The organism is Campylobacter sp. S4:11, assembly GCF_024723695.1.
Taxonomy (GTDB): Bacteria; Campylobacterota; Campylobacteria; order Campylobacterales; family Campylobacteraceae; genus Campylobacter_D; species Campylobacter_D jejuni_C.
Map to the genome: position 1 here is coordinate 56125 of NZ_JANQDC010000003.1, position 54460 is coordinate 110584.

71 protein-coding genes and 2 tRNA genes (2 of these 73 running past the window's edge) are annotated in these 54460 nt (G+C 30.7%); 29 read left to right on the forward strand and 44 right to left on the reverse strand.

Translation table 11 applies throughout. The annotated features are described in order from the left end of the window. From secY to rpsJ, 21 genes are all read right to left on the reverse strand, one after another. Positions 1 to 118 carry the 5' end (the start) of a preprotein translocase subunit SecY gene (gene secY / locus CAMP5053_RS01515; protein WP_047207857.1) on the reverse strand. 1145 nt of this gene lie to the left of the window's left edge, so only the first 118 of its 1263 coding nucleotides appear in the window; its start codon is at positions 116 to 118; the stop codon falls past the left edge of the window. After that, positions 118 to 510 carry a 50S ribosomal protein L15 gene (gene rplO / locus CAMP5053_RS01520; protein ID WP_039617163.1) on the reverse strand — a complete coding sequence of 131 codons (393 nt, stop codon included), beginning with the start codon at positions 508 to 510 and terminating at the stop codon, positions 118 to 120. Before rplO ends, secY begins: the two co-directional genes overlap by 1 nt. 3 nt (positions 511 to 513) lie before the next feature. Then, positions 514 to 957 carry a 30S ribosomal protein S5 gene (rpsE, locus tag CAMP5053_RS01525; RefSeq protein WP_039617161.1) on the reverse strand — a complete coding sequence of 148 codons (444 nt, stop codon included), beginning with the start codon at positions 955 to 957 and terminating at the stop codon, positions 514 to 516. 16 nt (positions 958 to 973) lie between these two features. Then, positions 974 to 1330 (reverse strand): 50S ribosomal protein L18, encoded by a 357-nt coding sequence (rplR, locus tag CAMP5053_RS01530; RefSeq protein ID WP_039617157.1) that lies wholly within the window; start codon positions 1328 to 1330, stop codon positions 974 to 976. 9 nt (positions 1331 to 1339) lie between these two features. Beyond that, positions 1340 to 1876, reverse strand: coding sequence for a 50S ribosomal protein L6 (gene rplF, locus CAMP5053_RS01535; RefSeq protein ID WP_039617154.1), 537 nt, complete (start codon positions 1874 to 1876; stop codon positions 1340 to 1342). A 78-nt stretch (positions 1877 to 1954) separates the two neighbouring features. After that, complete coding sequence (rpsH, locus tag CAMP5053_RS01540; protein ID WP_039617152.1) at positions 1955 to 2350, reverse strand: 30S ribosomal protein S8; 396 nt, start codon at positions 2348 to 2350, stop codon at positions 1955 to 1957. Between the two features lie 12 nt (positions 2351 to 2362). Then, positions 2363 to 2548, reverse strand: coding sequence for a type Z 30S ribosomal protein S14 (locus tag CAMP5053_RS01545; RefSeq protein ID WP_012660824.1), 186 nt, complete (start codon positions 2546 to 2548; stop codon positions 2363 to 2365). A gap of 1 nt (position 2549) precedes the next feature. Further along, complete coding sequence (gene rplE, locus CAMP5053_RS01550; RefSeq protein WP_012660823.1) at positions 2550 to 3095, reverse strand: 50S ribosomal protein L5; 546 nt, start codon at positions 3093 to 3095, stop codon at positions 2550 to 2552. 1 nt (position 3096) lies between these two features. After that, on the reverse strand, positions 3097 to 3324 hold the full coding sequence (gene rplX / locus CAMP5053_RS01555; protein WP_012660822.1) for a 50S ribosomal protein L24: 228 nt from the start codon (positions 3322 to 3324) through the stop codon (positions 3097 to 3099). Beyond that, a complete protein-coding gene (gene rplN / locus CAMP5053_RS01560; protein WP_012660821.1) occupies positions 3324 to 3692 on the reverse strand; it encodes a 50S ribosomal protein L14 in 369 nt (122 codons plus the stop codon). The genes rplX and rplN overlap by 1 nt, the downstream gene beginning before the upstream one ends. Continuing rightward, positions 3692 to 3943 (reverse strand): 30S ribosomal protein S17, encoded by a 252-nt coding sequence (gene rpsQ / locus CAMP5053_RS01565; RefSeq protein WP_039617148.1) that lies wholly within the window; start codon positions 3941 to 3943, stop codon positions 3692 to 3694. The genes rplN and rpsQ overlap by 1 nt, the downstream gene beginning before the upstream one ends. Positions 3944 to 3952: 9 nt before the next feature. After that, positions 3953 to 4138 carry a 50S ribosomal protein L29 gene (rpmC, locus tag CAMP5053_RS01570; protein ID WP_012660819.1) on the reverse strand — a complete coding sequence of 62 codons (186 nt, stop codon included), beginning with the start codon at positions 4136 to 4138 and terminating at the stop codon, positions 3953 to 3955. Continuing rightward, a complete protein-coding gene (gene rplP, locus CAMP5053_RS01575) occupies positions 4125 to 4550 on the reverse strand; it encodes a 50S ribosomal protein L16 (RefSeq protein WP_012660818.1) in 426 nt (141 codons plus the stop codon). Before rplP ends, rpmC begins: the two co-directional genes overlap by 14 nt. Positions 4551 to 4552: 2 nt before the next feature. Next, positions 4553 to 5254 carry a 30S ribosomal protein S3 gene (rpsC, locus tag CAMP5053_RS01580; RefSeq protein WP_039617145.1) on the reverse strand — a complete coding sequence of 234 codons (702 nt, stop codon included), beginning with the start codon at positions 5252 to 5254 and terminating at the stop codon, positions 4553 to 4555. A 1-nt stretch (position 5255) separates the two neighbouring features. After that, positions 5256 to 5630 carry a 50S ribosomal protein L22 gene (gene rplV / locus CAMP5053_RS01585; RefSeq protein ID WP_039617143.1) on the reverse strand — a complete coding sequence of 125 codons (375 nt, stop codon included), beginning with the start codon at positions 5628 to 5630 and terminating at the stop codon, positions 5256 to 5258. 9 nt (positions 5631 to 5639) lie between these two features. Further along, on the reverse strand, positions 5640 to 5921 hold the full coding sequence (gene rpsS / locus CAMP5053_RS01590; RefSeq protein ID WP_039664929.1) for a 30S ribosomal protein S19: 282 nt from the start codon (positions 5919 to 5921) through the stop codon (positions 5640 to 5642). A gap of 1 nt (position 5922) precedes the next feature. Continuing rightward, positions 5923 to 6753, reverse strand: a complete 831-nt coding sequence (gene rplB / locus CAMP5053_RS01595) for a 50S ribosomal protein L2 (protein ID WP_039625087.1) — start codon at positions 6751 to 6753, stop codon at positions 5923 to 5925. Between the two features lies 1 nt (position 6754). Beyond that, positions 6755 to 7036, reverse strand: coding sequence for a 50S ribosomal protein L23 (locus CAMP5053_RS01600; RefSeq protein WP_039617139.1), 282 nt, complete (start codon positions 7034 to 7036; stop codon positions 6755 to 6757). A 1-nt stretch (position 7037) separates the two neighbouring features. Further along, on the reverse strand, positions 7038 to 7652 hold the full coding sequence (rplD, locus tag CAMP5053_RS01605; protein ID WP_039617137.1) for a 50S ribosomal protein L4: 615 nt from the start codon (positions 7650 to 7652) through the stop codon (positions 7038 to 7040). Next, positions 7649 to 8224: a 50S ribosomal protein L3 gene (rplC, locus tag CAMP5053_RS01610; protein ID WP_012660811.1), complete on the reverse strand. Its 576-nt coding sequence runs from the start codon at positions 8222 to 8224 to the stop codon at positions 7649 to 7651. Before rplC ends, rplD begins: the two co-directional genes overlap by 4 nt. A gap of 9 nt (positions 8225 to 8233) precedes the next feature. Further along, complete coding sequence (gene rpsJ / locus CAMP5053_RS01615) at positions 8234 to 8545, reverse strand: 30S ribosomal protein S10 (protein WP_012660810.1); 312 nt, start codon at positions 8543 to 8545, stop codon at positions 8234 to 8236. A gap of 226 nt (positions 8546 to 8771) precedes the next feature. Here rpsJ and CAMP5053_RS01620 point away from each other — a divergent pair. Next, positions 8772 to 8847: transfer RNA gene (locus CAMP5053_RS01620), tRNA-Ala, on the forward strand. A gap of 18 nt (positions 8848 to 8865) precedes the next feature. After that, the gene (locus CAMP5053_RS01625) at positions 8866 to 9927 is read left to right on the forward strand and encodes an ATP-binding protein (RefSeq protein ID WP_337217148.1); all 1062 of its coding nucleotides are present in this window, start codon (positions 8866 to 8868) and stop codon (positions 9925 to 9927) included. Here the strand turns inward: CAMP5053_RS01625 and CAMP5053_RS01630 are convergent. Genes CAMP5053_RS01630 through coaE form a run of 3 tightly spaced genes read right to left on the reverse strand, consistent with a single transcriptional unit; the run spans position 9924 to position 11945 of the window. Then, the gene (locus CAMP5053_RS01630) at positions 9924 to 10631 is read right to left on the reverse strand and encodes a glucosaminidase domain-containing protein (protein WP_087700796.1); all 708 of its coding nucleotides are present in this window, start codon (positions 10629 to 10631) and stop codon (positions 9924 to 9926) included. The genes CAMP5053_RS01625 and CAMP5053_RS01630 overlap by 4 nt on opposite strands. Beyond that, positions 10606 to 11355, reverse strand: coding sequence for a diaminopimelate epimerase (dapF, locus tag CAMP5053_RS01635; protein WP_214100135.1), 750 nt, complete (start codon positions 11353 to 11355; stop codon positions 10606 to 10608). Before dapF ends, CAMP5053_RS01630 begins: the two co-directional genes overlap by 26 nt. Then, complete coding sequence (coaE, locus tag CAMP5053_RS01640; RefSeq protein ID WP_261529875.1) at positions 11352 to 11945, reverse strand: dephospho-CoA kinase; 594 nt, start codon at positions 11943 to 11945, stop codon at positions 11352 to 11354. Before coaE ends, dapF begins: the two co-directional genes overlap by 4 nt. 58 nt (positions 11946 to 12003) lie before the next feature. Here coaE and purM point away from each other — a divergent pair, with 58 nt between their 5' ends. Next, on the forward strand, positions 12004 to 12993 hold the full coding sequence (gene purM / locus CAMP5053_RS01645; RefSeq protein ID WP_214135743.1) for a phosphoribosylformylglycinamidine cyclo-ligase: 990 nt from the start codon (positions 12004 to 12006) through the stop codon (positions 12991 to 12993). Between the two features lie 31 nt (positions 12994 to 13024). On the opposite strand, the gene sodB is transcribed toward purM, so the two are convergent. From sodB to CAMP5053_RS01670, 5 genes are all read right to left on the reverse strand, one after another. After that, positions 13025 to 13678, reverse strand: coding sequence for a superoxide dismutase [Fe] (gene sodB / locus CAMP5053_RS01650; protein ID WP_087700800.1), 654 nt, complete (start codon positions 13676 to 13678; stop codon positions 13025 to 13027). Between the two features lie 66 nt (positions 13679 to 13744). After that, positions 13745 to 14254, reverse strand: coding sequence for an anaerobic ribonucleoside-triphosphate reductase activating protein (gene nrdG, locus CAMP5053_RS01655; protein ID WP_337217149.1), 510 nt, complete (start codon positions 14252 to 14254; stop codon positions 13745 to 13747). Then, on the reverse strand, positions 14226 to 16505 hold the full coding sequence (locus CAMP5053_RS01660) for an anaerobic ribonucleoside triphosphate reductase (RefSeq protein ID WP_337217150.1): 2280 nt from the start codon (positions 16503 to 16505) through the stop codon (positions 14226 to 14228). Before CAMP5053_RS01660 ends, nrdG begins: the two co-directional genes overlap by 29 nt. 132 nt (positions 16506 to 16637) lie before the next feature. Next, complete coding sequence (locus CAMP5053_RS01665; RefSeq protein ID WP_087700802.1) at positions 16638 to 17252, reverse strand: BspA family leucine-rich repeat surface protein; 615 nt, start codon at positions 17250 to 17252, stop codon at positions 16638 to 16640. A gap of 224 nt (positions 17253 to 17476) precedes the next feature. Continuing rightward, positions 17477 to 17551 (reverse strand) — tRNA-Glu (locus CAMP5053_RS01670). A gap of 110 nt (positions 17552 to 17661) precedes the next feature. Here CAMP5053_RS01670 and CAMP5053_RS01675 point away from each other — a divergent pair. Further along, entirely contained in the window at positions 17662 to 18219 is a 558-nt protein-coding gene (locus CAMP5053_RS01675; RefSeq protein WP_214100140.1) for a manganese efflux pump MntP, read from the forward strand. Here CAMP5053_RS01675 and CAMP5053_RS01680 read toward each other — a convergent pair. Further along, positions 18216 to 18974, reverse strand: coding sequence for an exodeoxyribonuclease III (locus CAMP5053_RS01680; RefSeq protein ID WP_039617114.1), 759 nt, complete (start codon positions 18972 to 18974; stop codon positions 18216 to 18218). The genes CAMP5053_RS01675 and CAMP5053_RS01680 overlap by 4 nt on opposite strands. Before the next feature lie 98 nt (positions 18975 to 19072). Between CAMP5053_RS01680 and CAMP5053_RS01685 the strand changes: the two genes are divergently transcribed. The 4 genes from CAMP5053_RS01685 to pyrC are packed head-to-tail and all read left to right on the forward strand — an operon-like array spanning position 19073 to position 22192. Continuing rightward, positions 19073 to 20605 (forward strand): phosphoethanolamine transferase, encoded by a 1533-nt coding sequence (locus CAMP5053_RS01685; RefSeq protein WP_337217151.1) that lies wholly within the window; start codon positions 19073 to 19075, stop codon positions 20603 to 20605. Next, a complete protein-coding gene (locus tag CAMP5053_RS01690; protein ID WP_337217152.1) occupies positions 20605 to 20976 on the forward strand; it encodes a diacylglycerol kinase in 372 nt (123 codons plus the stop codon). Before CAMP5053_RS01685 ends, CAMP5053_RS01690 begins: the two co-directional genes overlap by 1 nt. After that, positions 20961 to 21191, forward strand: coding sequence for a helix-turn-helix domain-containing protein (locus CAMP5053_RS01695; protein WP_087699067.1), 231 nt, complete (start codon positions 20961 to 20963; stop codon positions 21189 to 21191). The genes CAMP5053_RS01690 and CAMP5053_RS01695 overlap by 16 nt, the downstream gene beginning before the upstream one ends. A gap of 8 nt (positions 21192 to 21199) precedes the next feature. Continuing rightward, on the forward strand, positions 21200 to 22192 hold the full coding sequence (pyrC, locus tag CAMP5053_RS01700) for a dihydroorotase (RefSeq protein WP_337217153.1): 993 nt from the start codon (positions 21200 to 21202) through the stop codon (positions 22190 to 22192). A gap of 9 nt (positions 22193 to 22201) precedes the next feature. Here the strand turns inward: pyrC and CAMP5053_RS01705 are convergent, their stop codons facing one another. Beyond that, complete coding sequence (locus CAMP5053_RS01705; protein WP_337217154.1) at positions 22202 to 22900, reverse strand: class I SAM-dependent methyltransferase; 699 nt, start codon at positions 22898 to 22900, stop codon at positions 22202 to 22204. A 60-nt stretch (positions 22901 to 22960) separates the two neighbouring features. On the opposite strand from CAMP5053_RS01705, the gene CAMP5053_RS01710 reads away from it, so the two are divergent. From CAMP5053_RS01710 to CAMP5053_RS01720, 3 genes are read left to right on the forward strand one after another with little or no spacing between them, the layout of a single operon-like run. Continuing rightward, entirely contained in the window at positions 22961 to 23797 is an 837-nt protein-coding gene (locus tag CAMP5053_RS01710; protein ID WP_337217155.1) for a metal ABC transporter solute-binding protein, Zn/Mn family, read from the forward strand. Beyond that, positions 23794 to 24543 carry a metal ABC transporter ATP-binding protein gene (locus tag CAMP5053_RS01715; protein ID WP_337217156.1) on the forward strand — a complete coding sequence of 250 codons (750 nt, stop codon included), beginning with the start codon at positions 23794 to 23796 and terminating at the stop codon, positions 24541 to 24543. The genes CAMP5053_RS01710 and CAMP5053_RS01715 overlap by 4 nt, the downstream gene beginning before the upstream one ends. Continuing rightward, positions 24536 to 25345 (forward strand): metal ABC transporter permease, encoded by an 810-nt coding sequence (locus CAMP5053_RS01720; protein ID WP_337217157.1) that lies wholly within the window; start codon positions 24536 to 24538, stop codon positions 25343 to 25345. The genes CAMP5053_RS01715 and CAMP5053_RS01720 overlap by 8 nt, the downstream gene beginning before the upstream one ends. A gap of 9 nt (positions 25346 to 25354) precedes the next feature. On the opposite strand, the gene CAMP5053_RS01725 is transcribed toward CAMP5053_RS01720, so the two are convergent. The 3 genes from CAMP5053_RS01725 to rpmI form a co-directional block, all read right to left on the reverse strand. Further along, positions 25355 to 26263 (reverse strand): DNA ligase, encoded by a 909-nt coding sequence (locus CAMP5053_RS01725; protein ID WP_337217158.1) that lies wholly within the window; start codon positions 26261 to 26263, stop codon positions 25355 to 25357. After that, positions 26241 to 26594, reverse strand: coding sequence for a 50S ribosomal protein L20 (gene rplT, locus CAMP5053_RS01730; protein WP_039617097.1), 354 nt, complete (start codon positions 26592 to 26594; stop codon positions 26241 to 26243). Before rplT ends, CAMP5053_RS01725 begins: the two co-directional genes overlap by 23 nt. 98 nt (positions 26595 to 26692) lie before the next feature. Beyond that, complete coding sequence (gene rpmI, locus CAMP5053_RS01735; RefSeq protein WP_039617094.1) at positions 26693 to 26884, reverse strand: 50S ribosomal protein L35; 192 nt, start codon at positions 26882 to 26884, stop codon at positions 26693 to 26695. Positions 26885 to 27026: 142 nt separating this feature from the next. Here rpmI and CAMP5053_RS01740 point away from each other — a divergent pair, with 142 nt between their 5' ends. From CAMP5053_RS01740 to CAMP5053_RS01790, 11 genes are all read left to right on the forward strand, one after another. Further along, positions 27027 to 28127, forward strand: coding sequence for an HP0729 family protein (locus tag CAMP5053_RS01740; protein WP_261545094.1), 1101 nt, complete (start codon positions 27027 to 27029; stop codon positions 28125 to 28127). Positions 28128 to 28315: 188 nt separating this feature from the next. Further along, positions 28316 to 29161 carry a GTPase gene (locus CAMP5053_RS01745; RefSeq protein ID WP_214125622.1) on the forward strand — a complete coding sequence of 282 codons (846 nt, stop codon included), beginning with the start codon at positions 28316 to 28318 and terminating at the stop codon, positions 29159 to 29161. Next, a complete protein-coding gene (locus tag CAMP5053_RS01750) occupies positions 29161 to 29526 on the forward strand; it encodes a hypothetical protein (RefSeq protein ID WP_214125624.1) in 366 nt (121 codons plus the stop codon). The genes CAMP5053_RS01745 and CAMP5053_RS01750 overlap by 1 nt, the downstream gene beginning before the upstream one ends. Beyond that, positions 29523 to 31163, forward strand: a complete 1641-nt coding sequence (locus CAMP5053_RS01755; protein ID WP_214125626.1) for a dynamin family protein — start codon at positions 29523 to 29525, stop codon at positions 31161 to 31163. Before CAMP5053_RS01750 ends, CAMP5053_RS01755 begins: the two co-directional genes overlap by 4 nt. Beyond that, positions 31164 to 32660, forward strand: coding sequence for a GTPase (locus CAMP5053_RS01760; protein WP_261545095.1), 1497 nt, complete (start codon positions 31164 to 31166; stop codon positions 32658 to 32660). A 73-nt stretch (positions 32661 to 32733) separates the two neighbouring features. After that, positions 32734 to 32997: a hypothetical protein gene (locus CAMP5053_RS01765; protein WP_214125630.1), complete on the forward strand. Its 264-nt coding sequence runs from the start codon at positions 32734 to 32736 to the stop codon at positions 32995 to 32997. Between the two features lie 29 nt (positions 32998 to 33026). After that, positions 33027 to 33221, forward strand: a complete 195-nt coding sequence (locus CAMP5053_RS01770) for a hypothetical protein (RefSeq protein ID WP_261545096.1) — start codon at positions 33027 to 33029, stop codon at positions 33219 to 33221. A 77-nt stretch (positions 33222 to 33298) separates the two neighbouring features. Further along, positions 33299 to 33520 carry a hypothetical protein gene (locus tag CAMP5053_RS01775; RefSeq protein ID WP_214125633.1) on the forward strand — a complete coding sequence of 74 codons (222 nt, stop codon included), beginning with the start codon at positions 33299 to 33301 and terminating at the stop codon, positions 33518 to 33520. Positions 33521 to 33568: 48 nt separating this feature from the next. After that, positions 33569 to 35236 carry a DUF3944 domain-containing protein gene (locus CAMP5053_RS01780; protein WP_337217159.1) on the forward strand — a complete coding sequence of 556 codons (1668 nt, stop codon included), beginning with the start codon at positions 33569 to 33571 and terminating at the stop codon, positions 35234 to 35236. A gap of 72 nt (positions 35237 to 35308) precedes the next feature. Next, positions 35309 to 35614 carry a hypothetical protein gene (locus CAMP5053_RS01785; protein WP_261545097.1) on the forward strand — a complete coding sequence of 102 codons (306 nt, stop codon included), beginning with the start codon at positions 35309 to 35311 and terminating at the stop codon, positions 35612 to 35614. A 17-nt stretch (positions 35615 to 35631) separates the two neighbouring features. After that, entirely contained in the window at positions 35632 to 36498 is an 867-nt protein-coding gene (locus CAMP5053_RS01790; RefSeq protein ID WP_257933258.1) for a helix-turn-helix transcriptional regulator, read from the forward strand. On the opposite strand, the gene CAMP5053_RS01795 is transcribed toward CAMP5053_RS01790, so the two are convergent. From CAMP5053_RS01795 to purB, 7 genes are all read right to left on the reverse strand, one after another. Beyond that, positions 36495 to 37586, reverse strand: coding sequence for a DNA adenine methylase (locus CAMP5053_RS01795; protein WP_337217160.1), 1092 nt, complete (start codon positions 37584 to 37586; stop codon positions 36495 to 36497). The genes CAMP5053_RS01790 and CAMP5053_RS01795 overlap by 4 nt on opposite strands. A 34-nt stretch (positions 37587 to 37620) precedes the next feature. Continuing rightward, positions 37621 to 38142: a translation initiation factor IF-3 gene (gene infC, locus CAMP5053_RS01800; protein WP_039617082.1), complete on the reverse strand. Its 522-nt coding sequence runs from the start codon at positions 38140 to 38142 to the stop codon at positions 37621 to 37623. Next, the gene (thrS, locus tag CAMP5053_RS01805; RefSeq protein ID WP_087699081.1) at positions 38139 to 39950 is read right to left on the reverse strand and encodes a threonine--tRNA ligase; all 1812 of its coding nucleotides are present in this window, start codon (positions 39948 to 39950) and stop codon (positions 38139 to 38141) included. The genes infC and thrS overlap by 4 nt, the downstream gene beginning before the upstream one ends. A gap of 106 nt (positions 39951 to 40056) precedes the next feature. Then, positions 40057 to 40863: an undecaprenyl-diphosphate phosphatase gene (locus CAMP5053_RS01810; RefSeq protein WP_047207836.1), complete on the reverse strand. Its 807-nt coding sequence runs from the start codon at positions 40861 to 40863 to the stop codon at positions 40057 to 40059. After that, entirely contained in the window at positions 40860 to 42845 is a 1986-nt protein-coding gene (locus CAMP5053_RS01815; protein ID WP_337217161.1) for an OPT family oligopeptide transporter, read from the reverse strand. Before CAMP5053_RS01815 ends, CAMP5053_RS01810 begins: the two co-directional genes overlap by 4 nt. A 15-nt stretch (positions 42846 to 42860) precedes the next feature. After that, positions 42861 to 45236 (reverse strand): ribonucleoside-diphosphate reductase subunit alpha, encoded by a 2376-nt coding sequence (locus CAMP5053_RS01820; protein WP_214100153.1) that lies wholly within the window; start codon positions 45234 to 45236, stop codon positions 42861 to 42863. 17 nt (positions 45237 to 45253) lie between these two features. Beyond that, the gene (gene purB, locus CAMP5053_RS01825) at positions 45254 to 46582 is read right to left on the reverse strand and encodes an adenylosuccinate lyase (RefSeq protein ID WP_039625018.1); all 1329 of its coding nucleotides are present in this window, start codon (positions 46580 to 46582) and stop codon (positions 45254 to 45256) included. Positions 46583 to 46660: 78 nt separating this feature from the next. Between purB and CAMP5053_RS01830 the strand changes: the two genes are divergently transcribed. After that, a complete protein-coding gene (locus CAMP5053_RS01830) occupies positions 46661 to 47566 on the forward strand; it encodes an RluA family pseudouridine synthase (protein WP_337217162.1) in 906 nt (301 codons plus the stop codon). After that, positions 47563 to 48567 (forward strand): glycosyltransferase family 9 protein, encoded by a 1005-nt coding sequence (locus CAMP5053_RS01835; RefSeq protein WP_261529838.1) that lies wholly within the window; start codon positions 47563 to 47565, stop codon positions 48565 to 48567. Before CAMP5053_RS01830 ends, CAMP5053_RS01835 begins: the two co-directional genes overlap by 4 nt. On the opposite strand, the gene CAMP5053_RS01840 is transcribed toward CAMP5053_RS01835, so the two are convergent. The 3 genes from CAMP5053_RS01840 to CAMP5053_RS01850 are packed head-to-tail and all read right to left on the reverse strand — an operon-like array spanning position 48564 to position 50280. Further along, on the reverse strand, positions 48564 to 48671 hold the full coding sequence (locus CAMP5053_RS01840) for a hypothetical protein (protein WP_250324958.1): 108 nt from the start codon (positions 48669 to 48671) through the stop codon (positions 48564 to 48566). The two genes, CAMP5053_RS01835 and CAMP5053_RS01840, sit on opposite strands and share 4 nt — an antisense overlap. Continuing rightward, positions 48668 to 49738: a 23S rRNA (adenine(2503)-C(2))-methyltransferase RlmN gene (rlmN, locus tag CAMP5053_RS01845; RefSeq protein WP_337217163.1), complete on the reverse strand. Its 1071-nt coding sequence runs from the start codon at positions 49736 to 49738 to the stop codon at positions 48668 to 48670. Before rlmN ends, CAMP5053_RS01840 begins: the two co-directional genes overlap by 4 nt. A gap of 8 nt (positions 49739 to 49746) precedes the next feature. Continuing rightward, positions 49747 to 50280, reverse strand: a complete 534-nt coding sequence (locus CAMP5053_RS01850) for a purine-nucleoside phosphorylase (protein ID WP_337217164.1) — start codon at positions 50278 to 50280, stop codon at positions 49747 to 49749. A gap of 90 nt (positions 50281 to 50370) precedes the next feature. Here CAMP5053_RS01850 and rsmA point away from each other — a divergent pair, with 90 nt between their 5' ends. The 5 genes from rsmA to prfA all read left to right on the forward strand — a co-directional run. Further along, positions 50371 to 51192, forward strand: a complete 822-nt coding sequence (gene rsmA / locus CAMP5053_RS01855) for a 16S rRNA (adenine(1518)-N(6)/adenine(1519)-N(6))-dimethyltransferase RsmA (protein ID WP_261545104.1) — start codon at positions 50371 to 50373, stop codon at positions 51190 to 51192. Next, on the forward strand, positions 51158 to 53116 hold the full coding sequence (locus CAMP5053_RS01860) for a ribonuclease J (protein ID WP_261529833.1): 1959 nt from the start codon (positions 51158 to 51160) through the stop codon (positions 53114 to 53116). The genes rsmA and CAMP5053_RS01860 overlap by 35 nt, the downstream gene beginning before the upstream one ends. A gap of 9 nt (positions 53117 to 53125) precedes the next feature. Beyond that, entirely contained in the window at positions 53126 to 53887 is a 762-nt protein-coding gene (locus CAMP5053_RS01865) for a pseudouridine synthase (protein ID WP_214100159.1), read from the forward strand. A gap of 89 nt (positions 53888 to 53976) precedes the next feature. Further along, on the forward strand, positions 53977 to 54240 hold the full coding sequence (gene rpsT, locus CAMP5053_RS01870) for a 30S ribosomal protein S20 (RefSeq protein WP_039617063.1): 264 nt from the start codon (positions 53977 to 53979) through the stop codon (positions 54238 to 54240). Positions 54241 to 54244: 4 nt separating this feature from the next. After that, positions 54245 to 54460, forward strand: partial view of a peptide chain release factor 1 gene (prfA, locus tag CAMP5053_RS01875; RefSeq protein ID WP_261545106.1) — the 5' portion only. The gene runs 852 nt beyond the window's last position; the window shows 216 of its 1068 coding nt (coding positions 1-216); it begins with the start codon at positions 54245 to 54247; its stop codon lies beyond the right edge, outside the window.

The following is a 54460-nucleotide window of genomic DNA, read 5'->3' on the forward strand; positions in this document are numbered from 1 at the left end:
CAAAAAATTCCTTGATAACACTGACATTAACCCCCGGAACTGGAACATAAGCTAATATTCTATAAGCGAATAAAAAAGCCAATGTTATGAGAATTTTATTTGTCAATGTTTTATTCATTATTTTTGTCCGCTAAAAGTAATCTTCTCGTCTTTAATTTTACTAGCAAGATCTTTAGCGCTTGCCCCAATAAGCTTAACTTTATTTACATTTTTTGAAAGCTTATGAATGCTATTGATTGTTTCAAATGTAATTTCACTAAGCTCTTTGATTGCTGTGATTTTTTCAACATTAATCACATAAGGTTTTTCAAATTTAGAAGTAAAGCCTACTTTTGGTAAGCGTCTTTGAAGTGGTTGTTGACCCCCTTCAAAACCTCTTTTTTCATTATAACCTTTTCTAGCAGTTTGGCCTTTTCCACCTTTAGTAGAAGTTTTACCCATACCACTACCTTGACCACGGCCTATTCTTTTGGTTTTATGTGTTGAACCTGGTGCTTTTGTTAAATTCATTGATTATCCTTTAAGCATTGTAAGTGCTTTGATAGTAGCACGCACAACATTTGCTGAATTATTTGAACCTAAAGACTTAGTTAAAATGTCTTTAATACCTGCAAGTTCCACGATAGGACGTGTTGAACCACCTGCAATAACCCCTGTACCTTCGCTTGCTGGTTTAAGTAAAATTCTACTTGCGTTGTATTTTACTTCTACATCATGAGGGATAGTTGAACCTTTTGTTTTAACTTCAACAATGTTTTTAAAAGCATCATCAACTGCTTTTCTTATAGCATCTGGAACTTCTTTAGCTTTTCCATAGCCCACACCAACTAAACCTTTTCTATTTCCAACGATAACTAAAGCAGTAAATCTAAATCTTCTACCACCTTTAACAACCTTAGTAACCCTGCCGATATCGACGATTACTTCTTCAAATTCTTCTCTATTATATTTTTCCATCGATCTTCCTTTTGGGTTATAGTTTGATTCCGTTTTCTCTTAGTGCTTCAGCTAATGCTGCAATCACACCATGGTATAAATAACCATTTCTATCAAACACTGCTTCTTCTATGTTTTTAGCTTTTAAAACTTTTGCAAATTCAGCTGCTATTTTTTTAGCACCTTCTTTATTTGCTTTAACACCAATTTTTCTTCCATCTACTGCTGCTAAAGTTACTGCTTTAACATCATCGATAGCTTGGATATATAAAGTTCTGTTTGATTTGAAAACAGAAACTCTTGGAAGAGCTTGTGTTCCTGAAATTTTTGCTCTAATTCTTTTTTTTCTTTTAATTCTTAAAGATATTTTTCTTTTTAATACATTTGCTCTCATATTCTATCCTTACTTCTTAGATGTCTTACCAGCTTTGCGGATAATACGCTCATCTGAATATTTAACACCTTTTCCTTTGTAAGGCTCAGGTGGTCTAAATTCACGAATTTGAGCAGCAACTTGACCTACCACTTGTTTATCACTACCTTTGATAATAACATTGTTTTTATCAACAGTAATTTCTATGCCTTCTGGAATAGCATAGTTGATAGGATGAGAAAAACCTAAAGCAAGTTCAAGAACTTTACCTTTTAACGCAGCTTTATAACCAACACCGTTGATTTCTAAAGTTTTGCTAAAACCATCAGTTAAACCGATGATGATGTTTTGAGCTAAAGCTCTATAAGTTCCCCAATAAGCTCTACTTTGTCTATCTTCACCTTTAGGAGAGAAAAGAATTTGTCCTTCTTTAATCTCAACATTAACATTTGCTTTTGTATCAAGCTCTTTTGCTAAATTTCCTTTTTTGAATTTTAGCAAGTTACCTTCTAATTTTACTTCTACTCCACTTGGAATAGCAACTGGTTGTTTACCTATACGAGACATTCATTTTTCCTTTTTACTTGTCTACGATATGACTACTTTATAAGAATGGATACCGAATACCATAAAAAGTAGAAACTCTTACCAAATAGTACATAAAACTTCGCCACCAACGCCTGCTTTGTAAGCTTCGTCGTTAGCTAAAACACCTTTTGAAGTGCTTACTACGATAGTACCATAACCGTTTTTAAATCTTTTGATCTCATCTTTGCCTTTATAAACACGACGACCAGGTTTAGAAATACGCTTAACTTCGTTAATTACGCTTTTACCTTTTTCATCATATTTTAAAACTACATTGATGAATTTCTTTTTATCCTCTTCAATAACATTAAAGCTTTCAATATAGCCTTTAGCTTGGAAAATTCCAAGTAAAGCTTCGATAACTTTAGAATGCAAAAGTTGAGTAGTTTCTAATCTTCTCATCCCTGCATTTCTAATTCTTGTTAGTGAATCTGAAATTAAATCATTTATCATGGTTCTTTCCTCTTACCAACTTGCTTTTTTAAGACCAGGAATTAAACCTTCATTTGCCATTTTTCTTAAGCAAACTCTGCAAATCCCAAAATCTCTATAAACTGAATGTGGTCTTCCACAAATTTGGCATCTAGTATACCCTCTAACGCTAAATTTAGGTTTGCGGGCAGCTTTTGCAATCATTGATTTTTTAGCCATATTACTTTCCTTTTGCAAATGGCACGCCAAATAACTCTAATAATTTTTGTGCCTCTTTATCTGATTTTGCTGTTGTAACGATAGAAATGTTCATACCATGAGTTCTTAAGATTTTATCATATTCAACTTCTGGGAACATTAACTGCTCATCTAAACCAAAGTTATAGTTTCCTCTTCCATCAAAACCATCTCTTGGAAGACCTCTAAAGTCTTTAACACGAGGAAGAGCTATAGTAATAAGCTTATCTAAGAAAGCATACATATTGTCTTTTCTTAATGTTACCATTACACCTACTGGGAAGCCTTCTCTCACTTTAAAACCAGCAACTGATTTTTTAGCTTTTGTGATAACTGCTTTTTGTCCAGCGATCAATGAAATAGTATCTGCAACATTTTGTAATACTTTTTGATCTTTTGCTAATTCCCCAGCACCTACGCTGATTACAACTTTTTCAATAAAAGGAATAAGCATAGGATTTTTGATATCAAATTCTTTTACTAAAGCAGGTTTGATATTTTGAGTATATTTTTCTTTCAATCTCATCATCTTATTCTCCTGCCTTTGCTACATTTGAAATATCCATTGGCATTTCTTTGTTGATAAAACCGCCATTTGGATTTTTATCACTTGGCTTAACAGCTTTTTTAGCGATTTTACAACCTTCAACAATTACTTTATTTGTTTTAGGGAATACTGCTAAAACTTTACCTGTTTTGCCTTTGTCATCACCTGCGATAACTTTTACCATATCATTCTTTTTAATTTTTAATTTCATTACAACACCTCCGGTGCTAGTGAAACAATTTTCATAAAGCCACCATATCTTACTTCACGACCTACTGGTCCAAAAATACGCGTTCCGATAGGCTCTCTTTTAGCATCAAGAATAACTGCTGCATTTTCATCAAAACGAATTAAAGAACCATTATCTCTATGAATTTCTTTTTTAGTTCTAACAATAACTGCTTTTACTACTTGACCTTTTTTAACTTTACCATTTGGTAGAGCTTTTTTTACAGATGCAACGATTACATCACCAACAGTAGCGTATCTTCTTTTACTACCACCTAAAACCTTAATACACATTAATTCTTTTGCACCGCTATTATCAGCAACTGCAAGCCTAGTAAAACTTTGAATCATTACTCAACTCCTGCTGATACTATAGTTTTTAAGCGAAATGATTTTCTCTTAGAAAGTGGTCTACATTCAATAGCAACTACAGTATTTCCCACTTTAAGTTCATTTCTTTCATCATGAATTAAATATTTTTTAAAGCGTTTTACGATTTTTCTGTATTTTGGGTGAACCACTTTTCTTTCAACCAAAATTGTTGCTGTTTTATCTCCAGCAATTTGAACAACAACGCCTTGAATTTCTCTTTTAAATGCCATTTTCTATCCTTATTTTAAAGCGCTAATTGCAGTATTGATTCTAGCGATGTCTTTTTTAACTTCGCTAATCTCTTTAGGATTAGTTAGCTGCATTGTTTTTAGCTTTTGTCTTAAAGTAAATAAAAGCACCTTTTTTTCTTTTAGCATTGTTGCAAGCTCACCTGCTGTTTTATCTTTAATCTCAGTATATTTCATTTTGGCTCTCTCTTGTAACAAACTTAGTTTTAAATGGCAATTTGTGCATCGCTAAAGTTAAAGCTTGTCTTGCCATTTCTTCATTAACCCCTGCCATTTCATAAATGATACGACCTGGTTTAATGTTCATTACCCATTCCTCAACTGCACCTTTACCTTTACCCATACGAGTTTCTAAAGGTTTTTTAGTTAAAGGTTTATCTGGGAAAACTCTAATCCAAGTTTTACCTTGTCTTTTTACAAAACGAGTTAAAGCAATACGAGCTGCTTCGATTTGGCGTGAATTGATACGGCCAGCTTCAGTTGCTTTTAGGGCAAAATCACCAAAAGTAAATTCAGTCCCTCTGTTGGCATAACCTCTGTTACGCCCTTTCATCATTTTACGATATTTTGTTCTTTTTGGCATTAACATGATTATTTACCTCTTCTTGCTCTTCTAGTTTTTTTAGCTGGAGCGTTTTCTTCGGTTTTTTCAGGTTGAACACCCTTTTGTAAAACTTCACCTTTGAAGATCCACACTTTGATACCTATATTTCCATAAGTAGTATGTGCTTCTGCAAAACCGTAATCAATTTTTGCTCTTAAAGTGTGAAGTGGAACACGACCTTCTAGGTACCATTCAGTTCTTGCCATTTCAGCACCACCTAAACGGCCTGAAACTGAAACTTTAATCCCTTTAGCACCTGCTTTTTGCGCTCCTTGAATTACTTTTTTCATTGCTCTTCTAAAAGCAATTCTTTTTTCAAGTTGAGTAGCAACACTTTCAGCTGCAAGCTGAGCTGAAGCACCCGCTTTTCTTTCTTCTTTGATATTGATATTAACTTCTTTTTTGATTAAATCTTGAAGTTCTTTTCTTAAAATATCAACATCACTACCTTTTTTACCAATAATAATCCCTGGTCTTGCAGCTACAACAGTTACTCTTAATTTTTTCGCTGTTCTTTCTACAAGAATTTGGCTAATTCCTGCATAATAAAGTTTTCTTTTTAAAAATGTTCTGATTTTATAATCTTCACCAATATTTTCTGCTAAATTAGCTTTTGTAGGAAACCATCTTGATTCCCAATTTCTATTAATTCCTAGTCTTAAACCAATCGGATTTACTTTTTGTCCCATATTAGCTTTCCTTTTTCACTGATGCTTTTTTAGCTTTTGTAGTTTTTTCAGCACTTGCTTCTACTTTACTAACTTCTACCAAAATGTGTGAAGTTGGCTTTCTAATACGACTAGCACTTCCTCTAGCTCTTGGTCTAAATCTTTTTAAAACCGCACCAGCATCAACACGACAACTTGAAACAACAACTTCATTTGCTTCAAATCCGCCATTTGCTACAGCACTTGAAATAGCATTTGCTATAAATTTAGCACCTTTATTTGGCATAAATTTCAAACTAGCTAATGCAAGCTCTGCATTCATACCTTGAACTTCTCTAGCAATCAATCTCGCTTTAGTTGGAGATAATCTTATGAATTTAATTAACGCTCTACTCATAAATCTCCCTTACTTACCTATTTTTTTCTGAACAGAGCCTTTATGACCCTTAAATGTTCTAGTAGGTGCAAATTCACCTAATTTGTAACCGATATGATTTTCAGTAATATATACTGGGATAAAGCTTTTTCCATTATGAACATTAAAAGTTAAACCTATCATATCAGGTATAATAGTGCTGCGTCTTGACCAAGTTTTAATTGGCTTACCATCGTTAGCTTTTTTAGCAGCGATGACTTTTTTCATTACATGGTCATCAACAAAAGGACCTTTTTTTAGTGACCTAGCCATCTTACTTTCCTTTTCTTCTTGAAATTATTAGCTTATCGCTAGCTTTTTTACGGCGAGTTTTAGCACCTTTAGTTGGTTTACCCCATGGAGTAACTGGATGACGGCCTGAATTTTTCTTACCTTCACCCCCACCGTGCGGGTGATCAACTGGGTTCATCGCAGAACCTCTTGTTTGAGGACGAATACCTCTATGGCGGTTTCTTCCTGCTTTACCGATAGTCACATTTGACCATTCTTCATTACCAACTTCACCGATACTTGCCATACATTCAGCTAAAACTTGTCTCATTTCACCACTTGCAAGTCTTAAGATAACATATTTTTCTTCTTTACCCATTAATTGAGCATAAGCACCCGCTGAACGGATCATTTGTCCACCTTTGCCCGGTTTTAACTCGATATTATGTACGATAGTACCCACTGGGATGTTTCTTAATTTCATTGCATTACCTGGCTTAATGTCAAGTCCGCTTTCAGCAGCACAAATAACATCACCAACGCTTAAACCTTTTGGTTGTAAGATGTATCTTTTTTCACCATCTCTATAAGAGATTAATGCAATACGACAATTTCTGTATGGATCATACTCGATTGCTTCAACTTTACCTTCAATACCAAATTTTCTTCTTTTAAAATCTATAATTCTGTAAAGTTTTTTAGCACCTGCTTCTTTATGACGGCTTGTGATTCTACCATTATTGTTACGACCTGCATGAGCTGGAAGTTTTACAAGTAATGAACGCACACTAGCTTTTGCTGTGATATCATCAGAGCTTACACCTGTGATGTATCTTCTACTTGGAGTATATGGTTTATAAGTTTTAATTGCCATCTTATGCCTCCGAACTTTCTAAGCTCACACCTTCTGGTAGCTTAACATAGAATTTTTTAAAGCTATTTCTTTGACCTTCACGACCTCTAAAACGCTTTACTTTTCCATCCATTTTTAAAGAATTAATTCTTACTGGAGTTACACCAAAATATTCTCTTAAAACTTCTTTTAAACCATTTTTAGTCATTTTTGGAGAAGTTTGAATAACTACAACACCTTGCTCTTGAAGGTTTAAGCTTTTTTCAGTGTAAAGTATTGTTTTTATATCAGTAATATCTGCCATTTTAACCCTCTTTTACGATAGATTCAAGCGCTGCTTTTTCAATGATAACAGCATTAAATACAGATACTAAATAAGCATTTACTTCGCTAATATCAACTACATAGCAATTTGCTAAGTTTCTAAAAGCAAGAAGTGTTTTTTCATCTAGTAAATCTTTTACAATTAAAGCATCTTTTAAACCAAGCTTTTTAATAACTGCATTTGCATCTTTTGTTTTACCGCTTTCAATGCTTAAACTATCTACTGAGAATAATGCATTGTTTTGTGCTTTATCAGCCAATGCTCTTTCAAGCGCTAAGCGTTTTTGTTTTTTATTAACTTTTTGGAAATAATTACGATTGTTTGTAGGGCCAAATGCTACAGCACCACCAACCCAAACATTCGTTCTTGTTGAACCTGCTCTTGCACCACCACGACCTTTTTGTCTCCATGGTTTTTTACCACCACCGCTTACATCGCTTCTACCTTTAGTATGAGCTGTGTTTGCTCTAAGGCTAGCAAGATAAGATTTTACATATAAATAAAGGTTGTGAGGATTAACTTCTGCATATTTTGCTGGAAGATCGAGTTCACTAGCTTTTTCAAATTTATCATTTAAAACAGTTACTTTACTCATTTTGCAATCCTTATTTTACCCATAGCACCATTAAATCCTGGTACCGCACCTTTTACTACTAAGATGCCATTTTCTTCATCAAATGAAACTACTTCATTTTTAACAGTAACTTTTACATTACCATAATGACCTGCCATTTTCATACCTGGTTGAACACGACCTGGCCATTCGCGGTTACCGATTGATCCGTGGCGTCTGTGGAATCTTGAACCGTGACTTGCAGGACCTCCGGCAAATCCGTGTCTTTTAACAACCCCACTATAACCTCTACCTTTAGAATTAAAGCTTACTTTTAAGATAGAAGCTTCTTTTAAAGGATTAAGATCAATATCACCTGCTTCTGTGTTTGCTACTTCTAAAGAAGCAAATCTATTATATTCAGCTGAAAGATTGTATTTTTTTTGCTGACCCGCAATGCATTTATTATTTGCTTTGCCTTTTACATAAGCAACCAAAGCTTTTCCATTTTCTACTTCACATACTTTAGTTTGAACAAGTTTAAGTAAGGTTACAGGAATGCTTGGTGTGCTGATTGTTCTACTCATACCAATTTTTTCTACAATGTATTCCATATTCTATCCTTATTTACCCATAGCTCTTACTTCAACATTGACCTCTGGAGCCAAGTCAAGCTTAGTGAGTGAATCTACTGTATCTGGAGTAGCTGCTACAATATCAAGCATACGAGCATGAATTCTCATCTCAAATTGTTCGCGTGAATCTTTATTGATGTGTGGAGATTTCAAAACTGTGTATCTTTTGATTTTTGTAGGCATTGGCACTGGACCTCTGATGTCAGCACCTGTTCTTTTAACAGCTTCTACAATTGCTGCAACTGTGCGATCTAGAACTCTGTGGTCATAAGCTTTTAGCTTAAGCCTGATTCTTTCCATATTTTTTCCTTTGTAAAGAACTCGTTAGACCCATAAGAATCTAACCACCATATAAAATGATGTTGAGATTATATAAAAAGAGCCTTTGCTATGTCAAGAAATTTATACATTTTTTTTAATTATTTTCCTTTTAAAAAGGATAAAAATTAAATTTTATAAAATTTATAAGATTTTTTATACATTAAGAAAATCTAAGAAAAGATATAGTATGATTTCAAAATCTAAAGGGGCATTAGCTCAGCTGGGAGAGCACAACGCTGGCAGCGTTGGGGTCAGCGGTTCGAACCCGCTATGCTCCACCATTTAGTATAAAGAAATCTATGAAATCGCTACAATTTTTTTATGATAATTACCCAAAATTTCAAAAATTTGATGAAAGAAAAATTCAAATCCAAACCCATAAAAACATCATCATAAAAGGTGGTTTTGCAAGTGGTAAGAAAAATTTGATCTTAAATTTTTTATCTTTGTATAAAGCAGAAAATATACTTTTTATTGATTGTGATGATTTGAAATTTCAAGCAAGTGCTTTAGTAAATTTAAATTCGTTTTTAACTTATAATCCACAAATTAAATTTCTAGCTTTGTGTAATTTTGCTCACGATTTTGACTTTACTAGTTTAAAACATCTTAATTTGCAAATTATACTTAGCGTGTGTGATAGTAATTTTCATTTAGATTATTTTGAAGAACTTCATTTAGATTATTTAGACTTTGAAGAATTTTTAAGCTTAAATAAAAAATACACTGACACCAAAACCATGGTAAGTTATTTTTTACATACAGGACGCAATGTAATTTTAAACCATAATTCTAATACAAACTCATCATACCTAAAAAGCTTTTATACTCCATTAGAACTAACTATACTCAAGCAAATTGCCTTAGAACTTGGGAGCGAATTTAGCGTTAATGAATTGTTAAAAACTTTAAAAAACACCATAAAAATTTCCAAAGATACTTTATATAAAAGCATAGAAAAACTAGAATCAAACTACACTTTGTATTTTGTTAAAAATCTTGAAAAGAATTTAAAAAAAGTATATTTTTGGGACTTTTCGCTAAAAAATTCTCTAAGTATACAAAAAGACTTTAGCGCTTTGTTTGAAAATTTGATTTTAAGCGAGTTATTTAAATTCAAGCAAGAAATTTTTTATACCAAGAATTTTGATTTTTACTTACCAAGTTTTAAAAATGCATTTTTATGCTCGCCCTTTAAAGATAAAGATTTACTTAGTTTAAAAGTCAAAAAAATCCTTAGCAAAAACCAGCTCGCACTTTCAACTATTTATATCATCACGCTTTCACAAAGAGATGAGTTTTTCATTGAAGGGGTGCGCGTGATGATTTTACCTTTTGATGAGTGGGCTTTAGGTAATTAATCTAACTCATCAAGATTATGTTGTTCTATAATAGAAACAATAAGCTTAGTATAATTACTTTTAATTTCTGAATATTTTTCTAAATGACTTGCTGCTTCTTTACCATCAAGTTTTTTATTTTCACTTATAATATTCCACCGCCAAGCCCTGAATTCTTTATAAGCATCGTGGCGATTTAAATTAAGCAAATACGAATCCACACTTTCTTGCAAGCTATCAAATATACGAATTTTATGCGTTTTACCTTCACCTCTTTCTTTTGGAATCAAACCTTTTTCACCCCAAGTCCATTCTCCAAATAAATTATTTGCTTCTTTAGCAAAACGGCTTGTGCCGGTTGCACTTTCAATAATAGCTTGAGCTATAGCTAAAGATTTTGGCACTTTTTGAATACGCATTTGGTATTCTTTATGATCGTATAAATTTTTAACGCGATATTTTTCTTTTAAAGACCATAGTTTTTGCACAGCATTAGAATTTAACTTTCTAAAATTGTTCTTTAAAGCTTCCTTAAAAAAAATATCTATAAATTCTTTTTCTTTTTCTATTTCTTTAAAAGAAACATCTAGTAAAGCATTGATTTTTTTTATAAAAACCTCACGCTTTTCTTTTATACTTAAAGCATAATAATGCTCATCAAAACCTGCTATAAATTCAGCTTTTAAAAATAAAACACTACTAAGTAAAATTATAATCAGCTTCAAAACAGCACTTCACCTTTCCTCTAAAAAATATTTGATCCTCTTCTAATCTAAAATGCAAGCTTTCATTGCTTTTTGGCTTTACCAAAATATCATCTTTTACTTTTTGATTTAAATACGCTAAGTAAAAACAAGCTCCCATGCCCGTACCACAAGCTAAAGTCTCATCTTCCACCCCACGCTCATAAGTTCTAACTCTTATAAACTCTTCATCCTCCACTTTAGCAAAATTAACATTTGCATTATATTTTTTACGCACTTCTTTGCATAAATTGACATCAAATTCATTTAAATCATCAACAAAGGTTACTATATGTGGAACTCCGGTATTACAGCCTTGCCAAATTCTACCCTTATATTCAAAGGCTTCTTTGATATCCTTTACCCCGCTAAGTTTGATTTCAACCATATCATCATCAACAAAAGATTTTATAAGTCCTGCACCGGTTAAGAAATTTAAATATTGAGATTTTTTTAAATAATGATGAGCAAAATGTGCTGCTGCGCGTGATCCATTACCACACATACTTGCCTTACTCCCATCACAATTATAAAATTCCCATTCAAAATCATATCTATCATGAGGCACTACCACTATAAGTCCATCAGCGCCTATGCCCTCATAACGATTACAAAGAATTCTAGCTAATTCACTGCGATCTTTCTTTTCGCTATCTGCAAACACCACAAAATCATTCCCACTAGCACAGTACTTGTAAAATTTCATTTTTCAACCTTTAAAGTGTGTTTTAAAAAATTTAGCACATTTTTCTCAAAATTTTCATAACCTGAAGTATTTTTTATCACAAAATCTGCTTTTTTTAGTTTTTCTTCTATATCAAGTTGTAAATTAATTCTTTTTAAGGCTTCATTTTCATCTAAATTATCTCTTTGCATTAATCTTTGAAGTAAAAGTTCTTTTGGACTATAAATCAATATACTTTTTCCTAAATTCTGATAGTGATTATTTTCAAAAAATAAAGGCAGTTCTATAAAAAAAGCCTTGTTTTTTTTATCTAAAATTTGAGCTTTTTGTAAAATTTCTTCTTTGATTTTAGGATGTAAAAAATCTTCTAACTTTTTTTTGGCGTTTAAATCATTAAATACAATAGCACCAAGTTTTTTTCTATCTATTTTTCCTGCTATGATTAAATCATCATTATTAAAAAGCTTAGCTATGGAATTTGCATTTTCATTTAAAAGCTCATGAGCTATCACATCTGCGCTTAAAGTATCAAAACCCAAATTTTGAACTATTTTTATAAAGCTTGACTTTCCACCTGCTATACTTGAAGTTACAAAATAAGCATTTTGCATAATTTAGCCTTAAAACATTTTTAGCTAAAATACCTTTTAAATTCTTAAAGGAAGATAAATGAATATAAGCTATGAAGATGCGGGCGTAAGTATAGATAATGGTAATGCTTTTGTAGAAGCAATCAAGCCTTTAGTAAAAGAAACTTTTAATGAAAACGTTTTAGGTGGTATAGGCTCTTTTTCTGGTGCTTTTGCTATGCCAAGTGGTTTTAAAAATCCTGTTATGTTAGCAGCTACAGATGGAGTGGGTACGAAGTTACGCCTTGCTATTGATAGTCAAAAATTTGACACAATAGGTGAGGATTTAGTAGCAATGTGCGTGAATGATTTAATTTGTAATTTTGCTACACCTTTGTTTTTTTTAGACTATTATGCAACTGCAAAACTAGATGTAGAAGTAGCTAAAAAGGTTGTAGCAGGGATTGCTAATGGTTGTAAAAAAGCAAATTGTGCCTTAATAGGTGGAGAAACTGCTGAAATGCCTGGCATGTATCATAGCAATGACTTTGACTTAGCAGGTTTTTCAGTAGGTATGGCTGAAAAAGATGAGATAGATAGAAGAAATTTTGTCAAAAATGGAGATATTTTACTAGCTTTGCCTAGTAGTGGACTTCATTCTAATGGATATTCTTTAGCTAGAAAAGTATTATTTGAAGTACAAAAGCTTAAGTTTGATGATAAACTAGATGGTAAAAATTTAATCGATATCTTACTTGAACCTACAAGAATTTACGTAAAAGACTTTTTAAAATTAAAACCTTTCATTAATGCACTAGCTCATATAACAGGCGGTGGTTTGGTAGAGAATTTACCTAGAGTTTTCCCAAGAGGAATAGGTGCTATCATCAGAAAACATCATCTCAAAACTCCTGAAATTTTTTACCAAATAGGCCAAAGCGTAGAAGAGGCTGAAATGTATAGAAGCTTTAATATGGGTGTGGGCTTAGTTATGGTGGTAGATCCATCTAATGTAGGAAAAGTTTTAGAAAGCTCAGACGCTTATGTAATAGGCGAAGTTGTGCTAAATGAGGGAGTGGTGTTGGAGTAAAATCTCTTAGAAACCCTAAGAGATTTTATTTTTAGTTTAGTGGATGAAGTTCGTTTGCATAAAAGCTTACTGAGTTCATACCTTCTTTGATAGCCCATTCATAAGCTTTTGCTACAAATTCCCAGTTAATATGTGCGTAGAATTTTTCTAAATACGCAGGACGTGCATTACGGTGATCTACATAATAAGCATGCTCCCATACATCAACTACTAAAAGTGGAATTTTACCTTCGGTGATAGGTGTAGCAGCATTACTTGTGCCAACTAGCTCTAATTTTTGATTTTGAGTGTTATAAACTAGCCAAAACCAACCAGAACCAAACACTCCGGTAGCGCCTTTGATAAACTCTTCTTTTAGATTTTCCATAGAACCAAAGTCTTTTTCAACCGCTGCTTTAAACTCATCACTTAAAGAACAGCCACAGCCACAGCATGTTTTTGGCTTAATGCAATCAAAATAAAAATCATGGTTATACACTTGAGCAGCATTGTTAAAAATTCCACCATTTGAGTTTTGTATGATATAAACTAAATCTTTTCCTGCAAATTCAGTATCTTTAATAAGATTGTTTAGGTTATTTACATAAGTTTGATGGTGTTTGCCATGATGAAATGCGAAAGTTTCTGCACTTAAAAAATCTCCAAAAGCGTCTGCTTCATAAGGTAATTTTCTTAATTCAAACATATTGTTCTCCTTTTTAAATTTTATAACATTCTAACATAGTTAAATTAAAAAAGACTAAACAACTCTTTATTTTTCAAAAAGTATTACTTTTCCTTGCTCTAAGCTTTTTGCTACATCAATAATGCGTTGGTTTTTACTACCTTTAAATTTTAAAGATAAATCTTTTTGCTCTAAAATAAACTTCCCATCTATCAAAACATCAGCCAAAACGAGCAATTCTTTCATAGCTTGCTCTTGCAATAGCTCTTCATAAGTAAAACCTGTATATATGGTAAGATCAAGTCCTAAAGCCTTGATATGCTTTGCTAGAATGCTTAAATTTTTTGCCTGCATAAAAGGCTCCCCGCCACTAAAAGTAACACCTTGGAGTAAAGGATTTTTACAAATATCATTATATAAACTTGCTAAATCTTGTAAATATCCTTTGTTAAAATCATGTGTTTGTGGATTATGACAACCTTTGCAATGATGAGGGCAGCCTTGAGTAAAAATCACATAACGCAATCCATAGCCATCAACTATGGATTCTTTTATAACACCAGCTAATCTAAGAAAAATCGTGTTTAATTCTTGCATAAACTTCAGCTTTTTTAGCATCATTAAAACGATCAAGTGTTCCTACTAAATAGCCTGTGATTCTTCTTATGCGTTCAAATTTAATATCATCTTCTTTTCTATGACACTTTGGACAAAACTCATCTATCACGCCACTATAACCACACACCGGATCCCTATCTAGTGGAAAATTAATCGAACCATAGCCTATATTGCTTTCTTTCATACATTTTATAATGCGTTCAAAACTTTCTAAATTCTTACTCACATCGCCGTTTAATTCTACATAAGTAATATGCCCGCCATTATTTAACTCATGATATGGGGCTTCTATTTGAATTTTTTCATATATACTAATAGGAAAATCTACAGGAATATGAAAAGAATTAGTATAAAATTCTTTATCGGTTATGCCTTTTAAAATGCCGTATTTTTTTTGATCTAGCTTTAAAAACCTTCCACTTAAGCCTTCAGCCGGGGTAGCTATGAGTGAAAAATTAAGCTTATCTTTGAGTGCTTTTTCATCGACAAATTCACGCATAAAACGCACGATTTGTAAGCCAAGCTCCCTTGCTTCTTGACTTTGTCCATGATGAGAACCTACTAAAGCTATTAAACTCTCACAAAGTCCTATATAACCTATAGCTAAAGTCCCGTGTGCTATGATTTTTTCTACGCTATCATTTTCTTTTAAAGAATCTGAATCTATCCAAATTCCCTCGCCCATTAAAAATGGGAAATTTTTAACCTTTTTTAGACTTTGAATTTTATATCTATGAAGTAATTGCTCATACACAAGCTCCAATTTTTCTTTTAAAAGTGAGTAAAAAAGCTCTAAATTTCCTTTGGCTTCTATGGCTAAACGCACAAGATTTATACTTGTAAAGCTTAAATTTCCCCTGCCGCTTGTGATTTCTTTGCTCTCATCATAAACATTTGCCATAACCCTAGTTCTACAACCCATATAAGCTACTTCACTATTGTAATCATTTTTTTTATAGTATTTTGCATTAAAGCTTGCATCTAAAAAGCTAAAATTTGGAAAAAGTCTTTTAGAAGCACATTCTATAGCGAGTTTAAAAAGCTTGTAGTTTGGATCTTTTTCATTATAATTAATACCTTCTTTTACTTTAAAAATTTGCACAGGAAAAATTGGTGTTTCACCATTTCCTAAGCCTTTCATCGTGGCTTTGAGTAAATTTTCTATTACCATTTGCCCTTCAAAAGAAGTATCGGTGCCATAATTTAGCGTGCTAAAAGGCACTTGAGCTCCTGCTCTTGAGTTCATAGTATTAAGATTATGCACCAAAGCTTCCATAGCTTGAAAAGTCGCATCTTGGGTTTGTTTTAATGCTCTTTTATAAGCATAAGCATTTGCTTGTTTTAAAAAATTCTCATCGCTATTTAACTCAAGCCTTAAAAGCTCTTTAAAGCATTCTTTTTCGCTTGAAACTTGAAAATTAGTATTTTCAAAGCATTGCTCATCTAAGTTTTGTTCTAATTTTATTTCAAAAAAAGCATTTATAGCCTTTTTATACTCTTTTTGAAAAGTCTTTGCCACACCTTTTGCCATAGCAAAATCAAAATTGGGTATAGACTGACCTCCATGCATTTCATTTTGATTAGCTTGCAAGGCAATGCAAGCTAAAGAAGCATAAGATCTGATATCATTTGGTTCACGCAAACTTCCATGCCCTGTACTAAAACCCTTTTCAAAAAGCCTTAACAAATCTATTTGACAACAAGTTTGTGTTAGCATATAAAAGTCTTTATCGTGTATATGTATATCGCCATTTTTATGTGCATTTGCGATATGCTTTGGCAAAATACACTCATCTACATAGTATTTTGCGCCTTCTGAACCATATTTTAACATCATACCCATAGCGCTATCTGAATTAATATTAGCATTTTCTCTTTTTAAATCAGCTTCTTTAGAATCTTTGAAAGTTAAATCATCATACAAACTAAGTAAATCATAACTACCATTGCGAATTTGTGTTCTTTTTTGGCGGTATAAAATATAAGATTTCGCGGTATTGACTAAGGCATTTTTGATTAAAACTTCTTCGACTTTATCTTGAATTTGCTCTACTTGCATGTGTTTTTCATCAAGTAAAGCCACAACCTCATCACAAAGTTTATCTAAAAAATCTTTATTTAATTTTTCATCTGTGGAGTTTATATTAGCTTTAAAAATAGCATTTTTGATTTTAAAAATATCAAATGCAACTTGGCTCTTATCTCTTTTTATAATAAATTTTATTTTCATGGAAATTTTCCTAAAAAATAATCTCTAAATACTGAAAAACAGCACTTTGAAAAGATAAGTTTAGTACAAAAAGTTGATGGAAAACTTAAAAAGATAAAAGAAAAATTCACACAAAAAATGTGTGAATTTTGTTTATTCTAGCTCTATACCTTTTACGGTATAAATTTTATCAAGACCACGATTTCCAAACATTTTTTGGGTATTGCAATCTTTTTGGATGTTCCATTCATCTAACTCGTGGTGAAAATTTTTACAATTATGGAAAAGATATGCCATGGTTATTACATTTTGCACATCCCAATTTGCCACACTATGCTCATACGCATGACAGTTTTCAAAGCAATGTGCCATTCTGGTTGCATTTGAAGTTTTCCAGTGCAATAAAGAATGGTTAAAACTAACACAATTGAAAAACATATAAGACATATCTTTTAGACTTTGTGTATTCCATTTTGATAAATCTTGATTGAAATTTTTACAATTAAAAAACATACTTGCCATATTTTCAACATTAGAAACATTCCAACGCGACAAATCTGCATTAAAATTTTCACAACAATAAAACATATAAGACATATCTTTGGCATTTGAAACATCCCAACGTTCAATACCTAAAAAATCTAATCTTTTAGAATAATAAAACACATAAGAAAAATCATCAATCAAAGATACATCAATATCTCTTAAAGAAATTCTTTCATTGTGCACCAAATTCATTAACTCGTTTTTGTTTTTAGGTCTATACATTTTATCCTCCTTTTTTGTACATTTTAAAAAACAATTGTGAAGTCAATGTAAATTTAAAAATAATTAATAAAAATTTTAAAAAATTTAATAGTAATTAATTTAAAATTAACTTAATTTAAATAAAAGAAATTAGATAAGAAAGTATTTGTCAAAAACAATGTAACTTTTTGTAAAAAATGACAATGATTATCAAAAACTATGAAAATGAAAATAGCATTAAGAAGTGGTGACCCATACGAGACTCGAACTCGTGTTACCGCCGTGAAAGGGCGATGTCCTAACCGCTAGACGAATGGGCCACTTACAGTATAAAATAAAAATTATATCTATACTTTACTTAATAAATAATTAATTTGTTATTTTATATAAAAATATATAATTTCATCCTATTAAGTAATCAAGGAAAAAAATGGATATTTTAAGTTTAATTGTTTTATCTTTTGCTTTAGCAGCAGACGCTTTTGCGGTCTCATTGTGTAAGGGTTTTAGTGCTAAAGAATTAAAAATAAGACATTATTTAATAGTTGGATTATATTTTGGTGGCTTTCAGGCTTTAATGCCGGCTATTGGATACACCCTAGGGGCTTCTTTTGGTTCTTTTGTGGAAAAAATTGACCATTGGATTGCTTTTATTCTTCTTGGTGCTATAGGTGGTAAAATGATACAAGAATCTTTCAAAAAGGATAGTTGTAAAGAAAATTCAAATTTATTTGATTTCAAAACCATGACAGCTCTTGCTATTGCCACTAGTATCGATGCGCTTGCTGTTGGGGTAAGTTTTGCCTTTCTAAAGGTAGATTTATTTATAGCATTGTTATGTATAGGTGTAATCACTTTCATAATGTGCGTTCTAGCTTTAAAAATCGGTAGTAAATTCGGCACTTACCTCAAAAGTAAAGCCGAATTTCTAGGTGGTACGATTTTAATTTTACTAGCGGTTAAAATTTTATTTGAACATTTATCTTAGATATCTATTTCTATCCCTACAGGAGCATGATCTGAACCAAAAATGTCATCTCTTATGAAGGCATTTTTGAGCTTATCTTTTAAGCCATTAGAAATGAAAAAATAATCAATCCTCCAGCCTACATTTCTTTCTCTTGCTTTCATTCTATAGCTCCACCACGAATACTTTTCTTTAACATCGCCATTTATATGTCTAAAAGTATCAATAAAGCCTAATTTTAGCAAATCATCTATCCAAGCACGCTCAATCGGTAAAAAACCTGAAGTTTTTTCATTAGCTTTTGGGTGGGTTAAATCTATCTCACGGTGAGCAGTATTTACATCTCCACAGATAATGATTTCTTTACCTTCTTTTAAAAGTTTATCTAAATACACTAAAAAATCATTATAAAATTTCATTTTAAAGTTCAAACGCTCTTCATCTTTTTGGCCATTTGGAAAGTAGATATTAAACAAAACTACATTTTTAAAGCTATGCTCTAAAACCCTGCCTTCATCATCATCAAAAAACTCACATTTTTTGACTTCGCAATCAAAATTACACAAGCTCATTACACCTGAATACCCTGCTCTTTTAGCGCTATTTGAATACATATGTTTAAAAGGATATTCATAAATTCTTTTTGGAAATTTATCCTCGTGTGCTTTGATTTCTTGGAAACCTATAAAATCAATTTCTTCTTTTTCAATCCAATCAAGTGCATTTTTATCACAAATTGCCCTTAGGCCATTTACATTCCATGATAATAATTTCATAAAATCCCTTTACTAATCTTCTTTTGTTGCTATTTTATATGCGATTTATTAATTTTATTCAAATAGACTAAGTTTTTATTTTATTCTAAAGGAAAAAAATGCACCTAAAACTTTCATGGACAAAATTTACCCTGCTTAATGCGGTTTTTATCATGGTATTTAACTTTCCATTGTTTGAGTTTGTATATGAAAAGATAGATCAAAACACTATGCTCTTTAGTGTATTTTTTGGAATTTATTTTTTCTTAGTTTTAAGTGTTTTGTCTTTGGTGTATTTTCCCTACATCGCCAAAATTTTAAGCATTTTTTTACTTAGCACTTGTGCTATTTGTAGTTATTTTGTTAGTAATTATGGGGTTTTAATCGATGATCATATGATACAAAATGTTGTTGAAACAGATAATAGGGAATTTTTTTCTTATTTTAATTTTTCCTTTGCTTTGTATATTTTAGCCTTTGTGGTTTTTCCTAGTTTACTTGTGATTTTTACTAAGATTGATTATCAAAAATATTTTTTCAAAAAAAGCGTATTGCTTTTAGGCTCTTTAGTGTTTTGCTTTGCTTTAGTAGCTCTTAGCTCAAAAACACTTTTGCCTTTTTTAAGATCACACAATATCGTTAGAATGTATAATCTACCTTTTTACCCAATATACTCAAGCATAGAATTTACAAAGAAAAAGCTAGCAGGTAAAAAAGAACTAACTATCATTTCAAATGATGCAAGTTTAAAAGATACTAATACAATTAAACTTATGATTTTGGTCATAGGTGAAACTGCTAGAGCGAGTAATTATTCTTTAGGCACTTACAAAATCAATGATACGAATTTTTATACCAAAAATGAGCCAAATTTAGTGTATTTTAGTGATATAAGCTCTTGTGGCACTGCTACTGCAAGAAGTTTGCCTTGTATGTTTTCAAGACACAAAAGAGTAAATTTTGAAGATGGGCTATATGAAGAAAATGTTTTAGATATCTTACAAAAGGTTGGAGTACAAAGTATTTGGTTTGGTAATAACTCAGGAGGCTGCAAAGGAAATTGTGATCGTATAAAACACAAACTAATTCTAAAAGATTATGATGAGAGCTTACTTGAGCTTGTAAAACAAGAACTTGAAAATATAAATTCAAACAAAATTATCGTTGTGCATTTACAAGGCTCACATGGACCAACTTACTATAAACGCTATCCAAATGCATTTAAAAAATTTATGCCAACATGTGATACAAACGAGCTTAACACCTGCTCACACGAACAAATCATAAACACCTATGATAATACTTTACTTTATACAGACTTTATTATAAAAAGCCTTATAGATATGCTTAAGCAAAATCCTACCAAAGAAGCTTCTTTGCTTTATTTATCAGATCATGGAGAAAGCTTGGGTGAAAATGGAATTTATCTTCATGGTATGCCTTATTTAATAGCACCAAAAGAACAAAAACACATACCGATGATATTTTGGAGTAAAGATAGTAAATTAAGCCGAGATTTACAAAGCAAAAAAGACTATAAACTTTCTCAAGATAATCTTTTTTCAAGTTTGCTCGGGTATTTTGGTGTAAATAGCAAAGAATATGAGGCAAATTATGATATATTTAGCAAAAATTTAAAGGAAAATCCTTAATGAAGCCAAAGTATTCTTTATTTAAAAATGCAAGCTATGCCTTTAGTGGAATTAAATTTTTACTCCAAGATGAAATGGCTTTTAGGATAGAATTTGCCATTATTTTACCTTTGATTTTTGCAAGCTTATTTTTACCTGTGAGTTTTTTAGAGCATTTTGTGCTTGTATTTGTTTTGGTGCTAATTTTGATCGTAGAAGCGCTAAATTCTGCCATAGAAGCTTGTGTGGATCTTTACACCAGTGAATTTCACATCTTAGCTAAAAAAGCAAAAGATTGTGCGAGTGCTGGGGTATTTTTTAGCGTGGTTTTAGCTATAATTACTTGGAGTTTTATTCTTTTTGATTTGGTTAGAGAATGGATGATAAAGTAAAAACACTATGTGCGAAAATCTTTGGTAAAAAACGCTTTGAAATTTTAGAATTTTTAGCCCTTCATGCTAATGAAGATGGCTTTGTCTTTGCAAATATAGAAGAACTTTCTAAAAGGTTAAATATCAGCAAACCTACCATCATTTCTACTTTTAAATTTTTAGAAGAAAAAGCTTTACTTGAAAAACTCAAAAACGGCTTATATAAACTCAAATAGGAGATAAAATGACACTTAAAAACCCTTTGGATATGCATTTACATTTACGTGATGAAAGTATGCTTGAACTTGTAGCCCCATTTAGCGCAAAAGACTTTAAAGCAGGGGTTATCATGCCAAATTTAATTACCCCGCTTACCGAAACAAACGCATTAAAAACTTATAAAGAACGCATTTTAAAAGCATGTAAAAATGAAGATTTTACGCCTTTGATGACTTTATTTTTTAAAGACTATGATGAAAAATTTTTAGAAAAAGCTAAAAATGAGCTTTTTGCTATCAAGCTTTATCCTGCAGGTATCACTACCAACTCAGATAATGGAATTTCAAGCTTTGATGTAGAAAAGTTAAAACCTACACTAAATGCTATGAGTGAGCTTGGCCTGCCTTTACTTGTACATGGAGAAACAAATGATTTTGTAATGGATAGAGAGGCAAATTTTGCTAAAATCTATGAAAAATTAGCTAAAAACTTCCCAAAATTAAAAATCATAATGGAACATATTACCACTAAGGTTTTGTGTGATTTATTAAAAGATTATGAAAATTTATATGCAACTATCACTTTACATCATTTAATGATAACCCTTGATGATGTAGTGGGTGGTAAGATGGATCCGCATTTATTTTGCAAACCTATTGCAAAACGCTATGAAGACAAAGATGCTTTATGTGAGCTTGCTTTTAGTGGTTATGAAAAGACTATGTTTGGAAGTGATAGCGCACCTCATCCATTACACACTAAAGAATGTTGTGGGTGTGCAGCTGGAGTATTTAGCGCACCGGTGATTTTACCTGTGTTGGCTGAACTTTTTGAAAAACATTCAAATGAAGCAAATTTACAAAAATTTATTTCAGATAATGCTTGTAAAATCCATAATCTTAAATTTGAAAAAGATAAAATCATCACTTTAGAAAAACAAGAATGGCAAGTAGCGCAAAAATACGGCGATGTAGTGCCATTTATGGCAGGAAAAACTTTAAATTTCAAGGTTATTTAGCCTTGAAATTTAATCAATAATCAAAAGTTTTATCTTAGCTTCTATAATCTCTTCTACCTCATCTTTTATAAAGCTTTCTAACTCTTGTTTGTTTGCATTAACACCATTCATACTCAAATGCCACAAAGCATTTTCTATCGCACTTTCTTTGTCTCTTTTTACTACTCTAGTTTCGTTAAAAATTTCATACTCATAAGAGATATTTTGCGCATTTAAAAAACCTTGCAAATCCTCTTCATAAAAACCTTTAAAATGCGTATTAAAATGCTCAAATATAGGATCTAAAAAGCTACTTTTGCGCCTACTCGCCCAGCCTAAATATACCTTTTTAGAAGCTAAGCTTAAAAAAGCTTTATAGTCTTTTTCATTTTGTAAAGCAGGGGACATACTCAAAAAGGCTAAGTCAAATTTTGTGTTATTGTTTTTATAAAAGTTTTCAAAGTCTAAATTTAGTGTTTTTACATTTGTTATAGCATGAGTTTTTGCATCTTCTTGCAAAATTTCAAGCATAGCGCTAGAGCTGTCTACACCCAAAACACTTTTTGCTTTTTGTGCTAAATGCAAAGTCCAAACACCACTCCCACAACCTATATCTACCACACTTTTGCCTTGCAAGGATCCAAGTTTTGCAAAAGTAGCTTTTTGAATTTCGTTTAAATCAGGATTATACCTTGCATAGCTTTTTGCTTTTTTATTCCATAAATTCATCTTCACTCCTTATTTTTTCTAATATAGTATAATATTTTTTTGTTTTTAGAAAGGAAAATTATGCGTGTATTGTTTTTGTGTTTGATTTCATTTTTAAGTATATATGCTAAAGATTTGGTAAGTGTTAGTATAGCCCCACAAGCTTACTTTGTAAAGCAAATTGCTAAAGACACTTTAGATATTAATATAGTCATACCGCCTAATGCAAATGAGCATACTTTCGAATTTAAACCAAGTGGTATTTTAAAACTTGAAAAAAGCGATATTTACTTCACGGCAAATTTGGAATTTGAAAAAATTTGGATTTTAAAACTTAAAGATAATCTCAAAAATACCAAAATCATCTCTACTCAAAATGGCATTGATTTTATACCTTTGCAAGAGCATGCACATGAAGGACACCATCACCATGGAGATGATCCTCACACATGGCTTGATCCACTTTTAGCAAAAACTCATGCTAAAAATATCACCCTAGCGCTTATAGAACAATACCCACAAAATAAAGCATTTTATGAGCAAAATTTAGAAAATTTCTTAAAAGAAATGGATGCATTAAATTTACAAATACAAGCTTTATTTAAAAATGCAAAAAACAAGCATTTTTTAGTTTATCATCCATCTTGGGGGTATTTTGCAAAAAGATATCATCTAAGCCAAATTCCTATAGAAATAGAAGGCAAAGAACCTAAGCCAAAAGACTTAGCCAAGCTTGCAAAACTCATACAAAAAGAGCAAATCAAAGCTATTTTTGTACCCAAAGGAGCTAATAACAATACTATTAAAGCTATGGCGAGTAATTATGATCTTAAAATCATAGAACTTGATCATTTGCCAAGTGATTATAAAAATGAGCTTTTAAAAGATGCAAAAAACATAGCAAGTGTTTTACAATGATAAAAATCAATATTAAAAATTTAAACTTTTCATATAATCAAGATGAGGTTTTAAAAAATATCAACCTAAACTATGAAAGCAAAGACTTTTTAGCCATAGTAGGACCAAATGGTGGAGGTAAATCTACACTTTTAAAACTCATACTAGGCTTGCTAAATAGTCATAAAAATATAAACTTTGAAAACTTGAGTTTAAAAGATATAGGTTATGTCCCACAAAATACTTTAGCTAATCCAAACTTTCCAGTATGCGTACTAGAAGTAGTGATGATGGGAAGAGTGGATAAAAAATTCTTTGGTTTTTATACCAAAAAAGATCAAGAGCAAGCCTTACTAGCCTTAGAAAAAGTAGGTATGAGAAATTTTTGGGATAAAAAAATCAACGAATTAAGCGGAGGTCAAAGACAAAGAGTTTATATAGCAAGAGCTCTAGCAAGCGAATGCAAGCTTTTGATCCTTGATGAGCCTACTGCAAGTATAGATACTAAAGGCTCAGTGCAGATTTTTGAGCTTTTGAAAAAATTACACGAAAGCGGGGTTGGTGTGATAGTAATATGCCATGATTTAAATGTAAGCTTAGCTTATGCAAATAAAATCGCATATTTAAACAAAGAGTTATTCTTACATGAAAACACCCCTGAAAAAAAGGCACATTTACTAGCGCATTTAAGCCAAAATCACACGCATTTTTGTGATGTGGAGCTTAGCTTGGAGCAGTGTTGTTGCAAAGGAGAAAATCATGCTTGAACTTTTATCTAGCTCTTTTATACAAAATGCTTTTTTGGCTGCATTTTTAACTAGCATTGCTTGTGGGATTATGGGGACTTTGATCATGATCAACCGCTTAAGTTCTATGGCAGGAGGTATTACGCATGGGGCTTTTGGGGGCATAGGTATAGCATTTTATTTTGGTTTGCCAGTATTAGTTAGCACGAGCTTATTTACTCTTTTTTTAGCCTTGCTTGTAGCATTTTTAGTGCAAAAATATCCTTTTAGAAGTGACAATATAGTCGGTGTTATATGGGCTTTTGGAATGGCTGTTGGTATCATACTCATAGACTTAACTCCTGGTTATAATGGTGATTTAATGGGATATTTATTTGGTAGTATTTTGTCTGTACCTACGCAAGATATAGTTTTATTTGCAGTGATTGATGTAATTTTTATCATTTTAGTATTGCTTTTTTATCGTCAATTTGAAATTCTAAGCTTTGATAAAGAATTTGCAAGCTTAAGAGGGGTTAAAACTAATCTTTTTCACTATCTTTTAATCGCAATGATGGCTTTTTGTATCGTTATAAGTATCAAAGTAGTAGGGCTTATACTTGTGATAGCTTTGCTTAGCATACCTGCATTTATCGCTGAGAGTTTTTCTAAAAAGCTTGGTCAAATGATGATCATCTCTACGCTTTTGAGCATAAGTTTTTGTGTGATAGGGCTTTTTGTAAGTTTTTATTATAATCTTGCAAGTGGAGCTTGTATTATAGCAAGTGCTTGTGTGATTTTTGTGCTTTATCTTTGTTTTAGCGCCTTTTTAAAGAAAAGTTAAAATTTACTTTTACCTTAAAATACTATTTTCATGCACTCTTAAAAAACTAGCAAATTTTGGCTTGCCATTTTTGGTTAAGCCATTGTATTTAAAAGTGATGATAGCACCAACTGGCGGAGGGTTTAAGCGATCGCTTTCTTTAAAACCTGAACCTATTTTAAAACTTACTTTTTTACCCTCAATCACTGCTTCACAAAGTAAAGATCCCATTTTACCTTCAAATTTTCCCTTACCTTCAAAATGCTTTTTTACAACACATTCTGTATCATCAAAAGGTTTTAGTTTAAAAGCATTGCTTGATCTTTTCTTTTCATAAGGTGTGTTGTTTAATCTTATGATTATACCCTCGCCTTTATGCGAAATGATATCTTGGTAAAATTGCTTTAAATGATTTTTATCTTTAATGCAAATTTGTGGGATGATTTTTATAAAATCATTTGGATTTTTAGTCAAATACTTTTTTAAAACTTCTAATCTTGCTTCTAAGGTGCAAGGATCAAGCTTAAATTCCTCACAAGCATTTGACACATCAAAGACATTATAACTTACTTTTTGCCAAAGTTTTTCATCGGGATTTTCTTGGCGTATTAAAGATGAAATTTCTTCAAAAGAAGCTCTTTTTACCCAAAGTTCTCCATCTAACTCAAATTTAGGAAAGTTTTTTGTGAAAAACGAAGGGAGTTTTATAGCATTTCCTGCTCTTGTTTGCATAGACTTACCACTCCAAAGACCTCTTACGCCATCAAGTTTTTCGCTCATGAGATAATGGCTTAAATTTATATCTTTAAATGCTTTTTCATCATAAACTTTAAAAAGTAAAATATCTTTGGCAAAAAGAGGATTTAAAAAGAGAGTAAAGAGAAAAACAAGGCTTATAAAAAGCCTTGTAGTAAGATTAAAGTGCTTTTTTAGCAGCATCTGCTATTTTAGCAAAAGCAGCTGCATCATTCATCGCTAAATCAGCTAAAATTTTTCTATCAAGCTCAATGCCTGCTTTTTTAAGACCATTTATAAATCTTGAATAACTAATATCATTTAGTCTACAAGCTGCATTGATACGCACTATCCAAAGACGACGGAAATCACGTTTTTTGCGGCGTCTATCACGATACGCATAAACCAAACTTCTTTCTAATTGTTCTTTAGCTTTTCTAAAGTGTTTGCGGCGACCACTATAAAAACCACGCGCAAGTTTTAAAACTTTTTTATGTCTGCGGCGTCTTACAACACCTGTTTTTACTCTTGCCATATTTATCCTTTCACAAATTGGCGTTCGTTAAACGAATCTTGCCCTTTAAAATAAGGGGAGTTTGAATGACTTTCGTCAAAAACTAAATTTAAGCGAGCTTAAATTCCTAACATTTTTTCAACCGCTTTAACATTGGTTGAGTGAACATACTTAGAAGTGCGAAGATCACGCATTCTTTTAGCAGGTTTTTTAGTCAAAATGTGGCTTCTATAAGCAGCGCCTCTTTTGATTTTATTTTTACCTACTTTGAAGCGTTTAACAGCACTTTTAACGCTTTTCATTTTTGGCATGTGTATCCTTTGGATCAATTTTTTCATAAAAGAAAGCTATCATTTTACTACAACTATGCTTTAGAAAAATTAAATTCATTTCTTAAGAATTTTTCTTTAAAATTAAGTAAAATACCAAAATCAAACATTTTCAAGGAAAACCATGAACAATCTTTTAATCCTTTATAATCCTTACTATCAAGATAATGTCGTCAAAGAACATTTACAAATTCTGCTTGATAAAGGCAAAGTTGCTTTTGCCAAAGTAAAATCAAAAATCAACGATCAAAACAATTCTTTTGAAAAAGACTTAGATGAAATTTATACTAGCACTAGTAAAGATAGTCCTTTGCAACTTTTTTTAAGTGATTATGCGAATTTATTTGTAGCAAAGGTCACAAAGGTAAGTAAAAGTTTAGATGATGAGAGTTTATTGCCAAGTTATTATAAAGAAAAGAATTTTAACATCGAGCAATATTTCATCATAGAGGATTTAAGAGAATTAGTTCGTGAAGATTTTACAACTGTTAAAAATCATTATCTATCAAATTTTACCACGCCAAATTATAAAAACAACTCTTATGCTATTTATGGAAATTCTTATATATATCCTTTAATCATCAAGCAAAAAAATGAGATTGATTATTTTTTAGATGAAACAAAATATTATTTAAACGTTTATAAAAGTCAAGAGTATCTAAAAATTCAAGATATTTATAAAAAATACATCTTTGGAAATGAGCTTTTTCACCTTTTACATCCTGATAGCATTAGCAATATAATATACGCTGAAATGGAATTTGATGAAAATAAGCAAGACCCTTTGTATGATTTTACTTCTATCATTGTTAAATACTCTAAAACCTTAGAATATGAAATTTATGATTTTTGCAAAAAAGTATTTTTGCAACTTTGCCAAAAAGATGAAAGCATAAAAAATATAAGCTATAGCGTACAACAAAATGCTTATATATTAAATGATTTTTTTAAACATAAACCAAATATAGGCACGATGAAATTTTTACTTATCAATAAACAAATTCAAGACTTACTTGAAATAAAATGTAAAAATTTTATCATTTATGAGCTTTGCAAGCACATGAATACCTTGCAAGACATAAGAAACACAGCTGTGCATGAAAAAGCCTCATCTTTAGAACAAACCAAAAAGTTAAGAAATCTCATCTTAGGCATGGATACTTTTAGCATTTTAAAAGGAATTTTAATACAAAAGCAAAGACTAGATGATAAGCAAGTATTGTAACATCACAATACTTGTTTGCTACACCAATAAACTAATAAAATATTATCAACATATCTTTTATATTTTGAAATTTAACTCTTATGTGACACAACCTGTCGTAAAGCTAAAATATAATTTTGTTAACAAAGTTAAATATCTTGACAATGGGGGGGGGGAATGTATAATTTTAATTTTATAAAAGGAGAAAAATGTCAAGTGATGACATATTAAATAAATTTGATATAAGAAATGAATATGAAAGTTTCTTAACCATATTAGAAACTATTAGTAAAAAACCAACTATTTGCGTCATAGGTTTATACAATAGTGGTAAAAGTTCATTGCTTAATGCTTTAACAAATTCTTTTGATAAAAATAATTTTTCAGTGGCTGATATAGTTAAAACAAAAGAAATTAAATCTTTAGAATATGAAGATGTGATTTTTACCGATACACCTGGGCTAAATGTTGATGAAGATGATGATGCGAATGCTTCTAAAGGATTTTTGCAATCTGACATATATCTTTTTGTACATAGTGTTTTAACGGGGGAATTACACAAACAAGAATTTGAGTATTTGAAAAAATTAGTTGAAAATAATGATGATAATTTTGTTAAAAATTTAGTCATTATTTTGTCAAAATCTGATGGCGTAGATAGAGATAAAATTAAACAAGTAAAAGAAAGCGTGAAAAATCAATTATTAAATTTTATCGATCAAAAAACAATTGATAAAATGAAAATAATCCCTATTTCATCTGAAAGCTATATTAAAGGTTATAATGAAAACAAAAAACTTCTTATAGAAAATAGCAATATAGAATTATTAAATCAAACGCTTAATGATTTAAAATCTAATTTAAAAGCAGATGGAAATAGAAAAAATAAACTACTAAATCATGAAATTTTTTCAAAAATAAATGAATTAATTTCTCAAAAAAATAAAGAGCTAAAAGAAAAAACTACAAAAAGAAAACAACTTAAAACAAAGATTGATAAAGATATAAAAGAAGCTAATGAAGATTTAGCAAAATTTTTCAATAAGGAGATATAATGTTACCATTATTTTGGATAGGAGCTGTAGTAACATCTGCTTTTGTTGGTAAAAAAATATATGATAGTATTACCGAAAAAGATAATGATAGTTATAGTTTTGAAGAAAGAAAACAATCTGATTCTGAAATACAATATAACAATCTGCTTAATGCATACAAAGAAAATTTTAAATCCGAAAAAATAGAGCTAGTAACTTCTAGTTATACAGATGCTTGTAAAAATTCTACAAAACCCTTTATTGTGTTTGCAAAAAGTCAAAAACTAGATGATCTTGATAAGCAAATACATTCACTTGAAAATAACATTAAACAATTAGAAGAAATTCAAAGCCAGCTAAAAACAAAACTAGAGGAAATTTCATGAAAGAACAACTAAATCAATTCTATCATGACTTAGAAGAATTAAGCATAATAGGAACTAATTTACTTAAAAAAAGAGAGCAAGTAGAAAATTGTGTAAAAGATTTTAAAGAAAATTGTGTAAAAATCAATATAGATCAACTAGAAGCTAAAAATCAAGAAATTGGTGAATTTTTAAAGCAAAAGTTAGATTCAATACACCTAACTATATCTAACTGGGAAAATGAAATTTTAAAACTATCTAATGAAGATAAATTTAGAGATGAGTTAGAAAATAATTTCATTGTTATCATTTACGGAAAAGTAAAGGCTGGTAAAAGCACTTTAGGAAATTTTGTAGCTAGCAATTGCTTAGAAAATCAAAAATCTTATTTTAAAGTCTATGATAAAACAGGAAAAGAAAAAGAAAGTGAAAAACTAGAAGAAATTCAAGAATTTAAAACAGATATTACAGAATGCACTAGCTCTATACAATTATTCAAACTAGGCGGAAAAGATGAAAATGGTGGTATAGCATGGGTAGATACTCCAGGATTGTTATCTACAACAGAAGAAAATGGAAATTTAGCAAAACAATATATCGAAGCTGCTGATTATATCATCTTTCCAACTAGTTCTGATGCGCCTTTACAAAATGATGAAATAGAACAAATCAAAGAATTAGTAAATTCTGGTAAAGGCTCTGCTTTAAGATTAATCATCACAAAATCAGACAAAACAACACAAGATGAAGTGGATGGAAAAATAGTTACTGTATTAGAAAATAAAAAAGAAGAAGACAGAAAAGAACAAGAAGAATATGTTTTAAATACAACCAAAGAAAAAATCCCAAATTTAGAACAAAATGAAAAAATTATGTCAATTTCAGTTTTTACAGCACAAGAAGGAATTAAAACAAACAATACAGAATTATTTAAAAATAGCAATATAGAAAAATTTTACAATTCCATGTCTTTAGTGCTTACAAAAAAAGCTCAAAAACTAAAAGAAGAAGTACCACAAAAAAGATTGAATTTTTTGATTGATTATATTTTAGAAAAATCAAGTGCCAAAGAAGATTATCAAGCTTTAAATAATTTAATCGAAGAAAAAAAGAGAGAAGGACAAATTATACAATCTAATTTGAATAGGGAAATTTCTTTATTATTATATAAAGAGCTAACTACTATAGTAAATGAACTCGACGAAATTAACACAGAGATGAAATTTAAAAACACAGCAAAAACTATAGCAGAAAAAGTAAATAACCAAATATGCTCTGAAATCAATAAACTTGTAAATGATTTTGTTATGCGATTTGACATCATAGCTCCTGCTTTGGATTCAAAAATAGAAGCAAAATACAGAACATACAAATATACCATACCAAGAGGATTTTTTGAAAAAGTTCTAAATATCTGTTCTTTTGGTGTTTTCTACAAAGAAGAAACAACAAATAAAAAAATCAAAGCAGGTGACAATAGGTCTGAATTGATAGAAAAAAATATCCAATTGCTAAAAAAACACTATGAGGAAGTAGTAGATGAGAGTATTAAAACATTCTACAATGATGTTTTAAACCCTTGCGAAAAAATAGTACATAATCTAGAAAGAAACTTATTAACCCTAGAAAACAACTTATTAAAACTCAAAGGAGAATAAATGAAAAATATAACAGAACAATACAAAAGCAAAATTGCTATTTTGCAAAATATAGAATCAGAGCTGGTTGATCATCAAATTTGCGATCAAGAAAAAATAACTCATCTTAAAAATACCTTACAAGATAAAATAGAAAATTTTAAACCAAAAATGATGGTTTATGGAGTATATAACTCTGGAAAAAGTACCTTAATAAATGCTCTAGTAGGTAAAGAAGTAGCAAAAACAGGTGATGCTCCAGAAACAAAACAAGTACAATCTTACAAATACAATGATTTTGAAATTTTTGATACTCCAGGAGTAAATGCACCTGAAGAAGATCAAAAAATAGCAGATGATTATTATAAGCAATGCGAATTGATTTTGTTTGTAATGAGCAATGAAAATGTAGAACAAACTTTTTTATATGAAAAAATAAAAAAAATCATAGATGATAAAAAATCAGCTATTATTATCTTAAATAAAAAACAAAATGTAAGTGATGAGGATGATATTAAGCAACGCGAAGTAATTTACTTAAATCTTGAAAAATTTGGCTTTGATAAAGAAGATGCTAAAGAAAAAATATCCGTTTATTCAGTTAATGCATTAAGTGCTTTTAAAGGTAAATCTGAAAATAAAAATCTTTTATATGAAAATAGTGGATTTTATGAACTTGAAAACAAAATCAAAGATTTATTCTATAGCAGTGGCGAAAAAGAAATAATACAATTATGCAATAAAAATATTAATGATTTTATAGATGATGTTAATATATCTATAGATAAAAAGTTAGACGATAAATCTATAGAAATTATAGAAAATTTCATCAGCAACACTCAACGTGAAAAAGAAGTAGCAAAACATGAATTACTAGGCATTGTCAATGAAAAATGCTCTAAATTGGAAAATGAGCTATATGATAAAAGTGAAGGCAATGTAGCTTTGCTTGAAGATGTGATAAAACAAAGTATAGATGAAATAAAACAAAAATTAGAAAATACCATGAAAGAAAAAGTTGAAAATCTCAAAAAAAATATTGAAAATATCAACTATACTTTTGATAAATTAAGTAAATGTGATGAAATTAAATTTAATACCTCTAACTCTGATGAATATGCTAGTATAACAGATTTCTTAAAAAATGATGCAAAAAAATGGTTGAGTGGATTAGAGCTTGCACTTATAGCGATTCCACATCCTTATGCAAAATTAGCTCTAAAATGTGTTGCAGTTTTAAATACTATACTATCAACTGTTTTTTCAGACAATGAAACAGAATCTCAAAATGAAAAAAATAAAGCAAAACAAATGCATATTATCAATGAAATAAAAAATATAATTCTTCGCATTAAAGATAATTTTACAAAAGCAATAACTGAACAGCTTGATGATATTTATAATCCAATTATTCACAATAAACTATCTGAAGAATTAAACATAAAAGAACTTAATACTAAGTTACTAGATATAAAAAATCGCATTGGAGAATTAAATCAAGAGTTACCAACTGCTTAATTTAAAAACGACACAACCTGTCGTAAAGCTAAAATATAATTCCTTTTGTAAACCAAAACAAAAGGAATTATTTATGGGAAAATTAGGTTTTATTTTAGGTGGAGTTGCTTTAGCTGCAACTGGATATGGATTAAAAAAATGGTATGACAAAACCAAAGAAGAAAATGCATACTGGACTGATGATCCAAAAGACATAGCATGTGAAATGCTTGGACAAGCCATAGAAAATAATCTCGAGCTTAAAGAAAAATACGAACAAACATGTGCCAACATAAAAAAGATTTTTGAAAACGCAAATCCGAGTGAAATAAAAGATCAAAAAATGGATAATTTTTAACAGCTCACAAAACAAAAAAAGGAAATTGAATGATACGCCCTATGCCGTTTAAAAAAGTATGTAAAAAATGCGGGTATTCTAAAGTGATAGTTCCAAAATCTGATGTTATGTCTTTTAGTGGTGAAATTTTTTCTTGTCCAAAGTGTAAAGAACCTCTCCAAAGAAAAAACGCTAATGCCTTAGAAATAACATTTGGCACTATATTAAATGCTTTTAAAAGATAATGTCTTAGCTTACGACACAACCTGTCACAAGGCTAAAATATAATTCCTTTTGTAAATCAAAACAAAAGGAGTTATTTATGGCGGTTGTAATTGGCATTATAGTCATGATAGCTACTACTATATGGGCTATTGCCTGCGGAGCTTTTTGGGCTTTATTTATATTTGTAGTGTGGTGCGTTATATTACCAAGTTTATTTTTAATAGAAAAATACGGAATTATAAATGTAGCGGTGTCTTATGCGCTAATTTTAGCAGGTATAATGGTGCTTGTAAGGATCATTAAAAGCAATAAAACTTAAGCAAATTTAGATACAATAAAAAATAAATTCAAAATTGAAAGGAAAAAGATGGCATATAAATATGACAAAGATTTGGAATTTTTAAGAGAATTAAATGATGAAGTTTTAAACGATTTGGTAAAAACTCTTACCCATGATGATGATGGTAAACCAAGATATACAGAGGAATTAACCAAAAATGAACTTTATAAAAAGCATTATCCACAACATGAAAAATACATAGAAGCCATAATGGAAGAATTGCAAAAATTTGGCGGTAATACTATTGCTAATAAATTCCGAGATAGTGGTATTTTATATAAAGAAATTCTGCAAGATGTTGCTGAAAAATTAAAAATAAATTTTAATAAAGATGATACAATCTTAGAAATAGAAGAAAAAATTTTAAAAGATACTTTCAAAAAATCCATTGAAAAACTATCTCCAGAAGAATTAAAAGAGCTTTCACAATCTTTGGACTTAAAAGATGTCACTAATTACTCTAAAGATGTTATTTTAAAATATACAGAAGTGAACTCGAGTTTAGTTTTAATGTTTGGTATTTCGCAAATGCTAATAAAAGCAATTAATCAATCTATACTTAAATTTACTGCAGGTGCTGTCACTCAAAGAGCTGGAGCTAGTTTTTTAGGTCCTATTGGCATGACTATAACTGGTCTTTGGACACTCAATGACATAGCCGGAACAGCCTTTAGAGTTACAATACCAGCTGTATTTCATATAATACATCTAAGACAACATTATCTTTTAGAAAAACAAGAATTAGAAAAAAAGCAAAGAGAAAAAAAACAGCTAAAAGAAAAAATACAAGATGGTAAAAAATATAGTATTAATGAGCTATTTGATCAAAAATTAAACATTTTAATAGCTGGTCCCACTGGTGCTGGTAAAAGCTCTACTATAAAAGCACTATTTGAATATGAGGGAAAAGAACTTGATATAGAAATCGGAACAACAGCTAAGCCAGAAACTAAAGAAGTTAAAGATTTTAAACTAGACAATTTAACAATCTATGATTCGCCTGGTTTTGGAGATAGTGAAGAAAACGATAAAATATATAAAAATCAAATCGAAGAATTATTGAAAAAAAAGGGCGATGAAGAAATTGATCTTGTTTTAATCACTTTAAACGGTGCAAATCTTAGAGATTTAGGTACTTTTTATAATCTAATTAAAGATACCATTATGCCTACATTAAAAGACAAAAAAAGAATATTGATTGCTATTAATAAATGTGATAAAGCTTCAGATATACCAAATTCTTTTGATTATGAAAAAAATCAACCTAGCAGAGAACTAATAGAAAAACTAAACGAAGATGTAGAAATCATTAAAAAAAGAATTCATGATGATACTAAAATAAATGTTGACATAATATACTATGCAGCAGGATACACCGATAAAACAAAGAAAAAACAAAAATCATACAATCTTAAAAAATTGTTAGCATATATCATTGATAAAACACCTACAGAAAAAAGATTTGTTTATTTAAAATATAAATCACAAAATGAAACAAATTTTCAAGACAATGATAACATTGAAAACTACAATGAAAAAATAGGAAATTCTTTTATAGAAACGCTCAAAGAATATGCTGTAAAAGGCGTAGAAATAGCAAAAGATTTTATTGATTTTATAAAAAGTGAGCAATTTCAAGAATTCAAAAATTTTAGCAAGGAAATATTTGACATTTTCAAAAGTTCAAAAAAATAACAATTTTGCTAGTCTAAATATTTAGACTAGCACTTAAATTTACAAGTTTAATATTTTAAAAGAAGTCATACCATGCTAAACAAACTACCTCAACTTTTTTCATTGCTTTTTAGCTATAAATCAAACATCTTTGATATCATCTCAAAGCCAAAGCAAGCTTATACTTACACTAAGTTTGCTTTAGAACTAAAAGAGCTTTATGAAAAAGAAAATGACAAAACCGAAGCTGCTTTTATCATCCTAGATAGAGTGCTTAAATTTAAAAAAGAAAGTCCTGATGATTTTGATGATCTTTTAAAGCTTATTCAAGAGCTTTTAGCTACTTATGAAAATGATCCAAAAACAATCAAACAAAACATCAAAGATTTGCTAAAATAAACAAAAAAAGGTTGTATATGGAAAAAGACAAGCTTTCTACGCGTTTAGTTTCTATACTGCAGTGTTTAAACAATGGTGAGCGTTTTAGCTTAGAAGAGCTTGCACAAGAATTTAATGTCAGCATTCGCACCATACAAAGAGACTTGCATGAGCGCCTTGCTTTTATCCCTATAAAAAAAGAAAATGGAAAATACTTTTTAGAAGGCTATGTTTTAGGAAAATTAAGCTTTAAAGATATACAAAATTTTGCTATTTTAAGCGGTATAGGTAGGCTTTATCCTAGTTTAGATAAAGAGTTTTTAAACGACTTGCTTAATGAGAAAATCAACAAAGCCTTTTTAGTCAAAACCCAAAGCTATGAAACACTTAATAGAGAAGTTTTTGAAGAACTAAGCGCAGCTATCATAGCAAAATACCCCATTAGCTTTTACTACAAAGAAAAACACAGAAAAGCTAATCCATACAAACTCATCAATATTGATCACATATGGTATCTTTTAGCAGATGAAAACGATACTTTAAAAACCTTTACTTTTTCTAAAATCACACAACTAAAAGTGGAAAAAAAAGAAATTTTTACCCCAAAAGAAGAGTTTTTAAAACAAATTCAAAAAGATCAAAGTAATTGGATTAGTAAAGAAAACAAAGAAGCTATTTTAAAACTTGATAAAAAAGCTAAAGAATATTTCTTAAGAAAAAATGCCCTTACTAAATACGAATTTATAGATGAGGATGAGAATTTTATTTATATCAAGGCATTTTATACTTATGATGATGAGCTTTTAAATTTAATAAGATATTGGATACCATATATTAAAATAAACAAACCTATTGCTTTAAAAGAAAAGCTTTTTGAGCAGTTAAATACATACATGCAAGATTAGTGTTTTTTTAACACATAAAGTTGTTCTTGTATATGCATAGAGCGTTTAGAAAGGTTTCTACTAGCTCTAAAGGCATTATACTTTTGCTCAAGCACAAAGCATTTTCCAAGACTTTGAAGTCTTTTTGTGAAATTTTCTTTTTTTACAAAACCCTCACAATTATAAGAAAGCAATACAATCTTAGCTTTTAAATCATTTATCAAATCAAACAAAGCATCTTCGGCTTTTTTTTCTTTGTTGAAAGCACTGCGGTTCCAGTCTTTTGGTATGCCAGAAACCTTTGAAATTTCCTTTGGCTTTTTATAATTAGCGATTAAATTTAACATAAAATAATTTGATCCATAAGGATGCTGATTATAAGGTGGATCTAAATACGCCACATCAAAGCTATCAAGCTCTTTAGCTAAAATATTTGCATCTTTTTGAAAAACCTCATATTTACAAGTAAAATTTGAAAAAATAGGCATTTTTAAAGCTATATCGCCCTTTATACGACTAAGTGCATTTGCTCCATTTCCTCCAAATTTTCCCACTCCATTTTTATCTTTATAAAAACCTTTAAAAACCCCACTTGTATTTGCATGCACACTTGCTTCATAAATAAGTGGTGCAATGAAATATTTTTGAATTTCTTTTGGCAAGCTTGAAATTTTTTCTCGCATAGAGTCTAAATACATAGCGTTTTTAAGCGTGTAAAAAACTCTTTCATTCTTTTGGATATACTCATCATCATTTGGCGCATAAAGCTTACTTATAAAGCCTTTTTTGAGTTTTAAATCAGAAATTAAAAAAGCATAATATTTTTGTAATTCTTGTAAAAATTTTGCGTTTTGATTGCTTAAATAACACTCATTGATGATTTTAGAATAATCTTCCAAATCATTTGCCATGATAAAACTCGCATAAGGCCTCACAAAACGCGAAACCACCCCAGAGCCACTAAATACATCACAAAAACTAAATTTGTCTTTTTTAAGCTCATTTTGTGCGAATTTAAAGCCTTGATTTAAAAACTCAAGCAAAGATCTTTTATTACCAAGATAAGTTATGATTTGTTCTTTTAAAAATTGTGGATTTTCTTCTAGCATAAGTTTAAAATACAAGCCTTAAAAAGGCTTGTGATTATTTTTTCTTTTTAGGAGTTACTAGCATATTTACATAGCGTCCTTCGAGTAAAGGCTCTTTGTCTCTATCTGCTATATCTTCAACCATTTGCCAAATTTTTTCAAGCAAAGCTACCCCTGCTTCAGGAGAGCCCATCTCACGACCTTTTAAAAACACTCTAAATTTCACATGCTTACCTTGCTCTAAAAACTCACTTGCGTGTTTGACTTTATAATTAATGTCATTTTGAGCGATTTTCACAGAAAGTTTGATTTCTTTTATATCAATAACTTTTTGTTTTTTCTTTGCTTCTTTTTGTTTCTTTTCTTGTTGATAACGGAATTTTCCATAATCCATTATCTTACATACAGGTGGTTTGGCTTCAGGGGCTATCATCACCAAATCAAGCCCTAGTCTATTTGCTATATCTAGCGCTTCATCACTACTAATAATGCCATAAACCTTGCCATCATCACCTATACATCTGATCTCATCTGCCTGAATTTCTTCATTTAGCAATACTTCTTTTTCTTTACTCAAAAGCGTACCTCACTTAATTTCTCCTTTGTTAGGGTTATAAATTCATCTAAAGTCATTGTTTTTTGTTCTTTTGCTCTTCTATCTCTTAAAGCCACACTTTTGTTTGCTACTTCTTCATCACCTAAAACAAGTATCATAGGCACATGTGCTTTTTCAGCGGTGCGGATTTTTTTATTTAAGCTTTCATTTTTATTATACACTTCACTATCAATGCCAAGTTCTAAAAGTTTTCTTGCTATTTCTTTTGCATAATCATGGTGATTTTGTGAAATAGGCACTATAGCTACTTGAGTTGGTGCTATGAAAAATGGCAACTCCCCTGCACAATGCTCTACTAAAATTCCTATAAATCTTTCAAAAGAACCCAAAATAGCACGGTGAAGCATTACAGGTTGTTTTTTCTCATTATCTGCGTCTGTGTATTCGAGTTTAAAACGGCTTGGTAAGTTAAAATCTACTTGTATAGTTCCACACTGCCATTTTCTTTTTAGCGCATCAGTGATTTTTATATCGATTTTTGGACCATAGAAAGCTCCACCGCCCTCATCAATGCCATATTTTAAACCTTGCTCATCTAAAGCTTCTTTTAAAGCCTTTGTAGCTATATCCCAAATTTCATCATCACCTATTGCTTTTGCTGGGCGCGTTGAAATTTCCATTTCATAATCAAACTCAAAAGCCTTCATCAAAGTATCAACAAAGCTTAAAATTTCTAAAACTTGCTCTTTTATCTGACTTGGCATACAAAAAATATGTGCATCATCTTGGGTAAATTCTCTTACTCTAAAAAGCCCGTGTAAAACTCCACTTTTTTCATGGCGGTGCACCACGCCATATTCAAAAAATTTCAAAGGTAAATCACGATAGCTTCTAACATCACTTTGATAAATTTTAATATGTCCTACACAATTCATCGGCTTAATGCCGTATTCTTGCTCATCAATTTGCGTAAAATACATATTTTCTTTATAGTTTGCATAATGCCCACTAATTTTCCACGCATCAGCTTTTAAAAGTTCAGGCCCACGCACAGGCTCATAGCCTCTTAATCTATGTGCTTTATATAGCAAATGCTCTAATTTGCTTCTTAATTTTGCACCATTGCTAAGCCATATAGGAAGCCCACCGCCTATTTCATCATCAAAGGCAAAAAGCTTCATTTCATTACCAAGTTTTCTGTGATCTCTTTTTTTAGCTTCTTCAATGATTTTTAAGTATTCATTTAAACTTTCTTTATCTGCAAAGGCAGTACCATAAATTCTTGTGAGCATTTCTCTTTTTTCATCGCCACCCAAATACGCTCCCGCTACACGAGTAAGCTTGAAAAATCTTAAATACCTAGTATTTGGCACATGGGGCCCACGGCATAAATCTTCAAATTCACCTTGCTTATAAATACTTACTTTTCCATCAGGAATTCTTAGTAAAACTTCTTGTTTTAAATCATCATTAGCAAATTTTTCTTTAACCTCAGTCTTTGAGAGTTCATATTTTGTGATGTCTAGCTTTGCCTCTGCTAGTTCTTTCATTTTCTTTTCGATTTTGCTTAAGTCTTCTTCTGAAATCTTGCTATCAACTCTAAAATCATAATAAAACCCATCTTCTATCACAGGTCCTACGAAAAATTTAGCCTCTGGATATAAACTTTTAATCGCTTGAGCCATTAAATGTGCACAAGAGTGGCGGATAACTTCTAAACTTTCTTTAGAGTTATCAAAATAAATCGGAGTTAAATTTGTATCATTGTTAAAACTTTGAGTATCTATCAAAGTTTCATTATTTGCATATGCAATTATATCTTTTGTCATTTCTACCCTTAACACTCACTAACCTTGTGAGCTTAAATTAAAATATAAGACTAATTTTAGCTATGAAAAACTTAAACTTTTTTTAAATAAAGGATATTTTTATATTTCAAACACCCGTTCTTGATATATCTAAAGCACCACTCATAAAAAGGTATAAAAATACAAAACCTAAAATTATCCTATAAATTCCAAAAGGTATAAAGTTTATTTTGCTGATTAATTTTAAAAATATTTTAATTACCACAAAAGCCACTACAAAAGCTGTTATAAAACCTATGGCTAAAGGAATGAAATTATTCATATTGCTTAAAACTTGTGGTTCTTTATAAATACTATAAGCTGTTGCTATAATCATAGTTGGTATAGCAAGCAAAAACGAAAATTCAGAAGCAACTTTGCGATCAAGCCCAAGCAATAAGCCGCCTATAATACTTGCTCCACTTCTTGAAGTACCTGGTATGATAGCAAGAGCTTGGGTTAAACCTATCAAAAAAGCTTGTTTATAACTTACCTCATCTAAAGAGTGGATTGTGTAGTCTTTTTTTCTATGTTTAAGTTCTATGATGATAAAAATAATCCCGCCAATGATTAACATAGTAGCCACGGTATAGCCATTAAATATTTCTTTTAAAAACTTATATGCTATAAAACCTACTCCACCTGCGGGCAAAAAGCCCACAGCAAGTTTTAACCAAATATCAAGTTTTTGAGTTAGTTTATCTTTGAAAATAAAAATCACCGCTAGTATAGAACCAAGCTGAATAATGATAAAAAAACTTCTCCAAAAATCATCTATATTTAAACCCAAAATTTCAGCACCTAAAATCATATGTCCTGTAGATGAAACAGGTAAAAATTCTGTCAGACCCTCAATGATTCCTAAAATCAAAGCATAATAATAATCTAAATTCATTTTTTAAGCACTCTTCTTGCAAAAATTAGCATAATCGCTACAAAAACTACAAAACCTATAATCCCATCATCTTTAAATGAAGTTGCAATAGCAAGCGGATCTTCAGTCCCACCTCTACTAATAGAAAGTACAGTTAAACCAGCTATTAATACTCCAAATATACTCTCACCCACTATCAAACCAGAGGCAAATAAGGTTCCTTTTTGCTCATGCTCTTGAATGAGTTCTTTTTTATGAGCATTTTTAGCATATCTTTGCTCTAAACGCTTTTTGATTAAATACGCTAGTAAGCCACCTACAAACAAAGGCATATTAACAGCAGGTGGTAAATATATACCTATACCCACAGCTAAAGGTGGTAAAGACATATTTTTCTTTCTTAATAAACGATCGACGATAATTATACCAACACCCACAAAAGCACCCGCTATAATATAACTCCAATCGATATTAGCGTTAAAAATACCTTGAGCTATAGTACTCATCAAATTTGCTTGTGGTGCAGCAAGCGCATTTGCCTCATCCATTCCTTCTCTTGGCATTGCACCCACAAAACCATAAGCTTGGTATAATAAATTTAAAACAGGAGCGATAGCCAAAGCTCCAAATACACAACCTATAATCAAAGAAACTTGCTGTTTCCAAGGAGTTGCACCCACTAAATAGCCAGTTTTTAAATCTTGTAAATTATCATTAGAAATAGCAGCGGTTGCCAAAATAACACTAGTAGTAAATATAGCAAAAGCAATAGCAAATTTAGACATCAAAGGATCACTAAATAAATCTACTTGATAACCCAAAAGTAAAATAATCAAAGAAGAAATCATAATCCCAATTAGTCCTATACCCGAAATAGGAGAAGATGATGAACCCACTAAACCTGCCATATATCCACAAGCAGAAGCTACAAAAAAGCCTATAAAAATAGCTACTAAAGTTCCCACTAAAGCAAAAAGAATTTGATAGCCACTTGCTAAATTTGAATCAGCCACAAAAGCATAAAATGAAATAAACAAACCTATACACATAAGTACAAATAAACCTAGCATAGCTTTTAAAGATAAATCCATATCTTTAGGATCTTGTGAGAGGTTTAATGAAGTTTTTTTAAGCATATTTTTCATGCCATCATATACAGGCTTTGCAAGCTCTATTAAAGTCCATAATGCTGCTATAGCAATAGCTCCTGTGCCTATTAAGCGCACTTTTTGAGCCCAAATTTGATTAGCTATATCAAGTGCACTTAAGCTTACATCAAAACTTTCTTTAGCAGAAAAATATGGCACAAAAACCATCCAAGCAAGCACCATACCCGCAAGCAATGCAACACCTCCGGCTATACCTACTAAGTATCCAGCACCCAAAAGTGCCACTGAATAGCCCATAGAAAATCCAAAAGTCATTTTTTGCCAAATAAATGCAAAACTACTTCCACTTGAAAGCAATTTAAAGCCACTTGAAAAAAGGCTTATAATAGAAGCTAATACTACACCAAGTGTGATTTCTTTTAAGCCTACTTTTCCTTTTTTATCAGCTTGGTCTTTATTAGCTACTTTTAAAATTTCAGCAGCAGCTCTTCCTTCAGGATAAGCTAATTTACTCTCTACTACCATAGCTCTACGTAAAGGTATAGTAAAAAGCACGCCTAATCCACCCCCGCAAAGACAGAGCATAAAGGTAAGCCAAAGTGGAAATTCAAACCAATATCCACACATAAAAAGACCCGGTATAACAAAAATCACAGCCGAAAGCGTACCTGCAGCTGAAACTTGAGTTTGAACCATATTATTTTCTAAAATATTAGAGTCTTTAAAGATTTTTAAAACAGCCATTGCAATCACAACAGCAGGAATAGAAGTAGAAAAAGTAAGACCAACTTTGAGCCCCAAATATACATTTGAGGCGGTAAAAACAATCGTTAAAATACTTCCTAGTATTATACCCCTAAGCGTAAGCTCCGGTAGTGAGTTTTTTGTATGCATTTTGCTTCTCCATTTTTATTGACAACCTTCACATTCTATAGTTCTATCAACCACATCATCATTTACTTTTTGACTATCAGGACTTTCGCTTCTTAGATAATAAGTTGATTTAACACCTAATTCCCAAGCAAGTTGATAAATTTCATTTAAATATCCACCGCTTGCTTTATCTAAAGAAACAAAGATATTTAAAGATTGACCTTGATCAATCCATTTACCACGAATCGCTGCTGCTTTTACTAAGATTTTTTGATCAAGCTCATAAGCAGGAGTATAATACTGCCAAGTATTAGTACTTAAATTTGGCACCACAGTTGGTATCATACCGCTTAAGTTTTGTTCAAACCATTTTCTTTTATATACAGGCTCAATTGTTTGAGTAGTACCCACTAAAATAGAAATAGAAGAAGTTGGCGCTATGGCCATTAAATAACCATTTCTTATACCATCTCTTTTTAATTTTTCTCTTAATTTTTCCCAATCACACTCACTTTGATCAAATAAACCTTCACTTGCAGTAAGCTTTTTAGCATTTTCGTTTGCTACATCAATTGGCACTATACCTTTACTCCAGTTTGATCCTTCAAAGTCAGGATAGCTTCCTTTTTCCAAAGCTAAATTTGAGCTAGCTAAAATAGCTTCATAGCTAATCATCTCCATAATACGATCAATTTTTTCAAAATGCTCATTAGAACCCCAATAAATTTGTGCTTCAGCCAGCATTTGTGCTTCACCCATTACACCAAGCCCTATAGCGCGTGATTTTAGGTTGGTATTTTTAACCTTTACATGAGGATAAAAATTTAAATCGATCACATTATCAAGCATTCTTATGGCTGTTGGTACTACTCTTTGGATATCTTCTTTAGTGTTAATTTTACTTAAATTTATACTTGCAAGATTACAAACTGCGGTTTTTCCTTCGTTTTTATATTTTTCGACTATATAGACTTTTTTACCATTAATACTATCCAAAGTAGAAACTTTCTTAGCAAGTTTTTTATATCCCCCATCTATTGTAAGCTCTTCATCCTCATCTAAATGAAGCTCTGTTTTATCATCAAATACTATTTTAATTTGATAATAGTTTGGATCTGTATTTTGAAAAATTTCTGTACATAAATTTGAACTTCTTATAATCCCTGCGTGAGAATTTGGATTTGTTTTGTTTGCACTATCTTTAAAACATAAAAATGGCATACCTGTTTCAAAATAAGATAAAAGTATTTTTTTCCAAAGCTCTTTTGCATCTATAATTTCTTTAGCTATGTTTTCATCTTTTTCAAATTCTTCGTATTTTTTCTCAAATTCTTCACCGTATAAATCGCATAAGCTTGCTGTATCAGCAGGATCAAAAAGCGTCCATTTATCATTTGCTCTTACTCTTTTCATAAATAAATCATTAATCCATAAAGCAGGGAAAAGCTCATGTGCTCTTCTTCTTTCTTCACCTGAGTTTTTACGCAAATCTAAAAAGTCATTAATATCCATATGCCAAGGTTCAATATAAACTGCAATCGCTCCTTTTCTAGTGCCAAGTTGATCAACAGCTACTGCTATATCGTTAGTGATTTTTAAAAATGGTATGATTCCACCTGCTGCGTTTTTATGTCCATCTATACTTCCACCCATAGCGCGTACCTTAGACCAATCCCAGCCTATACCGCCACCAAATTTAGACAATAATGCCATTTCTTGATAAGAATCAAAAATTCCTTCTATATTATCAGGCGTACTTCCTATATAACATGAGCTTAATTGGTGTCTTGTAGTTCTTGCATTTGAAAGGGTTGGGGTTGCAAGCATTACTTCAAAAGTTGAGATTAAGTCATAAAATTTCTTAGCCCAAGTTTGAGAATCTAATTCATTTTGTGCTAAAAACATTGCAATAGCCATAAACATTTGCTGTGGTAATTCTATAGGCATACCCTTAGAATCTTTAATCAAATACCTATCATACAAAGTTTTTATACCAAGATAAGTAAATTGCAAATCGCGTTCTGGCTTTATATAAGCATTAAGATCATCTAAATCATATTTTTCTTTTAAGCCTATTAAAATCCTACCTTCTTTTTCACCTTTTTCAAGATATTCTCTTAAATGTTTATATCCATTATAACCACTTACTTTTTTATATAAATCGTATAAAAATAATCTTGCAGCAACAAAGGTCCAATTAGGTCTATCAATATCTATTTTATCTACTGCTGTTTTAATTAAAGTTTGCTGGATTTCTTCTGTTGTTATACCATCACGAAATTGAATTTTTGCATCTACTTCAAGCTCACTTTGGCTAACATTTTCCAAATTTGCCACCGCATCAGTGGTATATTTTTTAATCTTAGAAACATCTAACTCTTCAGTTCTACCATTTCTTTTTAATACTTTCACTCACAACCCCTAATTTATTATTTAAAAGTTCTTTCAAAAATTTTATCTACGTTCTTTGTATAGTAATTATAATCAAAACAATTTCTAATATCTGCTTCACTTAAAGACTTTTTCAAATCCTCATCAGCTAATAAAGCTAACAAAAACAAACTCTCGCCTTTTTCATTTAAGGCAGGTTTGCCATTTTGTAAATCAGCCCAAACTTTCATAGCATTTCTTTGGACAATTTTGTAAGCTTCTTCTCTACTTATACCTTTAAATGGAAGCTCAAGCAATACTCTTTGAGAAAATACAAGTCCCCCAGTTAAATTTAAATTTTTCATCATATTTTCTGGATATACCAAAAGCTTTTCTATCACACCACATAATCTTGAAAGCATAAAATCAGTCGTGATAAAAGCATCAGGTAATACAAATCTTTCTACGCTAGAATGTGATATATCTCTTTCATGCCATAAGGCTACATTTTCTAAAGCAGGTGTTACATAAGCTCTTATCATCCTGCAAAGACCGGTGATATTTTCACTCAAAACAGGATTTCTTTTATGAGGCATAGCTGAGCTTCCTTTTTGTCCTTGAGAAAAATACTCTTCAGCTTCATATACTTCTGTTCTTTGAAAATGGCGGATAGCAACAGCGATTTGCTCACAACTTGAAGCTAAAATAGCTAAAGCCGAGATAACCTGTGCGTAACGATCTCTTTGTATAACTTGGTTTGAAACGGGTGCTGGCTTAAGATCTAAATTTTTGCAAACTTCTTCTTCAAATTCAAGTGGAGCATGAGCAAAATTTCCCATAGCACCACTGATTTTTCCATAGCTAATCACTTCTTTTGCATGAATGATTAAATCTTTTGCATGAACTAGCGAATCATACCAAATAGCCAAAACTAAGCCAAAAGTTATAGGCTCTCCATGAATTCCATGACTTCTTCCTACCATTAAGGTATTTTTATGCTCATATGCTCTTGTTTTAATCGCTGCTAAAACTTGATCTAAATCTTGCAAGATTAGTTCCAAACTATCTTTAATCTGCAAAGCAACTGCAGTATCAATACAATCTGAACTTGTCATTGCATAATGTACAAAACGACTTTCCTCGCCCAAACTTTCACTTACGCTAGTTAAAAAAGCGATAACATCATGCTTGGTAGTTTTTTCTATCTCATCTATTCTTGCTATATCAAATTTTGCATTTTTTATAATTTTTTCACAATCATCATCTTTAATAAGACCAAGTTTATTCCATGCTTTCACAGCAGCTAATTCTACTTTTAACCATGCATCATATTTTGCTTGCATGTCCCATTTTTTAGCCATAATTTCTCTACTATATCTTTCAACCATTTTCAAGACCTTTTTTTATATAATTTTTATGAAAAAATAGCTTGAATTTTATTATAAATTACCTAAGAAAGTTATTAAATGGCATATATAAAAAAGAAACTATCAAATAATGGAAAAAAGGCATTTAGACTGCTTATGGATGAGTTAAAAATTTCTATGCATGAAGCACAAAAACTCATTGATAAAAAAAGACTATTTTGTGATGGAAACTTGGTAGAAGAAAAAAATAAATTTTTAAATGGTTTAGTAGAATTAATCGTATATGAAAACAACCCCAAAGGATTAGAAATAGTTTTTGAAAATGAAGATTTTGCCATCGTAGAAAAACCAAGCGGAGTGCTAACTCATCCTAATGGACGCAATTGTGCTTATAGTCTTTGTGATGAAATTTGGCATTTATGGGGTGAAAAAGCTTGCGTGGCTCATAGACTAGATAAAGAAACAAGCGGACTTTTACTCATAGCAAAACATAAAAATGCACAAATTGAGTTAAAAACTATGTTTGAAAAAAGATTAGTGCAAAAAAGCTATCTTGCATTAGTAAAAGGAAAAACCAAAGAAGAATTTATAGTAGATAAAAAAATGAATTTAGCTAAAGACTATGATGCAGTCAAAACTAGGATGCATATTTGTGAAAATGGCAAAGAAGCTTTAACACAATTTTACACTTTAGAATATTTTGAAAATTTAGATGCCAGTTTAGTTTTAGCTAAACCTCTAACAGGAAGACAACACCAAATAAGACTACATTTGTTTCATGTGAAACACAAAATTTTAGGTGAACCTTTATATGGTTTAGAAAAAACACAAATAGAACAAATATTAGATGGAAAAATGAGTGATATCAAAAGAGCTCACATCACAGGTGCTAAAAGACTGCTTTTGCACTCTTTTAGCTTAGAATTTACATATAAAAATCAAAAATTTTTGATACAATCTCAAAAAAATATAAAAGGTGAGTTTTTAAAGGAGATAATACAATGAAAGAAAATATTTCCATTGGATACTTTTGCCCTCATAATATCGGAGATATGGTTGCTAGTTTAGATATGCTATATGCAATTAAATATATTTACCAAGCAGATATAACAGTTTTTTGCAAAAAAAACACTGAGTCCATTTTAAAAAATTTTAATTTTATTGATCATATAGAACTAATTGAAAAAATTGATGAAAATATTATCGATCAAATCAATAAATATTCACTAGATTATTTAATATCATTTCATGCAAAATCTTTTTTAATTAAACTTCTTATAAAAACAAACACAAAAAATATTATTGTAAAAGCAAAATTTGTTAGTGTATTTTCTTTTAAATGTAAAACTATCTTTACAAGTATAACAAAAAGATTTTTTAAAAATAGAAGTGATAGAGATAGAATGTTATATTATGCTAGAAAAATAGATCCTAAAAAATTTGATAAATGCATAAAAAAAATCAATTTTGATACCACTATAAAAACATTAGATGAAAACAAAGATATTGTTAAAAATTATCTTCAAGAAAACAATATTAAAAATTTTATTATTATAAACCCTTTTAGCATTACAGTAGATTTCACACTAAACCTAGTTTCATTTTTTGATCTCATAGCAAAAATTCGATTTTCATATCCAAATATAAACATTATTATTCCAACTTATAATGATATTCATGACACTTTTATAAGAAATATTAAACAACATAATATAAATCTTTTATCAGAAATTTATATTTTTAAAAACAATGATGATATTTTAAATTTAGTAGAACTTATATCTCAATCAAAATGTATTATTAGTCCTAGCACAGGCCCAATTCATATTGCAAGCAATATAAAAATCCCTAGTATTGGATTATATCCTAAAAAGGATAGTATATTTTGGCCAACATACAACAAAGACTATGTTTTTATCGATAAAAAATGCAATGAATTATTATGTCATGAAATAGATAAAATTATAGCAGATGTCATTGATAGATTAAAAAAATATATCAATTAATCTTTAACCTGATCTTCATTTTTTAATACATAAATAATCCCACCAAGTCCTATGATCACTACTATACTTATAAAAATAAGCTGTGCTATATCTAAAAAAGTCATTGTTTACTCTGCCTTTCTTTAAGCTGTCCGCATGCAGCTGAAATATCAAGTCCTTTACTTTCTCTTATTGTACAAGTAACACCTTTGGCACTTAAATAATCTTGAAATTTAACCGCATTTTCAACACTTGGTCTTTTATATAAACTTCCTTCGTGTGGATTAAAAAGTATTAAATTCACTTTAGCTTTTATGCCATTTAAAAGTTTGACTAGTTCTTTTGCATGTTCTATTTTGTCATTTATCCCATCAATTAAAAGGTATTCAAACATTACTCTTTTACGCTGATCTATAGGAAAATTTCTCACTGCTTCCATAATACTTGCTATATTATAAGCTTTATTAATAGGCATTAATTCGCTTCTAAGCTCATCATTTACAGCATGAAGCGAAATGGCCAAAAGTACACCCAAATTCATTTCTCCAAGCTCTTTGATCTGTTTTGCTAAACCGCTAGTGCTTATCGTTTGTCTTCTAGGGCTTATCGCTAAGGCATCATTATCGGCTAAAATTTTAACTGCCTTAGAAACATTTTTGAGATTATCCAAAGGTTCTCCCATACCCATATAGACTATGTTAACCCTTCTTTCATAAGGAATGTGATTATGTTTTTTGATCCATAAAATTTGTCCTACTATTTCCCCTGCGCTTAAATTTCTTTTTAAACCACCTTTAGCAGTAAGACAAAAACTGCACCCACTTTTGCACCCCACTTGAGAGGAAACGCAAATGGTATATCTTGCATGTTTGATGATTTTTCCATTTTCATCTACAAGTTCTTCTTTCATAGGTAGCAAAACAGCTTCTATTTTTTTACCATCTAAAAGCTCAAAAAGATATTTTATACTCCCGTCTTTGCTTTTTTCATCTTTTACACATTTTAAAGGTGAAAAATGAAAATTTTCTTGCAAGTGCGCTCTAAAATCTTTTGGCAAAGATGACATTTGTAAAAAATCATCTGCATATTTTTTGTACACCCATTCAAAAATTTGCTTTGCTCTAAATTTTGGCTGGACTAAATTTTCTAATTCTTCTTTAGTAAAATCTAATATATTTTTTAATTCACTCAATTTTTTTCCTATATAAGTTTTTTATCTAACAAAAAATCTTTTAATAATTCTTTTGCTTTTTGATGGTTTTTTAAAAAATCCTCATGTGCAAATTCATTACAAAAATTTGTCGCACATAAATAACAAATTCCCTCTATCCCTTGCATTTTTGCACAAGAAAGCACTGCATATGCTTCCATATTTTCTATATGTACACCCCTTTTAAAAAATTCTTGGGCGATATTTTCATCTTTACAAATATAATTTGAAGAATTAATCATAGTTTCATGTGAAACATTTAATCTAATCTCATTTGCTATAGGTGTATAAAAACTATCAAATAAATCTGCGTATTCTAAATTTGCAGCATTAGAACTTTCATAAATGTCTAAAATTTTTCCCTCTTGGTAAATTCCACATGTGCCTATAAAAATTACCCTATCTACTTTTACTTGACTTAAAATTTTACCTAGAAAAAAAGCAGAATTAACCAAACCTATGCCTATACTTTGTGCAAATTTAAAATCCTCATTTCCTCCTGCACACACTATAAGATTTTTCAAAAATTAACCTTTATAAAAAATAATTCAAATTTTATCTAATTAGCGCTTAAAATAATGCTATAATTAATATTTTTTAGATAGAATAAATTTATGATAAAAGCAAAAAAACATTTTGGACAAAATTTTTTATGTGATAAAAGCGTGGTAGATAAAATCATCCAAGCCATACCCAAAGATACTAAAAATATAGTTGAGATTGGGCCTGGCTTAGGTGATTTAACGCAAGAACTTTTGAAAATCTCACAAGCTCATATTAGAGCTTATGAGATTGATAAAGATTTGATTCCTATTTTAAATAAAAAATTTCAAAATGAGATTGAAGGTGGAAATTTTGAGCTTATTCATCAAAATGCAAGTGATGCTTTTGATCAAGGAAGTTTAAGCGATAAAGAGTACTTTTTAGTAGCAAATTTACCATATTATATTGCTACAAATTTGATTTTAAAAGCCCTAGAAGATCAAAATTGCCTTGGGCTTATAGTAATGGTGCAAAAAGAAGTAGCACAGAAATTTTGTGCAAATGAAAAAGAAAGTAATTTTTCGGCTTTAGGGGTGCTTTGTGCATTAATATGTCAAAGACAAATGCTTTTTGATATACAGCCACAAAGCTTTAATCCTCCGCCAAAAGTTACTTCAGCTGTAATGAAGTTAATAAAAACCACTCATTATCAGCAAAAATGTGGAAATATAGAAGCTTTTAAAGAATTTCTTAGAGCTTGTTTTCAAAATCCTAGAAAACAACTCTTATCTAATTTTAAAAATAAAAAAGAAAAAATTTTAAAAGCATTTGAAGCACTAAATCTCTCTTCTACCTCAAGAGCTCATGAAATTAGCGTTGATTCATACCTTAAAATTTATGACTATTTAAAGGATGACTATGAGCGAAGAAAACAAAACTCAAGAGCAAAATAAAACTAAAAGATTTAATAAATTTAGAAACAAAAGAAAAAAAGATTCACAAAATCAAGAGCAAAATAGCGAAATTAAAAACGAAACAAAAGCAGAAAATACTCAAACTGAAGCTAGTGAAGAAAAAAAGAAAAAGAAAAAAAATAGAAATTTACCTTCTAAATTAAGTGGTAATGAAGAATGGCAAATAGAACTTGCTAAAAGCATAGAAGCTAATAAAATTATGCACGAGCTAAGACTCCACCCTTTAAAACACAACAACTCAAGCGAACATAAAATTCGTATTACGCCTTTGGGTGGGCTTGGGGAAATCGGTGGAAATATCACTGTTTTTGAAACCAACAACGATGCGATTATCGTTGATATAGGTATGAGTTTTCCAGATGGAACCATGCATGGAGTAGATATTATCATACCTGATTTTGACTATGTAAGAAAGATTAAAAACAAAATTCGCGCTATCATCATCACTCATGCTCATGAAGATCATATCGGTGCTGTGCCGTATTTTTTCAAAGAATTCCAATTTCCTATCTATGCAACACCTTTAGCACTAGGTATGATTTCAAATAAATTTGAAGAGCATGGTTTAAAGGCTGAGCGTAAATGGTTTAGACCTATAACAAAAAGACAAATTTATGAAATAGGTGAATTTAATTTAGAATGGATTCACATAACCCACTCTATCATCGATGCTTGTGCTTTAGCCATTAAAACTAAAGCAGGAACCATCATACACACTGGCGATTTTAAAATAGATCAAACACCAATTGATGGCTATCCAACGGATTTAAGTCGTTTAGCTCAATATGGCGAAGAAGGTGTGCTTTGTCTTTTAAGTGATAGTACAAACTCATATAAAGAAGGTTACACAAAAAGTGAAAGCTCCGTAGGACCTACTTTTGATCAAATTTTTGCTAAAACTAAAGGCAGGGTAATCATGAGTACCTTTAGTTCTAACATCCACCGTGTATATCAAGCTATTAGCTATGGTTTAAAATACGGCAGAAAAGTGTGTGTTATAGGGCGTTCTATGGAAAGAAATCTCTATACCACTATGGAACTTGGCTATATCAAACTTGATAGAAAAATTTTCATTGATGCTGATGAAGTAAGCAAATACAAAGACAACGAAGTACTAATTGTCACGACAGGAAGTCAAGGTGAGACTATGAGTGCTTTATATAGAATGGCTACAGATGAGCATAAATTTATCAAAATCAAACCTAGCGATCAAGTTATCATTTCAGCTAAAGCAATACCAGGTAATGAAGCAAATGTTTCTGCTGTGCTTGATTTTCTTTTAAAAGCAGGAGCTAAAGTAGCTTATCAAGAATTTAGTGAAATTCATGTAAGCGGACATGCTAGTATAGAAGAACAAAAACTCATGCTAACTTTAGTAAAACCTAAATTTTTCTTACCAGTGCATGGAGAGTATAATCATATCAATAAACACAAAGAAACTGCTCTAAAATGTGGTATACCTGAAAGAAACATCTACTTAATGAGTGATGGGGATCAAGTAGAGCTTTGTCAAAAATACATCAAACGTGTAAAAACAGTTAAAACAGGAAAAGTCTTTGTGGATAATCAAATCAACAAACAAATCGCAGATGATGTGGTAATTGATAGACAAAAACTAGCAGATAGTGGCATAGTTGTCATCATTGCTCAACTTGATAAAGCAAGTAAAACGCTGATTAATAAACCAAGAGTATTTAGCTATGGCTTGGTAGCTGATAAACAAGATGGAGCATTCTCAAAAGAAATGAGTGATGTTTTAAGTCAATTTTTCCCTAATGTAAAAGATGAAATTTTAGATAATCCAAAAGTTTTAGAAGCTCAAATTAGACAAGTACTAAGAAAGCATATTTTTAGAAAAATCAAAAAATATCCAACCATAGTACCAACTATTTTTGTGATGTAAAGTAAAATTATGAGAATTAATAAATTCATCTCACACAATAGCAAATATTCTCGCCGTGAGGCTGATGAGCTAATCAAGCAAGGCTTAGTAAAAATCAATAAAAAAACAGCCTTACTCAGTGATAGTGTAAATACTGAGGATAAAGTTTTTATCAATGGTAAAAAACTCCATAAAAAAACACAATTTTCAGTCATCATTTATCACAAACAAAAAGGCGAAATAGTTAGTAAAAAAGATGATAGAGGTAGAAAAACCATCTATCATACTTTACCAAAACAATTTAGCACTTGGCTTAGCGTAGGAAGACTTGACTTTGCAAGCGAGGGATTACTTTTACTAACTGATTCACCTGTGATAGCAGATGCGCTTATGCATAGTGATTTAGAAAGAGAATATTACTTAAAAGTAAAAGGTAATATAGATAAAAATGTCATCGAAGCTATGCAAAATGGCTTAGAAATTCAAAATGAAAAAAAAGGGGCTCACGCCAAAACTAAAATAACCTCAATGAGTTTTGCTCCATTTTTAGGCTTTGAAATTTTTGGTTCAAGCGGAGGCTATACGAAACTAAAAGTAATCATTAATGAAGGTAAAAATAGAGAGTTAAGACGCTTTTTTGGACATTTTGATTTAGAAGTGATGGATCTTAAAAGAGTAGCTTTTGGAGCATTAGATCTTGGTATGTTAAAAGCTGGTAAATATCGTTATTTGGAAAATGGCGAGTATGAAAAACTACGCGATTTTTTAAAAACAAATGATATTAGGTATTAAAATTAATACTTTAAAAATACTTAAATTAATTAAAATTTAATTTTAATTTTGTATAATTAGCAATTTAATTTATATAAAAAAGGAAAATTATGGCAAACCATAAATCTGCTGAAAAAAGAGCAAGACAAACTATCAAAAGAACTGAAAGAAATAGATTTTATAGAACAAGATTAAAAAACATTACAAAAGCGGTTCGTGAAGCAGCAGCAAACAATGATAAAGAAGCTGCACAAAATGCATTAAAAGTAGCTAATAAAAGCATTCACGCTATGGTAAGTCGTGGATTTTTGAAAAAACAAACTGCATCACGCCGTGTTAGCAGATTGGCATTATTGGTAAATAAATTAGCATAATTTAATGTTAGCTGATAAACTCAAACCTTTTTTAGCACGCTTTGATGAGTTAAACACTCTTCTTAGCGATGTCAATATTTCTAATGATATTTCTAAAATGACAGCTCTATCTAAAGAGCAAAAGAATTTAGAACCCATAGTAGAAAAAGCAAAAGAGTATCTCAAAACCTTAGATGATATAGAAGAAAACAAACTTCTTTTATCTGATCCTGAACTAGGC

What these genes read in the sequence shown, in the direction of transcription:
- rplO (WP_039617163.1), bottom strand. Translation starts at nt 510, where the DNA reads ATGAATTTAACAAAAGCACCAGGTTCAACACATAAAACCAAAAGAATA.
- rpsE (WP_039617161.1), bottom strand. Translation starts at nt 957, where the DNA reads ATGGAAAAATATAATAGAGAAGAATTTGAAGAAGTAATCGTCGATATC.
- rplR (WP_039617157.1), bottom strand. Translation starts at nt 1,330, where the DNA reads ATGAGAGCAAATGTATTAAAAAGAAAAATATCTTTAAGAATTAAAAGA.
- rplF (WP_039617154.1), bottom strand. Translation starts at nt 1,876, where the DNA reads ATGTCTCGTATAGGTAAACAACCAGTTGCTATTCCAAGTGGAGTAGAA.
- rpsH (WP_039617152.1), bottom strand. Translation starts at nt 2,350, where the DNA reads ATGATAAATGATTTAATTTCAGATTCACTAACAAGAATTAGAAATGCA.
- CAMP5053_RS01545 (WP_012660824.1), bottom strand. Translation starts at nt 2,548, where the DNA reads ATGGCTAAAAAATCAATGATTGCAAAAGCTGCCCGCAAACCTAAATTT.
- rplE (WP_012660823.1), bottom strand. Translation starts at nt 3,095, where the DNA reads ATGATGAGATTGAAAGAAAAATATACTCAAAATATCAAACCTGCTTTA.
- rplX (WP_012660822.1), bottom strand. Translation starts at nt 3,324, where the DNA reads ATGAAATTAAAAATTAAAAAGAATGATATGGTAAAAGTTATCGCAGGT.
- rplN (WP_012660821.1), bottom strand. Translation starts at nt 3,692, where the DNA reads ATGATTCAAAGTTTTACTAGGCTTGCAGTTGCTGATAATAGCGGTGCA.
- rpsQ (WP_039617148.1), bottom strand. Translation starts at nt 3,943, where the DNA reads ATGGCATTTAAAAGAGAAATTCAAGGCGTTGTTGTTCAAATTGCTGGA.
- rpmC (WP_012660819.1), bottom strand. Translation starts at nt 4,138, where the DNA reads ATGAAATATACTGAGATTAAAGATAAAACAGCAGGTGAGCTTGCAACA.
- rplP (WP_012660818.1), bottom strand. Translation starts at nt 4,550, where the DNA reads ATGTTAATGCCAAAAAGAACAAAATATCGTAAAATGATGAAAGGGCGT.
- rpsC (WP_039617145.1), bottom strand. Translation starts at nt 5,254, where the DNA reads ATGGGACAAAAAGTAAATCCGATTGGTTTAAGACTAGGAATTAATAGA.
- rplV (WP_039617143.1), bottom strand. Translation starts at nt 5,630, where the DNA reads ATGAGTAGAGCGTTAATTAAATTCATAAGATTATCTCCAACTAAAGCG.
- rpsS (WP_039664929.1), bottom strand. Translation starts at nt 5,921, where the DNA reads ATGGCTAGGTCACTAAAAAAAGGTCCTTTTGTTGATGACCATGTAATG.
- rplB (WP_039625087.1), bottom strand. Translation starts at nt 6,753, where the DNA reads ATGGCAATTAAAACTTATAAACCATATACTCCAAGTAGAAGATACATC.
- CAMP5053_RS01600 (WP_039617139.1), bottom strand. Translation starts at nt 7,036, where the DNA reads ATGGCAGATATTACTGATATAAAAACAATACTTTACACTGAAAAAAGC.
- rplD (WP_039617137.1), bottom strand. Translation starts at nt 7,652, where the DNA reads ATGAGTAAAGTAACTGTTTTAAATGATAAATTTGAAAAAGCTAGTGAA.
- rplC (WP_012660811.1), bottom strand. Translation starts at nt 8,224, where the DNA reads ATGGAATACATTGTAGAAAAAATTGGTATGAGTAGAACAATCAGCACA.
- rpsJ (WP_012660810.1), bottom strand. Translation starts at nt 8,545, where the DNA reads ATGGAAAGAATCAGGCTTAAGCTAAAAGCTTATGACCACAGAGTTCTA.
- CAMP5053_RS01625 (WP_337217148.1), top strand. Translation starts at nt 8,866, where the DNA reads ATGAAATCGCTACAATTTTTTTATGATAATTACCCAAAATTTCAAAAA.
- dapF (WP_214100135.1), bottom strand. Translation starts at nt 11,355, where the DNA reads ATGAAATTTTACAAGTACTGTGCTAGTGGGAATGATTTTGTGGTGTTT.
- coaE (WP_261529875.1), bottom strand. Translation starts at nt 11,945, where the DNA reads ATGCAAAATGCTTATTTTGTAACTTCAAGTATAGCAGGTGGAAAGTCA.
- purM (WP_214135743.1), top strand. Translation starts at nt 12,004, where the DNA reads ATGAATATAAGCTATGAAGATGCGGGCGTAAGTATAGATAATGGTAAT.
- sodB (WP_087700800.1), bottom strand. Translation starts at nt 13,678, where the DNA reads ATGTTTGAATTAAGAAAATTACCTTATGAAGCAGACGCTTTTGGAGAT.
- nrdG (WP_337217149.1), bottom strand. Translation starts at nt 14,254, where the DNA reads ATGCAAGAATTAAACACGATTTTTCTTAGATTAGCTGGTGTTATAAAA.
- CAMP5053_RS01660 (WP_337217150.1), bottom strand. Translation starts at nt 16,505, where the DNA reads ATGAAAATAAAATTTATTATAAAAAGAGATAAGAGCCAAGTTGCATTT.
- CAMP5053_RS01665 (WP_087700802.1), bottom strand. Translation starts at nt 17,252, where the DNA reads ATGTATAGACCTAAAAACAAAAACGAGTTAATGAATTTGGTGCACAAT.
- CAMP5053_RS01675 (WP_214100140.1), top strand. Translation starts at nt 17,662, where the DNA reads ATGGATATTTTAAGTTTAATTGTTTTATCTTTTGCTTTAGCAGCAGAC.
- CAMP5053_RS01680 (WP_039617114.1), bottom strand. Translation starts at nt 18,974, where the DNA reads ATGAAATTATTATCATGGAATGTAAATGGCCTAAGGGCAATTTGTGAT.
- CAMP5053_RS01685 (WP_337217151.1), top strand. Translation starts at nt 19,073, where the DNA reads ATGCACCTAAAACTTTCATGGACAAAATTTACCCTGCTTAATGCGGTT.
- CAMP5053_RS01690 (WP_337217152.1), top strand. Translation starts at nt 20,605, where the DNA reads ATGAAGCCAAAGTATTCTTTATTTAAAAATGCAAGCTATGCCTTTAGT.
- CAMP5053_RS01695 (WP_087699067.1), top strand. Translation starts at nt 20,961, where the DNA reads ATGGATGATAAAGTAAAAACACTATGTGCGAAAATCTTTGGTAAAAAA.
- pyrC (WP_337217153.1), top strand. Translation starts at nt 21,200, where the DNA reads ATGACACTTAAAAACCCTTTGGATATGCATTTACATTTACGTGATGAA.
- CAMP5053_RS01705 (WP_337217154.1), bottom strand. Translation starts at nt 22,900, where the DNA reads ATGAATTTATGGAATAAAAAAGCAAAAAGCTATGCAAGGTATAATCCT.
- CAMP5053_RS01710 (WP_337217155.1), top strand. Translation starts at nt 22,961, where the DNA reads ATGCGTGTATTGTTTTTGTGTTTGATTTCATTTTTAAGTATATATGCT.
- CAMP5053_RS01715 (WP_337217156.1), top strand. Translation starts at nt 23,794, where the DNA reads ATGATAAAAATCAATATTAAAAATTTAAACTTTTCATATAATCAAGAT.
- CAMP5053_RS01720 (WP_337217157.1), top strand. Translation starts at nt 24,536, where the DNA reads ATGCTTGAACTTTTATCTAGCTCTTTTATACAAAATGCTTTTTTGGCT.
- CAMP5053_RS01725 (WP_337217158.1), bottom strand. Translation starts at nt 26,263, where the DNA reads ATGCTGCTAAAAAAGCACTTTAATCTTACTACAAGGCTTTTTATAAGC.
- rplT (WP_039617097.1), bottom strand. Translation starts at nt 26,594, where the DNA reads ATGGCAAGAGTAAAAACAGGTGTTGTAAGACGCCGCAGACATAAAAAA.
- rpmI (WP_039617094.1), bottom strand. Translation starts at nt 26,884, where the DNA reads ATGCCAAAAATGAAAAGCGTTAAAAGTGCTGTTAAACGCTTCAAAGTA.
- CAMP5053_RS01740 (WP_261545094.1), top strand. Translation starts at nt 27,027, where the DNA reads ATGAACAATCTTTTAATCCTTTATAATCCTTACTATCAAGATAATGTC.
- CAMP5053_RS01745 (WP_214125622.1), top strand. Translation starts at nt 28,316, where the DNA reads ATGTCAAGTGATGACATATTAAATAAATTTGATATAAGAAATGAATAT.
- CAMP5053_RS01750 (WP_214125624.1), top strand. Translation starts at nt 29,161, where the DNA reads ATGTTACCATTATTTTGGATAGGAGCTGTAGTAACATCTGCTTTTGTT.
- CAMP5053_RS01755 (WP_214125626.1), top strand. Translation starts at nt 29,523, where the DNA reads ATGAAAGAACAACTAAATCAATTCTATCATGACTTAGAAGAATTAAGC.
- CAMP5053_RS01760 (WP_261545095.1), top strand. Translation starts at nt 31,164, where the DNA reads ATGAAAAATATAACAGAACAATACAAAAGCAAAATTGCTATTTTGCAA.
- CAMP5053_RS01765 (WP_214125630.1), top strand. Translation starts at nt 32,734, where the DNA reads ATGGGAAAATTAGGTTTTATTTTAGGTGGAGTTGCTTTAGCTGCAACT.
- CAMP5053_RS01770 (WP_261545096.1), top strand. Translation starts at nt 33,027, where the DNA reads ATGATACGCCCTATGCCGTTTAAAAAAGTATGTAAAAAATGCGGGTAT.
- CAMP5053_RS01775 (WP_214125633.1), top strand. Translation starts at nt 33,299, where the DNA reads ATGGCGGTTGTAATTGGCATTATAGTCATGATAGCTACTACTATATGG.
- CAMP5053_RS01780 (WP_337217159.1), top strand. Translation starts at nt 33,569, where the DNA reads ATGGCATATAAATATGACAAAGATTTGGAATTTTTAAGAGAATTAAAT.
- CAMP5053_RS01785 (WP_261545097.1), top strand. Translation starts at nt 35,309, where the DNA reads ATGCTAAACAAACTACCTCAACTTTTTTCATTGCTTTTTAGCTATAAA.
- CAMP5053_RS01790 (WP_257933258.1), top strand. Translation starts at nt 35,632, where the DNA reads ATGGAAAAAGACAAGCTTTCTACGCGTTTAGTTTCTATACTGCAGTGT.
- CAMP5053_RS01795 (WP_337217160.1), bottom strand. Translation starts at nt 37,586, where the DNA reads ATGCTAGAAGAAAATCCACAATTTTTAAAAGAACAAATCATAACTTAT.
- thrS (WP_087699081.1), bottom strand. Translation starts at nt 39,950, where the DNA reads ATGACAAAAGATATAATTGCATATGCAAATAATGAAACTTTGATAGAT.
- CAMP5053_RS01810 (WP_047207836.1), bottom strand. Translation starts at nt 40,863, where the DNA reads ATGAATTTAGATTATTATTATGCTTTGATTTTAGGAATCATTGAGGGT.
- CAMP5053_RS01815 (WP_337217161.1), bottom strand. Translation starts at nt 42,845, where the DNA reads ATGCATACAAAAAACTCACTACCGGAGCTTACGCTTAGGGGTATAATA.
- purB (WP_039625018.1), bottom strand. Translation starts at nt 46,582, where the DNA reads ATGGTTGAAAGATATAGTAGAGAAATTATGGCTAAAAAATGGGACATG.
- CAMP5053_RS01830 (WP_337217162.1), top strand. Translation starts at nt 46,661, where the DNA reads ATGGCATATATAAAAAAGAAACTATCAAATAATGGAAAAAAGGCATTT.
- CAMP5053_RS01835 (WP_261529838.1), top strand. Translation starts at nt 47,563, where the DNA reads ATGAAAGAAAATATTTCCATTGGATACTTTTGCCCTCATAATATCGGA.
- CAMP5053_RS01840 (WP_250324958.1), bottom strand. Translation starts at nt 48,671, where the DNA reads ATGACTTTTTTAGATATAGCACAGCTTATTTTTATAAGTATAGTAGTG.
- rsmA (WP_261545104.1), top strand. Translation starts at nt 50,371, where the DNA reads ATGATAAAAGCAAAAAAACATTTTGGACAAAATTTTTTATGTGATAAA.
- CAMP5053_RS01860 (WP_261529833.1), top strand. Translation starts at nt 51,158, where the DNA reads ATGAGCGAAGAAAACAAAACTCAAGAGCAAAATAAAACTAAAAGATTT.
- CAMP5053_RS01865 (WP_214100159.1), top strand. Translation starts at nt 53,126, where the DNA reads ATGAGAATTAATAAATTCATCTCACACAATAGCAAATATTCTCGCCGT.
- rpsT (WP_039617063.1), top strand. Translation starts at nt 53,977, where the DNA reads ATGGCAAACCATAAATCTGCTGAAAAAAGAGCAAGACAAACTATCAAA.